General features: G+C 63.6%; 50 protein-coding genes, 1 tRNA gene and 2 pseudogenes (1 of these 53 cut by a window edge). 24 read left to right on the forward strand and 29 right to left on the reverse strand.

Annotated features, from left to right (window positions below; translation table 11 throughout):
• Positions 1–214: 214 nt before the first annotated feature.
• The 5 genes and pseudogenes from F3K02_RS13930 to F3K02_RS13950 form a co-directional block, all read right to left on the reverse strand.
• Positions 215–2,206, reverse strand: coding sequence for a hypothetical protein (locus tag F3K02_RS13930; RefSeq protein WP_177136222.1), 1,992 nt, complete (start codon positions 2,204–2,206; stop codon positions 215–217).
• Between the two features lie 24 nt (positions 2,207–2,230).
• Complete coding sequence (locus F3K02_RS13935) at positions 2,231–2,989, reverse strand: hypothetical protein (RefSeq protein WP_246309471.1); 759 nt, start codon at positions 2,987–2,989, stop codon at positions 2,231–2,233.
• Between the two features lie 616 nt (positions 2,990–3,605).
• Positions 3,606–3,818: pseudogene (locus F3K02_RS13940) on the reverse strand (transposase); the annotation flags it as partial.
• Between the two features lie 225 nt (positions 3,819–4,043).
• Positions 4,044–4,709 (reverse strand): hypothetical protein, encoded by a 666-nt coding sequence (locus F3K02_RS13945; protein WP_177136224.1) that lies wholly within the window; start codon positions 4,707–4,709, stop codon positions 4,044–4,046.
• Positions 4,696–5,175: a helix-turn-helix domain-containing protein gene (locus tag F3K02_RS13950; RefSeq protein ID WP_177136225.1), complete on the reverse strand. Its 480-nt coding sequence runs from the start codon at positions 5,173–5,175 to the stop codon at positions 4,696–4,698. Before F3K02_RS13950 ends, F3K02_RS13945 begins: the two co-directional genes overlap by 14 nt.
• A 44-nt stretch (positions 5,176–5,219) precedes the next feature.
• On the opposite strand from F3K02_RS13950, the gene F3K02_RS13955 reads away from it, so the two are divergent.
• The 9 genes and pseudogenes from F3K02_RS13955 to F3K02_RS13990 all read left to right on the forward strand — a co-directional run bounded on the left by F3K02_RS13955 (position 5,220) and on the right by F3K02_RS13990 (position 13,144).
• Positions 5,220–5,495 (forward strand): DNA-binding protein, encoded by a 276-nt coding sequence (locus F3K02_RS13955; RefSeq protein ID WP_226463362.1) that lies wholly within the window; start codon positions 5,220–5,222, stop codon positions 5,493–5,495.
• Positions 5,496–5,644: 149 nt separating this feature from the next.
• Positions 5,645–6,304 carry a TnsA endonuclease N-terminal domain-containing protein gene (locus tag F3K02_RS13960; RefSeq protein WP_177136226.1) on the forward strand — a complete coding sequence of 220 codons (660 nt, stop codon included), beginning with the start codon at positions 5,645–5,647 and terminating at the stop codon, positions 6,302–6,304.
• A complete protein-coding gene (locus tag F3K02_RS13965; protein WP_177136227.1) occupies positions 6,270–8,228 on the forward strand; it encodes a DDE-type integrase/transposase/recombinase in 1,959 nt (652 codons plus the stop codon). The genes F3K02_RS13960 and F3K02_RS13965 overlap by 35 nt, the downstream gene beginning before the upstream one ends.
• Before the next feature lie 2 nt (positions 8,229–8,230).
• Positions 8,231–9,196 carry a TniB family NTP-binding protein gene (locus F3K02_RS13970; RefSeq protein WP_177136228.1) on the forward strand — a complete coding sequence of 322 codons (966 nt, stop codon included), beginning with the start codon at positions 8,231–8,233 and terminating at the stop codon, positions 9,194–9,196.
• Positions 9,102–9,575, forward strand: a pseudogene (locus tag F3K02_RS27990) (TniQ family protein); the annotation flags it as partial. The gene F3K02_RS13970 and the pseudogene F3K02_RS27990, both read left to right, overlap by 95 nt.
• Before the next feature lie 117 nt (positions 9,576–9,692).
• The gene (locus tag F3K02_RS27520) at positions 9,693–10,160 is read left to right on the forward strand and encodes a hypothetical protein (RefSeq protein WP_246309473.1); all 468 of its coding nucleotides are present in this window, start codon (positions 9,693–9,695) and stop codon (positions 10,158–10,160) included.
• A complete protein-coding gene (locus tag F3K02_RS13980) occupies positions 10,157–10,900 on the forward strand; it encodes a TniQ family protein (protein ID WP_177136230.1) in 744 nt (247 codons plus the stop codon). The genes F3K02_RS27520 and F3K02_RS13980 overlap by 4 nt, the downstream gene beginning before the upstream one ends.
• 989 nt (positions 10,901–11,889) lie before the next feature.
• Positions 11,890–12,207 carry a hypothetical protein gene (locus F3K02_RS27525; protein ID WP_246309475.1) on the forward strand — a complete coding sequence of 106 codons (318 nt, stop codon included), beginning with the start codon at positions 11,890–11,892 and terminating at the stop codon, positions 12,205–12,207.
• Positions 12,208–12,856: 649 nt separating this feature from the next.
• On the forward strand, positions 12,857–13,144 hold the full coding sequence (locus tag F3K02_RS13990; RefSeq protein ID WP_177136231.1) for a hypothetical protein: 288 nt from the start codon (positions 12,857–12,859) through the stop codon (positions 13,142–13,144).
• A gap of 671 nt (positions 13,145–13,815) precedes the next feature.
• On the opposite strand, the gene F3K02_RS13995 is transcribed toward F3K02_RS13990, so the two are convergent.
• From F3K02_RS13995 to F3K02_RS14035, 9 genes are all read right to left on the reverse strand, one after another.
• Positions 13,816–13,903: transfer RNA gene (locus tag F3K02_RS13995), tRNA-Ser, on the reverse strand.
• Positions 13,904–13,969: 66 nt separating this feature from the next.
• Positions 13,970–14,653, reverse strand: a complete 684-nt coding sequence (ureG, locus tag F3K02_RS14000; protein ID WP_177136232.1) for an urease accessory protein UreG — start codon at positions 14,651–14,653, stop codon at positions 13,970–13,972.
• 50 nt (positions 14,654–14,703) lie between these two features.
• Positions 14,704–15,426, reverse strand: a complete 723-nt coding sequence (locus F3K02_RS14005) for an urease accessory protein UreF (protein ID WP_246309501.1) — start codon at positions 15,424–15,426, stop codon at positions 14,704–14,706.
• Entirely contained in the window at positions 15,413–16,006 is a 594-nt protein-coding gene (gene ureE, locus F3K02_RS14010; RefSeq protein WP_177136234.1) for an urease accessory protein UreE, read from the reverse strand. Before ureE ends, F3K02_RS14005 begins: the two co-directional genes overlap by 14 nt.
• Positions 16,007–16,027: 21 nt before the next feature.
• Positions 16,028–17,746 (reverse strand): urease subunit alpha, encoded by a 1,719-nt coding sequence (ureC, locus tag F3K02_RS14015; protein WP_177136235.1) that lies wholly within the window; start codon positions 17,744–17,746, stop codon positions 16,028–16,030.
• Between the two features lie 24 nt (positions 17,747–17,770).
• The gene (locus F3K02_RS14020; RefSeq protein ID WP_177136236.1) at positions 17,771–18,076 is read right to left on the reverse strand and encodes an urease subunit beta; all 306 of its coding nucleotides are present in this window, start codon (positions 18,074–18,076) and stop codon (positions 17,771–17,773) included.
• 9 nt (positions 18,077–18,085) lie between these two features.
• Positions 18,086–18,247 carry a hypothetical protein gene (locus F3K02_RS14025; protein ID WP_177136237.1) on the reverse strand — a complete coding sequence of 54 codons (162 nt, stop codon included), beginning with the start codon at positions 18,245–18,247 and terminating at the stop codon, positions 18,086–18,088.
• Positions 18,248–18,376: 129 nt separating this feature from the next.
• A complete protein-coding gene (locus tag F3K02_RS14030; protein WP_177136238.1) occupies positions 18,377–18,679 on the reverse strand; it encodes an urease subunit gamma in 303 nt (100 codons plus the stop codon).
• 58 nt (positions 18,680–18,737) lie between these two features.
• Positions 18,738–19,601 (reverse strand): SHOCT domain-containing protein, encoded by an 864-nt coding sequence (locus F3K02_RS14035; RefSeq protein WP_177136239.1) that lies wholly within the window; start codon positions 19,599–19,601, stop codon positions 18,738–18,740.
• A 271-nt stretch (positions 19,602–19,872) separates the two neighbouring features.
• Here F3K02_RS14035 and F3K02_RS14040 point away from each other — a divergent pair, with 271 nt between their 5' ends.
• The 7 genes from F3K02_RS14040 to urtE all read left to right on the forward strand — a co-directional run bounded on the left by F3K02_RS14040 (position 19,873) and on the right by urtE (position 30,293).
• Positions 19,873–23,355 carry a hybrid sensor histidine kinase/response regulator gene (locus tag F3K02_RS14040; RefSeq protein ID WP_177136393.1) on the forward strand — a complete coding sequence of 1,161 codons (3,483 nt, stop codon included), beginning with the start codon at positions 19,873–19,875 and terminating at the stop codon, positions 23,353–23,355.
• Positions 23,352–24,389: a response regulator transcription factor gene (locus F3K02_RS14045; protein WP_177136240.1), complete on the forward strand. Its 1,038-nt coding sequence runs from the start codon at positions 23,352–23,354 to the stop codon at positions 24,387–24,389. Before F3K02_RS14040 ends, F3K02_RS14045 begins: the two co-directional genes overlap by 4 nt.
• Positions 24,390–24,547: 158 nt before the next feature.
• Positions 24,548–25,810, forward strand: a complete 1,263-nt coding sequence (urtA, locus tag F3K02_RS14050; protein ID WP_177136394.1) for an urea ABC transporter substrate-binding protein — start codon at positions 24,548–24,550, stop codon at positions 25,808–25,810.
• Positions 25,811–25,950: 140 nt separating this feature from the next.
• Positions 25,951–27,576 (forward strand): urea ABC transporter permease subunit UrtB, encoded by a 1,626-nt coding sequence (gene urtB, locus F3K02_RS14055; RefSeq protein WP_177136241.1) that lies wholly within the window; start codon positions 25,951–25,953, stop codon positions 27,574–27,576.
• A 5-nt stretch (positions 27,577–27,581) separates the two neighbouring features.
• The gene (gene urtC, locus F3K02_RS14060) at positions 27,582–28,703 is read left to right on the forward strand and encodes an urea ABC transporter permease subunit UrtC (protein ID WP_177136395.1); all 1,122 of its coding nucleotides are present in this window, start codon (positions 27,582–27,584) and stop codon (positions 28,701–28,703) included.
• Positions 28,700–29,575: an urea ABC transporter ATP-binding protein UrtD gene (gene urtD / locus F3K02_RS14065; protein WP_177136242.1), complete on the forward strand. Its 876-nt coding sequence runs from the start codon at positions 28,700–28,702 to the stop codon at positions 29,573–29,575. Before urtC ends, urtD begins: the two co-directional genes overlap by 4 nt.
• A 19-nt stretch (positions 29,576–29,594) precedes the next feature.
• Positions 29,595–30,293, forward strand: coding sequence for an urea ABC transporter ATP-binding subunit UrtE (gene urtE, locus F3K02_RS14070; protein WP_425485599.1), 699 nt, complete (start codon positions 29,595–29,597; stop codon positions 30,291–30,293).
• Positions 30,294–30,424: 131 nt separating this feature from the next.
• Here the strand turns inward: urtE and F3K02_RS14075 are convergent, their stop codons facing one another.
• The 7 genes from F3K02_RS14075 to F3K02_RS14105 all read right to left on the reverse strand — a co-directional run bounded on the left by F3K02_RS14075 (position 30,425) and on the right by F3K02_RS14105 (position 38,369).
• A complete protein-coding gene (locus tag F3K02_RS14075; protein WP_177136243.1) occupies positions 30,425–32,116 on the reverse strand; it encodes a response regulator in 1,692 nt (563 codons plus the stop codon).
• A gap of 109 nt (positions 32,117–32,225) precedes the next feature.
• On the reverse strand, positions 32,226–33,056 hold the full coding sequence (locus F3K02_RS14080; protein WP_177136244.1) for an urease accessory protein UreD: 831 nt from the start codon (positions 33,054–33,056) through the stop codon (positions 32,226–32,228).
• A 177-nt stretch (positions 33,057–33,233) separates the two neighbouring features.
• Positions 33,234–33,707 (reverse strand): nucleoside deaminase, encoded by a 474-nt coding sequence (locus tag F3K02_RS14085; RefSeq protein WP_177136245.1) that lies wholly within the window; start codon positions 33,705–33,707, stop codon positions 33,234–33,236.
• A gap of 117 nt (positions 33,708–33,824) precedes the next feature.
• Positions 33,825–34,586 carry an ABC transporter permease gene (locus F3K02_RS14090; RefSeq protein WP_177136246.1) on the reverse strand — a complete coding sequence of 254 codons (762 nt, stop codon included), beginning with the start codon at positions 34,584–34,586 and terminating at the stop codon, positions 33,825–33,827.
• A gap of 146 nt (positions 34,587–34,732) precedes the next feature.
• Positions 34,733–35,548, reverse strand: coding sequence for an ABC transporter ATP-binding protein (locus tag F3K02_RS14095; RefSeq protein ID WP_177136247.1), 816 nt, complete (start codon positions 35,546–35,548; stop codon positions 34,733–34,735).
• Positions 35,549–35,616: 68 nt separating this feature from the next.
• On the reverse strand, positions 35,617–36,648 hold the full coding sequence (locus F3K02_RS14100; protein ID WP_177136248.1) for an ABC transporter substrate-binding protein: 1,032 nt from the start codon (positions 36,646–36,648) through the stop codon (positions 35,617–35,619).
• Positions 36,649–36,887: 239 nt separating this feature from the next.
• Positions 36,888–38,369: a nucleobase:cation symporter-2 family protein gene (locus F3K02_RS14105; protein WP_177136249.1), complete on the reverse strand. Its 1,482-nt coding sequence runs from the start codon at positions 38,367–38,369 to the stop codon at positions 36,888–36,890.
• A 412-nt stretch (positions 38,370–38,781) separates the two neighbouring features.
• Here F3K02_RS14105 and F3K02_RS14110 point away from each other — a divergent pair, with 412 nt between their 5' ends.
• Together F3K02_RS14110 and F3K02_RS14115 are read left to right on the forward strand one after the other, a co-directional pair.
• Entirely contained in the window at positions 38,782–39,687 is a 906-nt protein-coding gene (locus tag F3K02_RS14110; RefSeq protein WP_246309477.1) for a hypothetical protein, read from the forward strand.
• A 60-nt stretch (positions 39,688–39,747) separates the two neighbouring features.
• Positions 39,748–41,016, forward strand: a complete 1,269-nt coding sequence (locus F3K02_RS14115; protein WP_177136250.1) for a glycosyltransferase family 2 protein — start codon at positions 39,748–39,750, stop codon at positions 41,014–41,016.
• A gap of 1 nt (position 41,017) precedes the next feature.
• Here F3K02_RS14115 and F3K02_RS14120 read toward each other — a convergent pair whose 3' ends face one another.
• The 6 genes from F3K02_RS14120 to F3K02_RS14145 form a co-directional block, all read right to left on the reverse strand.
• Positions 41,018–41,890 carry a hypothetical protein gene (locus F3K02_RS14120; RefSeq protein WP_177136251.1) on the reverse strand — a complete coding sequence of 291 codons (873 nt, stop codon included), beginning with the start codon at positions 41,888–41,890 and terminating at the stop codon, positions 41,018–41,020.
• A gap of 18 nt (positions 41,891–41,908) precedes the next feature.
• Positions 41,909–44,206, reverse strand: coding sequence for an NADP-dependent malic enzyme (locus F3K02_RS14125; RefSeq protein ID WP_177136252.1), 2,298 nt, complete (start codon positions 44,204–44,206; stop codon positions 41,909–41,911).
• 91 nt (positions 44,207–44,297) lie between these two features.
• Positions 44,298–45,551: a M20 family metallopeptidase gene (locus F3K02_RS14130; RefSeq protein WP_177136253.1), complete on the reverse strand. Its 1,254-nt coding sequence runs from the start codon at positions 45,549–45,551 to the stop codon at positions 44,298–44,300.
• A gap of 7 nt (positions 45,552–45,558) precedes the next feature.
• Complete coding sequence (gene uraD / locus F3K02_RS14135; RefSeq protein WP_177136254.1) at positions 45,559–47,343, reverse strand: 2-oxo-4-hydroxy-4-carboxy-5-ureidoimidazoline decarboxylase; 1,785 nt, start codon at positions 47,341–47,343, stop codon at positions 45,559–45,561.
• Between the two features lie 6 nt (positions 47,344–47,349).
• On the reverse strand, positions 47,350–48,303 hold the full coding sequence (puuE, locus tag F3K02_RS14140; RefSeq protein WP_177136255.1) for an allantoinase PuuE: 954 nt from the start codon (positions 48,301–48,303) through the stop codon (positions 47,350–47,352).
• Positions 48,300–48,968 carry a GntR family transcriptional regulator gene (locus F3K02_RS14145; protein WP_177136256.1) on the reverse strand — a complete coding sequence of 223 codons (669 nt, stop codon included), beginning with the start codon at positions 48,966–48,968 and terminating at the stop codon, positions 48,300–48,302. The genes puuE and F3K02_RS14145 overlap by 4 nt, the downstream gene beginning before the upstream one ends.
• Before the next feature lie 69 nt (positions 48,969–49,037).
• On the opposite strand from F3K02_RS14145, the gene uraH reads away from it, so the two are divergent.
• On the forward strand, positions 49,038–49,391 hold the full coding sequence (uraH, locus tag F3K02_RS14150; protein ID WP_177136257.1) for a hydroxyisourate hydrolase: 354 nt from the start codon (positions 49,038–49,040) through the stop codon (positions 49,389–49,391).
• A 196-nt stretch (positions 49,392–49,587) separates the two neighbouring features.
• Here the strand turns inward: uraH and F3K02_RS14155 are convergent, their stop codons facing one another.
• The gene (locus F3K02_RS14155; protein ID WP_246309478.1) at positions 49,588–50,145 is read right to left on the reverse strand and encodes a hypothetical protein; all 558 of its coding nucleotides are present in this window, start codon (positions 50,143–50,145) and stop codon (positions 49,588–49,590) included.
• Between the two features lie 186 nt (positions 50,146–50,331).
• Here F3K02_RS14155 and xdhC point away from each other — a divergent pair, with 186 nt between their 5' ends.
• The 5 genes from xdhC to fghA all read left to right on the forward strand — a co-directional run bounded on the left by xdhC (position 50,332) and on the right by fghA (position 55,673).
• Complete coding sequence (gene xdhC, locus F3K02_RS14160; protein WP_177136258.1) at positions 50,332–51,165, forward strand: xanthine dehydrogenase accessory protein XdhC; 834 nt, start codon at positions 50,332–50,334, stop codon at positions 51,163–51,165.
• A gap of 193 nt (positions 51,166–51,358) precedes the next feature.
• A complete protein-coding gene (locus F3K02_RS14165; RefSeq protein ID WP_177136259.1) occupies positions 51,359–52,555 on the forward strand; it encodes a urate hydroxylase PuuD in 1,197 nt (398 codons plus the stop codon).
• A 181-nt stretch (positions 52,556–52,736) separates the two neighbouring features.
• Positions 52,737–53,843: an S-(hydroxymethyl)glutathione dehydrogenase/class III alcohol dehydrogenase gene (locus tag F3K02_RS14170; protein ID WP_177136260.1), complete on the forward strand. Its 1,107-nt coding sequence runs from the start codon at positions 52,737–52,739 to the stop codon at positions 53,841–53,843.
• A gap of 25 nt (positions 53,844–53,868) precedes the next feature.
• Positions 53,869–54,777: an alpha/beta fold hydrolase gene (locus F3K02_RS14175; protein ID WP_177136261.1), complete on the forward strand. Its 909-nt coding sequence runs from the start codon at positions 53,869–53,871 to the stop codon at positions 54,775–54,777.
• A 29-nt stretch (positions 54,778–54,806) separates the two neighbouring features.
• The gene (gene fghA, locus F3K02_RS14180; protein ID WP_177136262.1) at positions 54,807–55,673 is read left to right on the forward strand and encodes an S-formylglutathione hydrolase; all 867 of its coding nucleotides are present in this window, start codon (positions 54,807–54,809) and stop codon (positions 55,671–55,673) included.
• Between the two features lie 6 nt (positions 55,674–55,679).
• Here fghA and F3K02_RS14185 read toward each other — a convergent pair whose 3' ends face one another.
• A protein-coding gene (locus F3K02_RS14185) for an anti-sigma factor family protein (protein ID WP_177136263.1) crosses the window boundary here: on the reverse strand, positions 55,680–56,179 show its 3' portion. It continues 298 nt past the right edge of the window; the window shows 500 of its 798 coding nt (coding positions 299–798); its start codon lies off the right edge, out of view; its stop codon occupies positions 55,680–55,682.

Genomic DNA, 56,179 nt, shown 5'->3' on the forward strand with positions numbered 1-56,179 from the left:
GGCTGGTTGCAACCCATCAGGTTTTGGGAATGAAAAGCAACAGATCCTTATACCAGACATCGGACTAGTTAGGCCATGGAAAGTTGCTGTGCTCAGGAATCCGACGGTCACGGACGGACGGGTTCGTGGGCCTGCACAATCAGTTCAACAACCTGCAGTTCTTACCTTCCTATCCTGAAGGCATTGTGCTGCAGAACGCGTGGCCACCATCCGACTACTGGGTTCGCGAGGTGCTGCCGTAACCCTTGACAAGGCGTGGCGCCATTTCTGGGAAAAGCACGCCTATTACCGCGTCATAGCGCGCGGACCGCAGGTGTGTCTCGTCGCCAGCGTTTACCTTGTCGATGACGCCTTGCCGCCAGGAGGCATAGCGCTCGGCTTGCCTGGGCGCGAAATGGGCCTCCAATCCATAGGCCTTGACGGCCATGAGGTACAGCGTGTGCCACTGCTGGTAGCCGGGCGTGCTTTGCATGATCGCATTGAGCACTTGGTAACCGGTGTTGAGTGCATAGCCGATACCCCGGTTGTGCTGAATCGACAGAAGTCGCGAGATGATGCCTGCACCCCCAACCATCTCCGGGTCGGCGGCGCCCGGGTAGCCGTGCGCCGCCAGGGCCTCTGCGGCCTCCATGAGTTGCAGCCAGGGCTCGCTGTCCTTCCCCAGTAGCTCGGGTTCCGGGTCCGGACCTCGATATGCCCGCCGGGCTTTGTCGATACGGGTGTTGGCGTCGTGAAATTCCGTGGCTGCGGCCAGATAGATCCTGGCCCACTCCGACGCCGGTGTTGCAAGCAGCCGAGGACGCCTCAGTTCGGCTAGGCGCTCTTGAAACCGAACCGAGACCGGATGTTGGTCCAATTCCGTTTCGAGGAGTTGGCGGCGCAGCCCTAGGACCGGGTGATGAACCCAGCGCTTGCCGAAGGTTTCCTCCAATACCAAGTGGCGCAGGCCTTCCCGGGTCACCCGGCCGCCGAGAGAGCCTATATCGATTTCAAGCGTCGGCATGTTGAGTGCCTGGATGCGGCGCAGCTTCTCCTGTTCAATGCCGTGGGTCACAGTGACCTCGATCAGCAAGGTCCGGGGCCAGCGCTGGCTGCTGTGTATGTCTTCCACCAACTCTTCGAAGTCTTCATCGAGCCAGGTTCCGGTGGCACCGAAGATAAAAGGCCGAGGCTCGCGGAGGGTGCAGATGACGTCGGGGACGATGCTGCCCTGGTGCTGCTCCAACTGGGTCTTTTCCAGCGACAGCGCCGTGGATGCTGCCCGCCACTCAATGCGAAGCGTGTTGTCCTCCCATTCGCCGCTGAACTCGTCCGGGGCATCGCGGGTAATTTTGACTTCAAGGTCGGGCGTTGCAATTTGCGAAGCCTGTTCCAGGATCGCCTTGACTTCGCTGTGCAACAGCGTCTCGCGGCGCCATTGCTGGGCAACGGATGGCGCCAGGTCGGGGGGCAGATGCTGCCGGAACTGTACTTCTTCTGCTTCCTCCCAGGCGTCCATGGCCTCGCGCGCGACCTGCTGGGCCTGCGCATTCGCGGCCAATTGCAAAGCCTGGTCGTCCCAATGCGCGCACCAGCGAATGTCCGGAAGCAGACGCAGCCGCACACGGATCTCGTCGGGCGACATCATCGCAATGGCGGGATCGGAAAGGAATAGCGTGACGATGGCCAATCCCTGGCCATCGCTGCCGGCAACGCGTTGCCCCGTGAGGTCAACCAGAAATTCGCGACCATCGTCCAGCGTCAACAGCGCCGTGGCGTGGTCGTGGAGTATTGCGCGGGTGATGGATACTCGTTCTGCGGGCTTCTCGGCCCAGCCTTCATAGCCGTGGCCGCTGAAGCCGATGGCGTTGGCGGACATCCTGCGTCTCGGAAGTTCGATGAAGCCCCGCTCCTGCAGGTGCCGAATCGCGGCCAGTCGCGCGGCAACGAGGGTGCAGTCAGCCTTCTGGGCCCCCTTGGGATGGCGGAAGTGCGCGGTGGGGTTCCTGCGCAACGGTTGCCCTGCTAACACCGGCGTCAGCGACAGGTTGCAGGCCGGGCATTGGCATTCGGCGATTCCGTCGATGACCCCAGGGTCATGGATGTAGCACGGCTCACCGGTGCGCGCGTCGTGCGCCCATTTCAGGGGCACGGTGTCGGAATTGAGCGTGGGACGCGTCGGTGCGGTACGGGTGTCCACCTGCCAGATGCTCGATTCGTGCGCCATTGCCGCCTTTGCGTTGCTGATACATCACTTGGCACCTTCGCGCTCGCGTTGACGCAAACGCTTCACATAGGGGCCGTCAACCATGCTATCCGCGTCAAGATCGAGCGCACAGTTCACCAGGATGGCGAACGTGCTGTCGCTGATCTGCAGCTCGTAGGGAAGGTGGCCGAAACTCCGGGCGCTGTTCTCTTCGATGCTCGCGAATAGTGCTTTGAAGACATCAGCCAGAGAAGCCCGGGACGCTGCTGTTGCCGCCTCCGTCAAAGGATCGGACGCCTGCGCAACCGCCATCGCAGCATCACGAGCCAGTTCGCGGGCGAAGTCGCTCAGCCTGGGCCAGTACTTGAGGTCGAACTGTCTACGCAGATTTTCGAGGCGCTCTTTCACATGGTGTTTGAACCCGTAGTTCTCTTGGGACGATGCCTGGATCACGTCGCAGACGTGGTAATACGTATCCGTCCTGAAGCCTGACGTGTTGCCGAGATCCGAGCGCTGCTGCAGCAGTTCGGCCAGTTCGGTGGCCTGCTTGGCAATTTGCTGGTTTACCTTGATGAGTTCACTCCGCGCATTGCGCGCCTCCGCGATTTTCTCGGGATTCCAAAGCGCCGCCGCTGTCAAAACCAGACCTAAAAATGTCTTCATGGCGTGTGGGTGCTGGTGTAGCTTGCTGTGCAACTCCTCATAGGCTGGGGTCATTTCCAGGCCTCTGGCCAGAAGGCAATCCGCCACGGCGCTTTCACTGGGCAGGATGTGGTGTTCGGCGTTGTAGCGCTTTTCCTCCATGAGAAGGCTTTCGCAGACTTTCTTGGAAGAGGCAGGTATATGGAGTGTCATGGTTTGTCTTGGCTGATGGACACGCTATGCAGCATAGTGAGCCGCTCGGGTTCTGTCGGTACCTCAAGTGCTGAAGCGAAGTCTCGTTTTAGGTACCACGCTTTTCAAGGTGATAGCTTGTCCTCGGCCTCTTGACGAAGTGCGGTCGAACTGTCGTGCGCGCAATGCATTGCGCCACCTGCGGGGTTTCGCGCCTGTCGGGCTTCCATCATTCCCTCGTCCCGCTCGGCTGACGCCTCCAACCAGGCTTACAGATTCGGGCCTGCGCGCCTGGGCTTGCCGTTCGGTCGGCGTGAACGGCGGACTTTGTCTATGCATCTATCTTTCCGGACTCCATTTCTTCGCTCGCGGCTGTGGCCCACGGCCAAGGGTTATTCAAGCGCAGGGTCGGGTCTTGTCGTAAGTGATTCAGCGCCTTCAAAGTCTCGATAGGTCCTACATCACTTCACGCGGGGACTGGCCGTATAGCCTCGTACAGCAGCCACTCAGGCGAGCGCCAGTCCCAACCCGAGAGCCGCGACCGAGGCAGTCAGTGCGAGTATGCGAGGCTGCACCCAACGGCAGTGCCCATGCAGTAACCCACCCCCAGCATGCGCACCATCAGTTCAGGATCAATCGACGGTCGGCCAGTGTGGCTGTAGAACGGGGCCAGGTGTTGGCGCAGTTCACCGAGATCAAGGAAGCGATCAATCCCGCGCAGCAAGTGATCGCGCGGAATGTGATCAGTGAGGTTGAAAGCGTAGAAGAGCTGATCCTGCGAAGCCGTCTGATCCATCATGGTGTGCACTTCCGTCGATGACGAACTGCATGCAAACCACGGGCCAGAAACGGGCTTCGGCGGAGTTTTTCAACAAAATTCAACGTTTGCTGCCGGTGGCTAGCATGAGACCACCATGACGGTGCCGTTGGCCCAATGGAGCCGCTGCCATTTCTGTACAGTGTCCTGCCGTTCCAGCGCGCACGCCGTGATCAGCGATGGCTGCTGCACCCTGGTCCCCACTGCTCAGAATCCAAGCCGGACTAGCAGGCGGTCAGAGTTGATCCAGTCAGGTCCCAAAAAGAAAAGACAGCGGCTAAACCATCCCAAAATCATTGACAAGTAAATGAGCCCAAGTTCTGAGCAGCCTACGCAACCAGCGGTGACGGCTTGCCCAAATGCAGCGAGCAAGAGGACCAGGCTGCAGATCGCGGCGGCATGATGACCAAGGGAAGCGGCTGCTGCAACCAATGTGTTCGGCGCCCGCCGTACACCAAGCCCGTTGGACCTTACAACCGCCAGCGAGCAAAACGCCTTGCGAAGTGACTTCTGTGGTACCCCACCCATGAGCAGTTCGCGCCGGATCTGGGTTCTTTTGGCCAATGGAGGGGCTTTTCCGTCGAACTCGATGGTTGCCACTTCTGCTTCGAGCGCATTGAGCAACGGGTCATCCGGCGTTGAAAGTCGCGGCGAGCGGGCATTGAGCTGACGTCGCAGGCGAGCGATACGTCTACGACGCAGAGGGCTGACAAACAGTCCACTCGGCATCGGACACAGCCGCGCGTAATAGCTTGGTTGGCTTAGCAGGAACGCACGCGCTTCCATGGACGTGCAGCCGATGGTTTGAGAGAGCTGCTCGCCTTCCTCTTCGAGTTGATCCTCAAGCGCGGTCTGTCTTTCAGCTCCGGCCATAGGACGCCCACGCCTGGGAGATCACCTCGTTGGCCTCGTGGTCCGAAACAGGCATTGAACCACTGGAAGCCCGTTCCAAAAGGTGGCGATAGAGCTGGGACACCATTTGCCAGCGGTACCTTGCAGGACACAGCGGGGCGACGCGAAGACAAAAAAACTCGACGCTTTCGTACGCTTGTTGTAGAGCCGTCCAGTTGACGTCTTGCCCAGGTTTGGAAATCTCCTCAAATTCTGCTTTGTCATGTCCAAAGAGGATGAACGGAATATCGATCCCGGCGGACTCGATTCCGCGCAAATACTGGGTCGTTGGTTCCGTCACACCCGTCTCATAGCTCACCTGCGTAGCCCTTGAGATATCACCAAAAGCAGCCAGGTCCACTTGTTTGAGGCCCAAACGCGTACGGGCCTCTCTCAGCCGATCAGATACGCCGGCGGCAAGGGAAAAAAACGTAGAAAGTTTTGACAAGTCAAGAAAACCTTACTTAAAATGACGATCAACTGGAAAACATTGTGAAAACCTCCCCCGAGACTGTCAAGCTGCAGTTCGAGCTCCATGGGCTCTCGATCCGGGAATGGGCCCAAGCGCAGGGCTTCTCCGAGCGATTGGTGTATGCCGTCTTGTCTGGCAAGAGCAAGGGTATGCGCGGCGAGAGTTTTCGGATTGCTGTTGCCTTGGGCCTCAGACACGAACCGCGCATTGAAGATGCTCCCACCTTTGTCAAGGACGCGCTGCTCCAGCGCGCGGAGCTGACGCAACATAACCACAGGGAGGTTCCTATGACATAAAAAAAGCCGATCAACCTTTCGATTGACCGGCCCGAGTGCTGATAAAAAATCAGCTAGCACCGTCAGTTTCCTCCAGCACTCCCCGGTTGTCAAGAAAATTTTCCATCCTGATTTTGGATGGGATGAAATTTCTTTGCCTGGAGACTTTTATGGAACCTGCCAAACGCAAGGTGGTTCAGCGATCGCCCGCCCACACGGTGCGAAGACTTCACCTACCCCACCTCCCCGAAGCTGCTGTTGAAGCCGACTCATCCGTCGAGCGGGACTTCGTACTCATTGCTTCCCTCTACGTGGGAATCAAGTCCATTCAGCATCAGCCATTCATCTTGACCTTGGGGTCGGGCTCCTACACCCCGGACTTTTTGCTGCAGTTCCAGGACCAGACCAAGGCGGTCGTAGAGGTCAAGCCCACCAGCGAGGTCCCGAAATATGAGGTGCTTTTCGCGCAGGCGAAGGAAAAATTGGCACAACATGGAATGCTGTTCATAGTGGCGAGGGACACCGTTCTACGCAAGGACAGCATGGCCGAGAGGGCGATGAAGATCCGGCGTTACGCCAAAACGCTGTGCCACTTTCAAGAGCAGGAACGTGCGCTTGAACTGGTTCAGCAGCATCCAACTGGGGTCTCGATTCGCAAACTGATGCAGGCCCGCGTTACGAAACCCACGTTGTATTACCTCATCGCCCACCGACGCTTGCAGGCCGACGAACAACTCAACATTGAGGACGACGCGATCGTTTCTCTGCCGAAACCCTTTCCTTTGGAGGCTAGCCATGCAGTTTGCTTTGCACGTTGGCTTGATGCTTAGGCACGGGCAACGGACCTTGGAGTTGACTCGCGAACTGGATGGACAGGAGTACGTTTTCACCGATGTTCTGACTGGACGCGTGAGCGTTGTCAAACTGGCCGCTCTCATCAAAAAAATTTACGCAAAACAATACGAAGTTGTCCGGGGGGATGCCCCCTTTGCGATGAAAGATGTTGCCCAGTGGCCTGCCGTGGTGGACCTGAGTTCACTGACTGAGCGAGAGAGGGCGCTTCTGGAGTACCGCCTTCGCTATGTGAAGGCACTCCAACGTCTCAGAATCACCCGCGGTCAACGTGATCTGATCAACAAAGCGATCCCCAAAATTGCAGCTGCTGCAGATCATGTCGACATGCCTACGTCATCCGCTGTGATGCACTGGGCGCGGAAATATCAGCTCAGTGGCATGAACCCCTTGAGTTTGGTGGACAAGCACCGCATCCGAAAACACCCGAAGCGCATGAGCGATGCGACCGAACGCATCCTGTGGCGTGTTCTCAAGAGGTGCTATTTCACACAGGACCTGCATTCAATAAGACACGCCCACGAGCAGTTGACAAAGTCTCTGAAGCAAGCGGTTCAACAGAGGGAATTGGAACCAGCGGAAGCACAAGTGAGCTATGTGACGATGTCGAGGCGGGTGCATGGCGTCGATCTCTACCAACGCATCGCCAGCCGTGAAGGGCACGCCCGAGCGAGGATGGTATGTCGCACAGCGTTCCCAGACGGTGTGGCTATGTATCCGCTCCAAAGGGTGGAGATCGACCACACGCCGTTGAACTGGGTCGTCATTTGTGATCGAACAGGTCTTCCACTGGGTCGCCCTACCTTGACCGTGATGATCGATGCCTACTCCGGCTATATCCTTGGCTTCTATCTCAGTTTCTATGGACCGGGTCTCACCTCGGTCGCGGGCGTGGTCCGCAATGCCATCCTGCCCAAGGAGGAAATCACCGCCGGGCTCGAACTTGTACACCCCTGGTTGGCGCATGGTTTGGGTGACGAATGGGTGATTGACAACGGTCTGGAGTTCCACTCCTTTGGCTTCAAAACCATGGCCATGTGCCTTGGCGTGGACCTCATGTACTGCCGGGTGAGGACGCCGTGGCTCAAGCCACATGTTGAGCGGTTCTTCTCGACCTTGAATACCTTGAGCCTGGTCAGGGGACGTGTTTCTAAGACGGTGGCCAATGTCATGAGGATCGACCCCTACAAGGACGCAGCCATCACGTTCAGTGACCTCGTTCGCGGCCTGTTGATGTTCGTGGTTGATGTGCATCCTCATGAGCCGAACTGGCGCAAGATGAGCACGTCCTTCGATCTCTACCGAGATGGTATCGATCGGTCACCTCCTGCCATATTTCCCGGCAGCCTTGAGCAGCTGAAGTTGGCCGCGGGAATGTCCAAGACGCTCACCCTGAGCCAAGGAGGCATTGAACTTCAGGGACTGCCCTTCGGTTCCTATGCGTTCAAGGACATCGTCAACAAGCATGGATCTGGTCTCAAGCTGCTGTGCAAGTGGGACCCTGACGATATGTCCTTGCTCCACGTACGCGATCCTGATGGCCTGCAGTGGCACACCGCCGAGTGTCGCTGGACATCCTACGCACAAGGCCTGAGCTACAACCAGCACCGATTGATTCGGCAGTTTGGACGGGCTGAGCTGAAGTCAGCCGATCGCGTCGAGGCACTGATGCGCGCGAGGCAACGCCTGCACGACCACTGGATGGACGCAACGACGCGTCGTGGCCGAGCAAATGCACTTTTGGCGGGACGCTACGCCGATCTTACGTCGCACAAGGTGTTGAGTCCGTCAAGTGCGCCAGGTCCTGAGCACCCGGTCACGCTGGCGAATCGATTGATCTCGACAGAAGAAATGGTGTTCCAGGAAAAAGACATCCCCTCTTTTGAAACTTTCACTTTCTGACCATGACAAAAACAGTAAGGGGTTCTTTTGTCGAGTCGATGAGCTTGAGCGATTCGGATGTGGAGGACAGCCCTACCTTGCACCGTCGGATCGCTACCTACTCAGTGGAATCGCTTCGCGTGGCGAGTCAGGTAGACAAGACGTATGTCCAATACCCTGACTTTGTTCGCGCCATTCAAGTGATGGATCGACTTTTCCAACTTGGCACCGAGCTCGACATGCCCCAAGGGGCGTTCATCGAGGGGCCGACTGGGGTGGGGAAGACGGCACTGTTCCGCTACTTTCAAGAGTCGGTCCCGAAATCAACGCTCTTCTCCCCGGGGATGGGAGTCGTAGGGCTGAGAGTGCCCCAAAGACCTCGAACGGGTCACTTCGTGTCAGGCCTCCTCAGGGCCATTCGCTACCCCTTCTCCACCGGCTCTACCCCGCAGCTTTACCAACGACGTCACATCGTTGTTGAAGGTCTTAGAGCCGCGGGAACGCGGCTCATCTTCCTGGATGAAGCGCAACACTTGTTGCAACAATTGCGGGGCCCATCTCTACATGATTGGGAGTGCGAGAGCACTGAATTTTTGCGCCAGATCATGGATGAGGGACGGATCAGCATGGTGCTGGCAGGATCTGAGGGGATGGACAAACTGGAGGAAACCTCGAAGGCGTTTTCTTCAAGGTTGCCTGTGCGGGAGCGGCTCAAAAACTTTGATCGCGACGCAACTTGGGTTGGATTTGTCAGGGCATTTTCCAAGCAATGCAAGCCGTTTGACCTGACCTTTTTGTGTGAACCGGCGATTACCACACGTCTTCACTATGCCTGCGGAGGCAACCTTCGCGCTTTCAAACGCCATGTCACTGAAGCGGTCCTTCTGGCAGTTGATGCGGGCGCCCTCAAATTGGACGCTGCGCTGTTGTCTCAAGCGTTTCAGATCACCTTTGGTAGTGCCACCATCCGGAGCAATCCCTTTGCTTGACGTTCAACTACCGATCCGCTTTGCGCCGCTTGTGGGCGAATCAGGACTTGGTTACTGTTTGCGTTTGGCGCACGCCAATGGTGGGGGGCTCGTGAATCTCAGGCGCGCACTGGGCATGAAGGATCGAGAGGCATTTCGGCAATGGCATGCACCTGCACTGGCCCGTCTGGTTGAGGTTGGGAAAAGCGACCTTGGCTGGATTCTCCCGCAAGCGGTCGGGCGAGGAGCCGGTACAAGGCTAAGTTGCTATGGATGCCGATTCCGATCGAGATCGGCGTTGCGTCTGCGCTTTGCTCAGGTGTGCCCTGCGTGTGTAAGCACATACCTCTTCTCCAAGGCCGAGTGGGACCTGTCGTTTTCGGCGGTTTGTGTTGAGCACCGGTGCAATCTGATTGATCGCTGTCCAAAGTGCAATGCTGCGATTCGGTGGGAACGACCATCGATCGAATGGGGCCACTGCGGCCACCTCTTGGGTGGATTGCAACAGGTAGGTCAAATGGCCGATCAAAGTCTATTGGCCCAAGCGATTCTCTCGATGCGTTTGGGGCACGATTGCGTAGAGGGACTGCTCGTTGAAGCCGGCCTGTTCCCATGGCTTGCAAAGCTGTCCGTTGACGGGTGGATGAATCTTCTACTCGCCTTCGGGCTTGGGTGCGACCGTTGGGCCGTGGCTCGGCCAGGCATATTTGGAAAGATCCCCACGACAGGCTTCGCACGTGATGTCGTCCGAAGAGGAATGGAGCGCTTGATCGCTTGGTCGCAGTCGATTCTCGACTCTGAGGAGCTGGCGCATTTTGTGATCGACGTGCCTATGGTTCGGTTGATCGTTGAGCCATCCGGAGAGTTCGACCGTGAGATTTTGTTGCGCACATTTTCAATGCTCTATGGCAGCAAAGCCGCGGACCAACTCAAGCGATGTCATCCAGGCTTGGGCCAACTGAGTCTTTTCGAGGACGACGCATGAACCTGCTTGGCATACCAAAGAAGATCGATTTCGAGAGTCCTGCATCCTGGTTGTCGCGAGCCGCACTCAGCCAGGGCGTCAGCATCAAAGAGTTTCGGAAATTCATCACCTTGCATCAGAAGGCTGATGCGGATATGGCATTCACTCAGAAGTACGTTCGACACGTTGCCAAGGTGACCAACCAAGCGGCCCGTGACTTTGAGTTTGTGCAATACGTGCTGACCAGCCTGCGTATCTTGGATCGTCATGGCGGGGAATACTTGCTTGGTGATAACCTGAACGCACGATATCGGTTTTGTCCCGTTTGTCTAGCGGAGCAACGGATCAAGGTGTTCGCTCTGGAATGGCGTTTCAAGGCTTGGCGATGGTGTCCTTTACACCAATGCATGATGAGGGATCGATGTCCACATTGCCGAGCATTTCCAACTTTGCCCGGTGACATGCTCAATGCCGGACTTGGTAGGGCCGGCATCGCCACCCTTGACAGATGCCTGTGTTGTGGGGAACTCTTGGAAACAGGCTGGCAGAGCGTAATGAACACGTTTGATTCCAGCTTGTTGAACCCGTGGGGAGAGGCACTCATGAACAATGGGCGAGCGGTGCTGTCTGCTCTGGCCTGCCGCAAAATTCGTATTAAAGGAGAAGAAGGGGAGTTCTCGCTCAGTGCCTTAAGGCGCATTCAACGGTATGGTTTGCTTCCACATGGTCACATTGCATCGGTGCACGATGAAGCTGTATGAAATAGCGAGGCTCAGGCCTCCATGGGATACACCGAAGGTGGAAAACGGCGCGAAGTTGGACCTGCCGTCTGTCTTCTTGCACGTGTCTTGAGCCAGTTGAAGTAGAGAAATGCTGATACAGCACACCAGACCTTGGCGGGCTTCATCCAGTGGTAGGGGGCAAGAACCGTGTAGATCACCCTTGTAAGCCGTCGATCTCAAATCTTGGAGAAAAACTACAAACTTCTACCAATATCTAACAACATATAAGGCAGTATGTCGGGCCATCGTTATACACGTGGAGATCTGATTGGGCTCACACTCTCATCCAATACGTAATATAATTACCCGGTACCAACCCACCGGCTGTATCAGCTTGACTGTTGCGCAGATGGGGGAAAAAGCCGGCGCAAGCCGGTTTTTTCGCTTATGGAGTGTCGGCTACCACTCAAAACCACCGCTACCGGCTCATGTGCGGGCCGAGGCTCAGCTCTGGTCGCCCCGGCTGCAGGCCGCTCCCCGGAACAACTGCCATGCATGGCAGTTCAAGCACTGAAGGCCGCTGTGTGTCTCGGTGGCGCTACTTCGTTTGCGCGACTTGCGTCTGTCTCACGAAGTCGAAGCTGCACTCGCTTGGCTGCCACGTCTGGCGCGCGTGCCGCGAAGATGGGGGTTGCGTTGATTGTCGGCATGGCGTCGACAGTCTATGGTGGCTGTGCACTTTGCAGCCGGTCATCAACAAGGCGATTTCCGGGTAGATAGTATGACTGTGAGTGGTCAGGAATGCAGCCAGTTGGAAGCGGGTCAATTGCAGGTAGCCGCGCCCACCACAGGTGATCTGGATCGCGCCACTATGTCGCGTTCTTTCGACAGTCCGCAAGGATGGATCCTCGCCAAGATGCTCTGACGCAACTGCAACCGCCAAGCAACTCATTTCCTAATTCCTGGATGAACCACTAGGACCATTCACCTGATACTGCATGACCAGCATCGTCAAAGGTTAAACGCTCATGAGTGTCATTCCTGAACCTGCCGCTATCTCGGCCTTTGTAGTCACAGCAGAGGAACTAGCGAAGCAGATTACAGACTTGCGTTCGCAACACCTGATTCTGCTGACAGTGTGCAAATCTGTGAATAAGAGTCAGCTTGAGAGCTTTGCCACGAACATCGCAGGTCTGGCGAATTCCATGTTTGAGGAGATGATTCACTTTCAGGACGCTCAGGTGATATCGAGGTTGGAAGAGGCACTTGTGCCTCGCGTACCTTTATCGCCACGCCTTCTCAAAGAGGCGACCATGCTCGTGCAAGCGCGCAAGGCCTTGCTGTAGAGTGGTGACTGGCTGACCGCTGCTCAGGTCTCAGAATTGGCGAGCCTGAGCACGGGCAACCCTAGCACCCAGCCCAACAAGTGGAAAAAGCTGGGTAAGATCTTTGCTATTCACCATAATGGCGTTGACTACTACCCCGGCTACGGCCTTGACCCCGAGAACAGCTTTCGGCCGAACAAGGACTTGGCCACGATCATTGCGATTCTTTCGGGTCACAAAAAGAGCTGGGGCATGGCCTATTGGTTCCACTCTGCTAACAGTTTCTTGGGAGGTAAACGCCCTCAGAACTTGCTGCACACGCGACCAGAACGAGTAATCCAGGCGGCCATCGATGAGGTAAAGGCGATAGCCCATTCTTAAGTTTTAGGCTTCTGAACTGAACCCCATAGGATTGGAGTAGTTGATAAGACTCTGTACCCGATTCAGTTCAGGCTGGCAGAGCACCTACACAGTCAAAAGATGCCTTCGATCCAAACGGCTCGCGTCAGAACTAACCATCTTGGGAATTGATCAACACCTGCACAAGCACAAGTCGCATCCTTGCGACTGTTGCTCAGCCTCGCAGTTTTACCGGAAATCTGATCAAGAAAAGTAAAACCCATCCGCACAGCAGAAGTAGCCGATGTTTTCATGAATGAAGGAGTGGCAGATGACAGAGATGAAAATTTGGACAGGGTGGGCCGATATCTCAGCCACAGGTGAGGGGCGAACCATTTGTTCAATGGTTGCCATGGCACAGGATGAGGCTGGTTTTCGTACCCTGGTTCGCGATTCACTTGGCGCTTACATCGAGCAAGGCTTTGAAGTCAAGCAAGGGGTGGTTAGGAACGGTGTCACTGAAGCTCTGTGGGCGCAAAAGGCACTTGATTTCGTTGAGGAGAATCAGTCCGTAGGAAATTTTTCAGCTCATGCGAGCATGCACTTCAATTTTGGCTGAAGCAAAACCAGAACTGTTCAGTCATGCTGGCATACAGTGCCAGAACTAGCTGGAATCGACCAAAATTTCCGAGTCCGGAGCGTGTTATGCGCCAATTTCCCCCACTTGCGACAAAGTAAGAGGCTGATCGAAGTCTTCGATTTAGGCACTCACTCCGAACTTCACCTCTGTTGACGACCCGTTCGTTGATGCAACTTCGAGTATTTCATCTGGATACCATGTCAAAACGGTGCGCGCTCTTCTGGTGAATAAATACTTGGTGAAAGTCCGAGAGCTGAAAATCGCAGCACCATCGTAGAAGGTCAGGTCATCGTAGTTGTCGGTACACGAAAAATTCAAAACTCAAGGATAAAAACTTGGAAGAATTCAAAACTCAGTGAAAACTGAGTTCAGACTTGAAATCATTGTGAAGCGCTAAGTGCTTGATTTATGGAGTATGTGAGTTCAACACTGAACGAAAGCCGACACGAAGGCCACCCGAGAGTTGGCCATCGACCTGGGTGTTCAGTTTGTAAGTTGTTGATTCAAAACAACTTTCATCTCGCATCGAGCGGGGTCGGGCGGGTCCGGGGCTTCGGGGTCACAGTCGATGCCGGCGGCAAGGCGGCGACGGGTGGTGGGGAGGGCAGTGGCATCGGACTGCCCGCGCGGCCCCGGAAGCTGAGGCCGGGTGGCGGAGACTGTGAGATTCGAACTCACGGACGGTTACCCGTCGGCAGTTTTCAAGACTGCTGGTTTAAACCACTCACCCAAGTCTCCGGATGCGGTTGTTGCGACCGGGATTTTAGCCTGTGGCCTGCCTGATCGCAGACCCGCGCCCGGGAATCAGGCGGTGGTCGTTTCGCTGACCGGGGTTTCCTGGCGCAGCATGCCGCGGGTCTCGATGAAGCGCACCACCTCGGCCACGCCGTCCAGCGTCTTCAGGTTGGTCATGACCCAGGGGCGGCGTGCCGCGTCGGGCCGCATGCGGGCGGTGTCGGCCTTCATCACTTCCAGGTCGGCGCCCACGTGCGGGGCCAGGTCGGTCTTGTTGATGACAAAAAGGTCGCTTTTGGTGATGCCCGGTCCGCCCTTGCGCGGGATCTTCTCGCCCGCGGCGACGTCGATCACGTAGATGGTGAGGTCGCTCAGTTCGGGGCTGAAGGTGGCGGCCAGGTTGTCGCCACCGCTCTCCACGAACACGATGTCGGCGTTGGGGTGTTCCGCCAGCATGCGGTCGATGGCTTCGAGGTTGATCGAGCAGTCTTCGCGGATCGCGGTGTGCGGACAGCCGCCGGTTTCTACGCCCATGATGCGGTCGGCTGGAAGTGCGCCGCTGACGGTCAGCAGGCGCTGGTCTTCCTTGGTGTAGATGTCGTTGGTGATGGCGATCAGGTCGTACTGATCGCGCATCGCCTTGCAGAGCATTTCGAGCAGGGTGGTCTTGCCGGAACCGACGGGGCCACCGATGCCCACGCGCAGCGGGGGCAGGTGCTTGGTGCGGTTCGGGATGTGGTGCAGGGCGCTCATGGGATGTACCTTGGTGGGGGCTTCGACGGGCTCGGCCCGAACGGGGAAAGTCAGGACCTGAAGAGTCTGGAGTATTGGACTTCGTGGCGCGCCGAATGGATGGCGAGCAGGGGCGTGAAGGCCTGGCGCGTGTCGTCGGTCAATCCGAGCGCGTGGTCCACCGCGGTCGGGATCTCGCGCGCCAGCCTCGCCAGCATGCGCTGGCCCGCGCTCTGGCCCAGCGGCACGGATTTGATGGCCGCCTGCACCATGTTTTCGGCCCAGCCGAAGGCGAAGCCGATGAGGCTGTCGCGCACGCTGGCATCGGTGCTGGCGGCGGCGCTGGCCATGGCCACGGGGTAGCTGGCGGGGTTGAGACCGGCCGACTGCAGGCGCCGAAACACGCCCTCGCCGAGCTCGCCCAGGCAGCGCGCCCACTCCAGCAGCGAGCGGCCCATCTGTTCGGTCTGCAGGCGGAATTCCGACGTTTCCCGGGTCTGCAGCACCCAGGCGTTGAGTGCCTGGATGCGGGCCAGATCGTCGGCGCGCCAGGCGGGGATGGCCTGGGCCACCACGGCCAGGTCGGTCCTGGCCAGGCCCAGGTGCAACTGGTCGATGAGCCATTGGGCTGCGCTGGCCTCGTCGCTCACCAGGCCCGCGTCGACCGCGGCTTCCAGACCTTCCGAGTAGGAGAAGCCGCCGACTGGCAAGGCCGGTGAGGCCAGCCACAGGATCTGCAGCAAACCCGCGGCCGAGCGCGGCGACGAGCCGGCGCCGGCCTCAGCCGTGTCCATGTCCAGCGGCGTGGTCGTGTCCGTGGGCATGGTGCCCGTGCGCATGGTGGTCGTGACCCTGGGTATGGGTCTGGTCGCCATGGGCATGACCGTGCCCGCCGGCGTGCTGCTGCCCGTAGGCGCCGCCCTCGGGTTCGAACGGTTCGCGCACCTCGGCCACGGTCAGGTGCATGGCCCGCAGCATGTCGGCCAGCACGTGGTCGGGCTCGATCTTGAGGTGGTCGGGTTGCAGCTCGATCGGCACGTGGCGGTTGCCCAGGTGGTAGGCGGCGCGCATGAGGTCGAAGGCGCCGCTGTGTTCGTGGTGGTGATCGTGCGCGGTGCAGGCGGTGATCTTCAGCACGGTTTGCGGCGCGGCGACCACGCGGATGAGTGAGCCATCCTGCGTGATCAGCACGTCACCGCCGCGCACCACGCTGCCGCGCGGCAGGAACACACCCACCGTTCGCCCGTTGGAGGCGGTGGCGTCGAAACGGCTTTTCTGGCGCACATCCCAGTCCAGCTCCAGGTGCGCGGCGCGGCGCACCAGCACCGGGGCGAGGCCCTGGCCTTGCGGGATGAGCTTGGAAGCTTGAAGCATAAAAATACGAGCGATAAAGTTCTAGAACAGGAAGTATCGCTGAGCCATCGGAAGTTTGCTGGCGGGGTCGCAGGTCAGCAGCACGCCGTCGGCTCGCACGGTGTAGCGCTGCGGGTCGATCTCCATCTTCGGCAGGTAGCTGTTGTGCACCATGCTCGCCTTGGTGACGCTGCGGCAACCCTGCACCGCCACGGTGGCTTTCTGCAGGCCGTAGCGTTCGCCCACGCCCGCGCGCAGGCCGGCCTGCGAAACGAAAGTGAGGCTGCCCTTCGCGAGTGCGCTGCCGAAGGCGCCGAACTGCGGCCGGTAGTGCACCGGCTGCGGTGTCGGTATCGAGGCGTTCGGGTCGCCCATGGCGGCCAGCGCGATGCTGCCGCCCTTCAGGACCATCGCCGGCTTGACGCCGAAGAACGCGGGCTTCCAGACCACCAGGTCGGCCCACTTGCCGACTTCGAGCGAACCGACGATGTGCGACATGCCGTGCGCGATGGCCGGGTTGATCGTGTACTTGGCGATGTAGCGCTTGACGCGGAAGTTGTCGTTGCGGCTGCTGTCTTCGGGCAGCGAGCCGCGCTGGCTTTTCATCTTGTCGGCCGTCTGCCAGGTGCGGATCACGACCTCGCCGACGCGGCCCATGGCCTGGCTGTCGCTGCTCATGATGCTGATGGCGCCCATGTCGTGCAGCATGTCTTCGGCCGCGATCGTTTCGCGGCGGATGCGGCTCTCGGCGAAGGCCAGGTCTTCCGGAATCGACGCGTCCAGGTGGTGGCAGACCATCAGCATGTCGACGTGTTCGTCGAGCGTGTTGACGGTGTAGGGCATGGTCGGGTTGGTGGACGAGGGCAGGAAGTTGGCCTCGCCGACCACGCGGATGATGTCGGGTGCGTGGCCGCCACCAGCGCCTTCGGTGTGGAAGGCGCAGAGCGTGCGCCCTTTCGTTGCCGCAATCGTGTCTTCCACAAAGCCCGACTCGTTGAGCGTGTCGGAGTGGATGGCCACCTGCGTGTCGGTTTCTTCGGCCACGTCCAGGCAGTTGCTGATGGCGCTGGGCGTGGTGCCCCAGTCTTCGTGGAGCTTGAGGCCGATCACGCCGGCGTCGATCTGCTCGCGCAGCGGCGCCGGCTGGCTGGCGTTGCCCTTGCCCAGGAAACCCAGGTTCATGGCGAAGCCGTCGGCCGCCTGCAGCATGCGCTCGATGTGCCAGGGGCCGGGCGTGCAGGTGGTGGCGAAGGTGCCGGTGGCCGGGCCGGTGCCGCCGCCGAGCATGGTGGTCACGCCCGAGGCCAGGGCCTCGTCGATCTGTTGCGGGCAGATGAAGTGGATGTGGCTGTCGATGCCGCCGGCGGTGACGATGCTGCCTTCGCAGCTGATGACCTCGGTGCCCGGGCCGATGACGATGTCCACCCCGGGCATGGTGTCGGGGTTGCCCGACTTGCCGATGGCCACGATGCGGCCGCCCTTGAGGCCGATGTCGGCCTTGACGATGCCCCAGTGGTCGATGATCAGCGCGTTGGTCAACACCGTGTCCACTGCGCCTTCAGCGCGTGTGCGCTGGCTCTGCGCCATGCCGTCTCGGATGGTCTTGCCGCCGCCGAACTTGGCTTCCTCGCCGTAGCCGCCGGCGGCCAGCGTGAAGTCTTTTTCCACTTCCACGATCAGGCCGGTGTCGGCCAGGCGGACACGGTCGCCGACGGTGGGGCCGAACATGTCGGCGTAGGCGCTGCGAGGGATGCTTGCCATGGTCTCAGCTCTTTCTGTGTTCTCTTAGACGGCGCCCTGAACCAGGCCACGGAAGCCGATCACGACGCGGTCGCCGGCAAAGTCCACCAGTTCCACCGTGCGTTGTTGCCCGGGCTCGAAGCGCACGGCGGTGCCGGCCGCGATGTTCAGGCGCATGCCTTTGGCCGCGTCGCGATCGAAGCCGAGCGCGGCGTTGGTTTCGGCAAAGTGGTAATGCGAGCCGACCTGCACCGGCCGGTTGGCGGTGTTCTGCACCACCAGCGTGAGCGTGCGGCGGCCGGGGTTGAGGGCGTGTTCGCCCGCGTCCACCAAGTATTCACCGGGGATCATGGCCGCCCCTCACTTCTTCGACAGCCAGACCGCCAGCGCGATCAGGCCAGCGACCGCCACAAAACCCAGCGCGTCGGTGGGGTGCCAGTGGCTGCCGAACAGGCCATGACCATCGTGGGCGAAGACGGGCAGAGACGCAAGGGCAGCGGAAAGGGTGAGCAGCGATTTCATGTCAGGGCTCCAAATAAAAAACAGGCGGTCGGCGCGAAATGTATGAATCCAGGGATGCGGTGGAACCGGCTCCGCCGGGCCATTCGCATCGCCCTCTGGGGGGTGACGCGCGGAGCGCGGCGCGGGGGGTTAAACGATCGGATCGTGCACCGTCACCAGCTTGGTGCCGTCGGGGAACGTGGCCTCGACCTGGATGTCCGGGATCATTTCCGCGATGCCCTCCATCACGTCGGCGCGCGTGAGCACGGTGCGGCCCTCGCTCATGAGCTGGGCCACGGTCTTGCCGTCGCGTGCACCTTCCATCACGGCGGCACTGATCAGGGCCACGGCTTCGGGGTAGTTGAGCTTGAGTCCACGGGCCTTGCGCCGCTCGGCCAGCAGGGCGGCGGTGAAGATCAGCAGCTTGTCTTTTTCACGAGGCGTTAATTCCATGGCGCGTTCTGTGGTCGGATAGTGAAACTGTTGAGCAAATTCCGTGCCCTTGTCGCGCTCAGAGGCGGGCCAGCAGCTCGGCCTTCTTGGTGCTGAATTCGGTGTCGGTCAGCAGGCCCTTGGCGTGCAGGCCGGCGAGGCGCTCGATGGCGGCAAAGATGTCTGGCGAACCCGCGTCGGGCGGGTTGTTGGGCTGAAAGCCGCCTGACAACGGTGCCGGGGCTGGCACGGCCATGCCGTCGCGCGTGATCACGGGCAGGCTGGCCACGTCGATCAGGCCGTACTGGCTGGAGAACGACAGCGTGCCGCCTGCGGATTGTTGCTGCGAAAAACCGCCGATCTGGTGGTCCATCGTGTCGTACACCGTGACCGAGCCATGGACCTCGATCGCCAGTCGCCGCGCCTGCGCGAAATAGGCGTAGCGCACGTTGTTCTGGGCGCCGGTGCTGTTGGGCCAGCGCAGGTCGGCGGGCCACCAGTCGCCGCTGGTGCCGGGGGCGGGCGGCACAAACAGGCTGTTGGCGCCGAAGCCGCTCACCTGTGATCCGTTGTCGCCCTGGCTCTGCACGCCGTCGCCAGCGTGGTTGGCCTGGATCTGGTTGTAGGCGCTGCCGCCCTGGCTCTGGCTTTGAAAGCTGCCGCTGCGCAGCAGGTCGGGCTGGTTGGCGATCAGGTTGGACAGCTCGCTGCACAGGTTGTCGACCCGGCCCTTGAGGTAGTTGTTGAACATGTCCGACACCATGGTCATGCCGCCGCGCATCCACTGGCCCGAGCCGCTGAACTCGGGGTGGTTGAACTGGGCCATGCTGCCGTTGCCGTTGATCACGGATTCGAGCATGGAGAGCGTGGCGTCGAAACTGAAGCCGTGGCGCTGGGCGATGTCGTTGAGGGTCTGCCGACCCTGGGGGGAGAGTTGTCGCATGCTGAAGGTGTCCGTCCGGTGATGGACGTTGCAGTTTCGCAGAAGCCTGTGAGGCAAACAGCCGTGGCATGAAAGCTGCACAAAGCCCCGGGTGAATTCCGAGCCCGCCATCACTGCCCCCATCGATCCACCGCCGGGCCGCCCCAAGGTGGATCAGCCCCCGCGGGGGGCAGCGACCCGCGCAGCGGCGGAGAGTGGGGGCAATGACCCGGCGCCACAACGCATCATCAAGGTGCGCCGCGACTACAACAGCTGGGTCGGCAGCGAGACCATGGAAGACTACGCGCTGCGCTACACGCCGCAGCGCTTTCGCAAGTGGAGCGAATGGCGCGTAGCCAACACGGCGTTCGGTGCCGCCTCGTTCCTGATCCTTGAAGCGGTGGGTGCCACGCTGCTGGTGCAGTACGGCTTTGTCAACGCGTTCTGGGCCATCCTGGTCACGGGGCTGATCATCTTTCTGGCCGGCCTTCCCATCAGCGTCTACGCCGCGCGCTATGGCGTCGACATGGATCTGCTCACGCGCGGTGCGGGCTTCGGCTACATCGGCTCGACCATCACCTCGCTGATCTACGCCTCGTTCACCTTCATCTTCTTCGCGCTCGAAGCGGCGGTCATGGCCTATGCGCTGGAGCTGGCGCTGGACATCCCGCCGGCCTGGGGTTACCTGATCTGCGCGCTGGTCGTGATCCCGCTGGTGACCTACGGGGTCTCGGTCATCAGCCGCTTCCAGGTCTGGACCCAGCCGTTGTGGCTGGTGATGATGCTGGTGCCCTTCGTGGCGGTGTGGACGCTCGATCCTGGTGCATTCTCCAATGTGGTGCATTACGGTGGCGAGTCTGGTGCGGATGCGGTCTTTGATTGGCACCTGTTTGGTGCTGCTCTGACCGTCGGTATCGCGCTCATCACGCAGATGGGCGAACAGGCCGACTACCTGCGCTTCATGCCCGCGAAAGAGCCGGGCAAGGCCTGGCGTTGGTGGGCCGGTGTGCTGGCCGGCGGGCCGGGCTGGGTGATCCTGGGGGTGCTCAAGATGCTGGGCGGCGCGCTGCTCGCCTACCTGGCCATCAGCCACATGGTGCCGCCCGACCGCGCGGTGGACCCCAACCAGATGTACCTCGCGGCCTACGAGTACGTGTTCCCGAACTACGGCTGGGCGGTGGTGGCGACGGCGCTGTTCGTGGTGGTGTCGCAGCTCAAGATCAACGTCACCAACGCCTACGCCGGCTCGCTGGCCTGGAGCAACTTCTTCTCGCGCCTCACGCACAGCCACCCCGGCCGTGTGGTGTGGGTGGTGTTCAACACCCTGATCGCCTTCATGCTGATGGAGATGAACGTGTTCCGCGCGCTGGGCGAGGTGCTGGGGCTCTACAGCAACCTGGCCATCGCCTGGATCATGGCCGTGGTGGCCGATCTGGTGATCAACAAGCCGCTGGGCTGGAGCCCGCCGGGCATCGAGTTCAAACGCGCCCACCTGTACGACATCAACCCCGTGGGCGTGGGCGCGATGGGCCTGGCATCGGCGCTGTCGATCGCGGCGCACATGGGCCTGATGGGCGACACGGCGCAGGCGTTTTCGGCGGTGATCGCGATGGTGACGGCGCTGGTGGCGTCGCCGCTGATCGCATGGGCAACGCAGGGGAAGTACTACATCGCACGACAAAGCGAAACCTGCGGAGGAAGATCGTGCGAAGGATGCGACGTGAAAGGGGGATGCCACCCAGAAACACCGCGGAACGGGCTTCGCCCGGCCGCTGGTGTTGCCCCCCTTGAGGGGGGTGACGCCGCAGGCGGCGCGGGGGGAGTTCTCAAGTGCGTGATTTGCGAGCGTGAGTACGAAGCGCCCGACATGGCGCATTGCCCTGCTTACCAGGGCCACATCTGTTCGCTCTGCTGCACGCTCGATGCACGCTGCGGCGACCTCTGCAAACCCCACGCGCGCCTGTCCGAACAGTGGCAGGGCGCTTTGCGCACCGTGCTGCCGCGGCGCATGTGGCCTTACCTCGAAGCGGGCCTGGCGCATTACCTGTTGCTGATGCTGGTGGTGGCGCCGGTGCTCGCGGCCGTGCTCGGTCTCTTGTACCGGCAGCAGGTGCAGGGCCTCGGGCAGGGGCTCGAAGCCGTGGCCGACGCCAGCCTGCTCGATGCCGCGCTGCGCACCGGCTTCCTGCGGGTCTATGCCGTGCTGCTGCTGATCGCCGCGACGGTGGCCTGGTGGCTCGTGCTGGCGCACAAGAGCCGCGAGGTGGCGCAGGAAGAGTCGAACCGCCAGACGCGATTGCTCATGCACGAGATCGAGTCGCACCGCCAGACCGATCAACAGCTGCAGCGCGCGCGCCAGGCCGCCGACCTCGCCAACCAGGCCAAGAGCCGCTACATCAGCACCATCAGCCACGAGCTGCGCACGCCGCTCAACAGCATCCTCGGCTATGCGCAGCTGCTGCAGGAAGACGACGACATCGCGCCGCACCGCGCGCAGGCCATCAAGGTCATCCACCGCGGCGGCGAACACCTGCTGTCGCTGATCGAGGGCACGCTGGACATCGCGCGCATCGAGTCCGGCAAGCTCAAGCTCGATGTGAAGCCCATGGCCTTTGCCGACGCCATGCAGGAGGTGGCGAGCATGTTCGAGCTGCAGGCCGCGGCCAAAGGCCTGCGCTTCAAGTTCGAAAGCGGCAGCCGCCTGCCCGACGCCGTGCGCGCCGACGAGAAGCGCCTGCGCCAGATCCTCATCAACCTGCTGGGCAACGCGGTGAAGTTCACGCGCCAGGGCGAGGTGCGGCTGCGCGTGGCGCACGCGCGCGAGATGGCCGTGTTCGAGGTGCACGACACCGGCCCTGGCATGGCCGCGCAGGAACTCGACCGGGTGTTTGAACCCTTCGCGCGCGGCCAGGCCGAGGCCGCTGCCGCGACCGGTGCGGGCAGCACCGGCACCGGTCTGGGCCTGACCATCGCCAAAATGCTGACCGACCTCATGGGCGGCGAGATGACGGTGCGCAGCACCCTGGGCGAAGGCTCGGTGTTCAGCGTGCGCCTGTTCCTGCCCGAGCTGCACGGTGCCGTGGTGCGGCGCGAGACGGTGGCGCCTTCGATCACCGCCTACGAGGGTGAGCGCCGGCGCGTGCTGGTGGTGGACAACGAAGAGAGCGACCGCGAACTGATTGCGCGCTGGCTGCAGCCGCTGGGCTTCGAGGTGACGCTGGCCACCAGCGGCCACGACGCGCTGGCCATCGTCGATGCGCTCGACCCGGCGGGCGAGGGCGCGCCCCACGCCATCTTCATGGACCTCGCCATGCCCGGCATCGACGGCTGGGAAACCCTGCGCCGCCTGCGCGCGCGCGGCTGGGGCGGGGTGCCGCTGGCCATCGTCTCGGCCAACGCCTTCGACAAGGGCCTCGACAACGACCTCGGCCACAGCCCGCAAGACTTCTTCGTCAAGCCGGTGCGGCGCGACGACCTGCTGGCCTGGCTGGGCCAGCGCCTGGGCCTGCAATGGATCACGGCAGAGGGTGCGATGCAGAGCGGGCAGCGGGCGCATGCGCCTCAGGCTCCGGCCGCCAGCAGCGCGGCCGAGCTGGCGCCGCTGCTGGAACTGGTGCGCCTGGGTTACTACAAGGGAATCGTCAACTGGCTTGACGACTGGGTGCGCCAGCGCCCCGAGCAGGCCGACTTTGCCCAGGGTCTGCGCACCCTGGCGCGCGAGTTCCGGTTCGAGGCGATCGAACAGCGCCTGCAACAAAGCGCCACGCTTCCATGAGTACCGACACCCCTTCCCCCGAGCGCCTGTCGGCACAGTTGCCGTCGCCCGATGCCCTGGTGGTGCTGATCGTGGACGACGTGCCCGACAACGTGGCGCCACTGCACGACGCACTCGATGAAGCCGGCTACACCGTGCTGGTCGCGCTCGATGGCGAGTCCGCCATCCGCCGTGCGCGTCAGGCCCTGCCCGATGTGATCCTGCTCGACGCGGTCATGCCCGGCATCGACGGCTTCGAGGTCGCGCGCCGCCTCAAGGCCGACCCGGCCACGGCGGCCATTCCCATCATCTTCATGACCGGCCTCACCGAGACCGAGCACCTGGTGGCCGCGCTCGACGCCGGCGGCGCGGACTACGTCACCAAGCCCATCAAGCCGCGCGAGGTCATGGCGCGCATGGGCGTGCACCTGCGCACCGCGCGCCACGTGCGCCAGGGCGCGGTCGAGCGCAGCCAGGCGCGCTACGCGCTCGACGCCTTCGGCTACGCCACCATCACCGTGCGCGAGCGCGACGGCCGCCTGATGTGGCAGACCCCGCTGGCGCGCGACCTGCTGCAGCGCTACTGCGGCACCACCGCACCCGAAACCCCGCCCGCCGTGCTGCAGTGGCTGCGCCGCCACCTGCAAGACGCCCAGGCACAGCGCGAGCCGCCGCGCCTCACGCTCGACCACGGCCCGCGTCGCCTCACCTTCCGGCTGCACCAGCGCGTGGGCGACCAGGACGGCGCCGAGGCCATCGAAGCGCCGGGCGAAGGCGGCGACTGGCTGATCGTGATGCAGGAAACGTCGGACGCCAGCGTGCTCGAAGCCATGGGCCAGGCCTTTGGCCTCACCGCGCGCGAAGCCGAAGTCCTGTACTGGGTGGCCAAGGGCAAGATCAACCGCGACATCGGCGACATCCTCGGGTCGAGCCCCGCCACGGTGAAGAAGCACCTGGAGCGCATCTACGCCAAGCTCGGCGTGGAAACCCGCACGGCGGCGGCGGCGATGGCGATCAACCGCGTGCCGCTGCTGCAGCCGCAGCACGGGGGCTGAGGCGTCCATACGCCCACATACGCCACCCGGCGTACATACGCCGATCCGGGTTCTCCCTAGCATCCGTCTGTCCGCTGTGAAACGCCCGAACAAGGGAGACAACGGCGGCAAGAGTCACCCCCTCAACGGAAGTTTTCGAACCTGGAGAAGTCTTCATGATGCAACGTCGATTCACCCTCAAAGCCCTGACGGTCGCCACCGCCCTGGGCGCGTTTGGTCTTTCCGCACACGCTGCCGACACCATCAAGGTCGGTGTGCTGCACAGCCTGTCGGGCACGATGGCGATTTCGGAAACCGTACTGAAAGACGTGGCCCTGATGGCCATCGACGAGATCAACGCCAAGGGTGGCGTGATGGGCAAGAAGCTGGAGCCCGTGGTGGTCGACCCCGCTTCCAACTGGCCGCTGTTCGCCGAAAAGGCCAAGCAGCTGATCGACCAGGACAAGGTCGCCGCGGTGTTTGGCTGCTGGACCTCGGTCTCGCGCAAGTCGGTGCTGCCGGTGTTCGAAGAGAAGAACAACCTGTTGTTCTACCCGGTGCAGTACGAAGGCGAAGAGCTGTCCAAGAACGTGTTCTACACCGGTGCAGCGCCCAACCAGCAGGCCATTCCCGCGGTCGAATACCTGATGAGCAAGGACGGCGGCTCGGCCAAGCGCTGGGTGCTGCTGGGCACCGACTACGTCTACCCCCGCACGACCAACAAGATCCTGCGCGCCTTCCTGAAAGCCAAGGGCGTGAAGGAAGAAGACATCATGGAGGAGTACACCCCCTTCGGTCACTCCGACTACCAGACCATCATCGCCAACATCAAGAAGTTCGCCGCTGCGGGCAAGAAGACGGCTGTGGTCTCCACCATCAACGGCGACTCCAACGTGCCGTTCTACAAGGAACTGGGCAACGCCGGCCTGTCGGCCAAGGACGTTCCGGTGGTCGCCTTCTCGGTGGGTGAAGAAGAGCTGCGCGGCGTGGACACCAAGCCACTGGTGGGCCACCTGGCCGCCTGGAACTACTTCATGAGCGTGAAGAACCCGACCAACGCCGAGTTCACCAAGAAGTGGGCCGCCTACGCCAAGGCCAAGGGCATCGCTGGTCACAAGGACAAGCCGCTGACCAACGACCCGATGGAAGCCACCTACATCGGCATCAACATGTGGGCACAGGCGGTCGAGAAGGCCAAGAGCACCGACACCGACAAGGTGATCGCCGCCATGGCCGGCCAGACCTTCAAGGCCCCGGGCGGCTTCACGTCCACCATGGACAAGGAAAACCACCACCTGCACAAGCCGGTGTTCATCGGTGAAGTGAAGGCCGACGGCCAGTTCAATGTGGTCTGGAAGACGCCAGGCCCGGTGGTCGCCGATCCGTGGAGCGACTACATCGCCGAGAACAAGGGCAAGAAGAACGTGCCCATGATGAAGTAAACCGGGGCTCCGGCCCTGGAGGGGCCGGGGTGCGCGGGCGCCGCCGTGGGGTGGTGCCTGCTGCAACCCGGCCTTTGGTTTTTCGTTGTTTCCCCCGAGTCTTTCTGCCCCTTGCGCAGCCAACCGAGAAAGACGGACCCATGCGTCCTTGCACCCATTTTTCTGGCCGATTGCTGCACAGCGCCCTTCGCCTGCTGGCGGTGGGCTGCCTGGCGGCCAGCGGCCTGGCCCATGCGCTCACCCCCGCCGATGCCCAGGTGCTCGCCACCGGCGAGAGCGACGAGCGCATCGCCACCCTGAACCGCCTTGCTGTGGCCACCGACGACAAGGCCGCCGCGACCCTGATCCAGGCCATGGCCGACGAGGCCGTGCGCGTGCAGGGCACGCAGGTGCTGATCGTGCGCGATGAAACGGCGGTTGACGCCGTGACCGGTGAATCCGTGGCGCTCACCGACGAAGCGCAGGACGTGACCATCAACAACCGCATGCGCGGCGCGCTCGAAACCGCGCTCGCCGGCATGCAGCTGGTGGGCGGCGACCCCGAGCGCCAGCGCGAAGCGGCGTTGAGCCTGCAACGCGGCAGTTTTGACGAACCCGATGTGGCGCAGCTGCCGCTGATCGAACGCGCGCTGGCCGCCGATCTCGACCCGAAGGCCCGCCAGACGCTGGAGCTGGCGCAGGCCGCCGTGTTGCTGGCGAGTGAAGATGAAGCGCAGCGCCTGGCCGCGGCGCAGAAGCTGGGCGAAACGCTGCAGCCCGAGGTGCGCCCCCTGTTGCTGCAGCGCCTGGAAACCGAAACCAGCCCGGCCGTGAAGGGGGCCCTGCAGGCCGCGCTCTCGGCGCTGGACCGCACGCTCGCCGTCGGCAATGCGCTGGCGCAGGCCTTCACCGGCATCAGCCTGGGCAGCATCCTGCTGCTGGCCGCGCTCGGCCTGGCCATCACCTACGGCCTCATGGGCGTGATCAACATGGCGCACGGCGAGCTGATCATGATCGGCGCCTACGCCACCTGGGGTGTGCAGGCGCTGTTCCGCAACTACCTGCCGGGCGTGTTCGACTGGTACCTGCTGGCCGCGCTGCCGGTCGCCTTCATGGCCTCGGCCCTGGTCGGCGCGGCGATGGAGCGCACCGTGATCCGCTTCCTCTACGGCCGCCCGCTGGAGACGCTGCTCGCCACCTGGGGCATTTCGCTGGTGCTGATGCAGGGTGTGCGCAGCCTGTTCGGCGCGCAGAACGTGGGGGTTGAAAACCCGAGCTGGATGAGCGGTGGCGTGACGCTGCTGGGAAACCTCAACCTGCCCTGGAACCGCATCGTCATCATCGGCTTTGCGGCGGCCGTGCTGATCGGCGTGACGCTGCTGATCACCCGCACGCGGCTCGGCCTGTTCGTGCGCGGCGTGACGCAGAACCGGCCCATCGCCAGTTGCATGGGTGTGAACACCGCGCGCATCGACACCTACGCCTTCGCGCTCGGTTCGGGCATCGCCGGCCTGGCGGGCTGCGCACTGAGCCAGATCGGCAACGTCGGGCCGGACTTGGGCCAGAACTACATCGTGGACTCGTTCATGGTGGTGGTTCTGGGGGGCGTGGGCCAGCTCGCCGGCACGGTGTACGCCGCGCTGGGCCTGGGCCTGCTCAACAAGTTCATCGAAGGCTGGGCGGGCGCCGTGCTGGCCAAGATCGCGGTGCTGGTGTTCATCATCGTCTTCATCCAGAAGCGGCCGCAGGGGATCTTTGCCATGAAGGGCCGGAGTGCCGAAGCATGACCAACATGACCACACCCCCCGTTCCCGCGTCCGTCACGCTGCCGCACGCCGGCCCGCTGCTCACCCGCACCGGCTGGAGCGCCTTCGTCGTGGCCCTGCTGGTGGTCTGCGCCGTGGCGCCGCTGCTCAACCTGTTCGTGCCCGTAGGCAGCGCCTTCCACCTGAGCGACTACATGGTGGGCCTGCTGGGCAAGATCATGTGTTACGCGATCTGCGCGCTGGCCATGGACCTGATCTGGGGCTACACCGGCATCCTGAGCCTGGGCCACGGCCTGTTCTTTGCGCTCGGCGGCTACGTGATGGGCATGTACCTCATGCGCCAGATCGGCACCGACGGCAACTACAAGAGCGAGCTGCCCGACTTCATGGTCTTCCTGGACTGGAAGGAGTTGCCCTGGCACTGGGCGCTGTCCGACAGCTTCATCGCCACGCTGCTGCTGATCGTGCTTGTTCCCGGTGTGGTGGCCTTCGTGTTCGGCTACTTCGCCTTCCGCTCGCGCATCAAAGGCGTGTACTTTTCCATCATCACGCAGGCCCTCACCTTCGCCGCGCTGCTGCTGTTCTTCCGCAACGAGACCGGCCTGGGCGGCAACAACGGTTTCACCGATTTCAAGCGCATTCTCGGCATGCCGCTGGCCACGCAGAACATGCGCATGACGCTGTTCGTGCTCACCGGCCTCACGCTGCTGGGCTTCTTCCTGTGGGCGCGCTGGCTGGTCAACAGCAAGTTCGGCCGCGTGCTGCAGGCCGTGCGCGACGCCGAGAGCCGCGTCATGTTCTGCGGCTACAACCCGCTGCCCTACAAGCTCACGATCTGGACGATCTCGGCCGTGATGTGCGGCATCGCCGGGGCGCTGTACGTGCCGCAGGTCGGCATCATCAACCCGGGTGAAATGAGCACCGCGGCCAGCATCGAGATCGCGGTCTGGGCCGCGGTGGGTGGCCGCGCCACGCTGGTCGGCCCCATCATCGGCGCCTTCATCGTCAACGGCGCCAAGAGCTGGCTCACCGTGACCTTTCCTGAGTTCTGGCTCTACTTCCTGGGCGCGCTGTTCATCGCGGTCACGCTGTGGATGCCGCAAGGCGTGGTGGGTCTGGTGAAGAAAATCCGTGGAGCGAGAGCATGACGCCCGATCTGATGGAAGAAGGCGCGCAGCGCTTTGAAAAACTGCAGACAGCGGGCGTGCTGGGCCGGACCGAATCGGGTGGTCGTGCCGCGGCTTACGGCCGCATCCACACGCCCGGCGAGGTGGACACCACGCACGGCCGCATCCTGTACCTGGAAGACGTGCACGTGAGCTTCGACGGCTTCAAGGCCATCAACGGCCTGAGCCTGGACATCGCGCCCGGCGAGCTGCGCTGCATCATCGGCCCCAACGGCGCGGGCAAGACGACGATGATGGACATCATCACCGGCAAGACCCGGCCCGACAGCGGTCAGGTGTTTTTCGGCAGCACGATCGACCTGCTGCGCTACCGCGAGCCCGAGATCGCCGCTTTGGGCATCGGCCGCAAGTTCCAGAAGCCCACGGTGTTCGAGCAGCTCAGCGTGTACGAGAACCTGGAACTCGCGCTGGCGACCGACAAGCGCGTGCGCCACAGCATGGTGTTCCGCCCGACGGGCGAAGAGAAGGACCGCCTCGGCGAGGTGCTGACCACCATCCACCTGGCCGACAGCGCGGCGCGTCTGGCGGGCAACCTGAGCCACGGGCAGAAGCAGTGGCTGGAGATCGGCATGCTGCTGATGCAGGACCCGAAGCTCTTGTTGCTCGACGAACCCGTGGCCGGCATGACGGACGAGGAGACGGAGCGCACGGCGCAGCTGTTCCTGACGCTGAAGGGCAAACATTCGCTGATGGTGGTGGAGCACGACATGAGCTTCATCCGCACCATTTCGGAGAAGGTCACGGTGCTGTGTGATGGCTCCGTGCTGGCCGAGGGCACGCTCGACGAGGTGCAGGCCGACGAACGCGTGATCGAAGTCTATTTGGGCCGTTGAGCCGCACACGGAGAACACCATGAGCCTGCTCGAAGTCAGAGACGTCAACCAGTATTACGGCGGCAGCCACATCCTGCGCAACGTCAACCTCACCGCCGAACTCGGCAAGGTGACCGTCGTTCTCGGCCGCAACGGCGTGGGCAAGACCACGCTGCTGAAATCGCTCATGGGCCTGGTGCCCATCAAGAGCGGCAGCATCACGCTCGACGGCGTGGCCATCGACAAAGCCACGCCCTACGAACGCGCCCGCATGGGCGTGGGCTTCGTGCCGCAGGGGCGCGAGATCTTTGGCCGCCTCACAGTGCAGGAAAACCTGCAGATGGGTCTGGCCTACAAGAGCGGCGGCACGCCGATCCCGGCCGAGCTGTTCGAGCTGTTCCCGGTGCTCAAGCAGATGCTGGGTCGAAGAGGCGGCGATCTCTCGGGCGGTCAGCAGCAGCAGCTGGCCATCGCGCGTGCGCTGGCCGCCGGCCCCAAGCTGCTGATCCTCGACGAACCCACCGAAGGCATCCAGCCCAACATCATCAAGGACATCGGCAAGGTGATCCGCATGCTGGCCGACCGCGGCAACATGGGCATCGTGCTGGTGGAGCAGTACTACGACTTCGCCGAAGAGCTGGCCGACCAGTACGTGGTGATGGAGCGCGGCGAAGTCATCGCCAGCGGTCCTGGCAGCGAGATGCAGGCCAAGGGCGTGCGCCAGCTCGTTGCCATTTGATGGTTCGATGTCCAGCCGGAGCGCGTGCCTGAACCGGGAACAGCGTGGAACCGGCTTCGCCGGGCCGCTGCTGTTGCCCCTTGAGGGGCGGAGCGGCTACACGCAGTGAGCCGCGATGGGGGTGGGCATGTCTACCCGGTGGCATTGACTTTCGCCAGCAGACCTTCGGTTTTCGGCGGCGGCTTGTAGCCCGCTGGCAGCGACATGCCGCCCGCCGCCCGGCCCGTGGCCGCCTGTTCGCCCAGGCCCGCGTGGATGTCGGTCGTGCGGTAGCGCTCACGCAGCATCTGGGCCCGCTGCTTGAGTTCAACATGGTCCGCGATGCGGCCTTCGTAGCGCAGCAGCACCAGATGGGCCGACTCGATGAGCTTGGCGTTCAGCGTGCGCTCGCCGTCGGCCAGCAGGTGTTCCACCGCGCTTTGCGGGTCGCCCTTGAGGCTGAGTGACATGGCTTCTTCGGTGAGCTTGAGGATGTCCCCGTGGGCGGCCCGGATCCGGTTGATGAAATCCGTCCGCCCGGTGGCCGCGCAGGCCAGCAATTCGGTGAGCGCGCGGCTGGTACAGAACCGCAGGCCCATGGTGTCCACCGCGGCATCCACTTCATAGAGCTGGATCGAGCGGTTCGCCAGCCGGGTCATGAGGGCGAGCAGGTTGCTGGCGGACTCGAAATCGAACCCGGGTTCGAGGATGGTCTTGGCCATGCGCCGGACTTCATCGAGTGCGCGGGCGGTCTGGTATTCCTGGATGGCCACCAGGGCATGTGCGACGTCGAGCAGTCGGGGGATCCGGGGCTTGTCCGGGTTGCGGTCGCGCAGGCGTTCCAGATGTTCGACGCAGCGCAGCAGGCGCCGCTGGTCGTTGTCGTCCAGGCGCGCAAAGGCGAGCAACACCAGGGCCTGCGGGTCGAACAGCTTGGAGTCCAGGCCGATGCGGGTGGCCCTGTCGAGCAGCTCGATCCCCTCTTCGCGTTCACCGGCGTACCAGGCCATCATGCCGTGCTTGAGCAGGCGGTTGACCGACGCGGGCGTCAGCTTGGTGGACATCTTGAAAGTGGCCAGCGCGTTCTGGAAATTGCCGAGCTCGAACTGCGCGCGCCCCATCACGTCGTAGGCATCGGTGTAGCCCGGATCGGTCTCGATCAGGCTCTCCAGGGTGGTGGTGGCGCGTTGCGGGTAGCCGGCTTCGAGCTGCGCGCGCGCCACGCCGAGCTTGGCCCAGGGCAGGGTCTTGGCCTCGACCACGGCTTCGTAGAGTTGCTGGGCCTCGCTCAGGTGGCCGCTGCGCAGCATGAGCTCGGCACCAATGCGCGCGGCATACAGCCAGAAGGGTTTGCGCGATTCGAACCGCTGTTTGCAAAGCTGACCCGCCAGTTCGAAGTCTTCATTCTCGATCGCGGTGAAGATGTCCTTGAGCGCCATCTTGCGCTTGCGCGCCTGGTAGATGCGTTTGACCAGGCCCATGGCGGTGTGGGGTTTGAGCAGGTAGGCGTCGAGCGCCGACTCGGCCGCCTCGGCGACCTTGCTGTAGGACGACTCCGACGTCACCATCACGAACACGGTGAAGAAGGGCAGCAGCTGGTTGCGCCGCAGGTCGTCGAGCAGGTCCTGGCCCGTCAGCTCCTCGCGCTCGAAATAGTGTTCGCAGATGACGACGTCGAAGGTGCCCATCTCCAGCTTGGTGCGGGCATCCACCAGCCTGGAGCATTGCACGATGGTGCCGACGCCGAACTCCTTGAGTTGCGACACCAGGATCGAGCGCGAGCGCGGGTTGCCATCAATGACCAGGGCACGCGCATCGTGGAGATCGGTGTGGTGGGCGGGCATGGACGGAGGGCGGGCGTGGATGGGCGTGTGCGGACGAGGTCTTGGTACATTGTGCCCAGCCTCGGGCGCGCGCAATCGCCGGAATTACCCGACCATGCGGGTGTTTTTCTCAGACCCGCCAGATGCGCGGCGGGGTGCCGTCCAGGCCCCAGGCGAGCGGACGCAGGGCGGCCCAGACCTGTTGCAAGGTCGCCATCAGGGGTTCCACCAGGGGTGCCACGGCGCGCACCACCAGCAGTTGCGGGTTGGGGCAGGTGGCTCCGGCCCGCACGCCCGCGGGTGCGGTGTCGAGCACGGCGCGCACCCCGTCGAGCAGTTGCTCGCGGCGTTCGCGGCTGAACGGCGTGCCGCTGGCCAGCCACAGGGTGCCCAGGCAGCGCTGACCGCCCAGGCCCAGCGGCGATTCGAGCAGACGGGTGTCGGCCGCGTCGATGCGGGCCTGCTCCAGCCAGAGGCCGGGGATCTCCAGCCGCTGGTTGAAGCGGCCCTGGTCAAACGCCTGGCCGGCGGTGGGCAGGCCGAGCGCCGTGACATCCCAGGCCAGCAGTTCGGCGCCCTCGGCGAGCGTGGCTCTCAGGCTGTTGTGGGCCTGGCAGCCGGGGTAGGCGATGGCTTCCAGCGGCAGCCATTCGAGCCGGGCGCCGGCGTCCAGCACGAGCTTCACCTGCTGGGTGGTGGGCAGGCCGTCGGAGGCGTAGAAGCGCGTGGCGCCCGGGGTGCTGATGAGGCCGTGGGCACCGCGGCCCACGTGCACCTGCACATCCAGCACATCGCCACCCACGAGCCCGCCGGGCGGGTGGATGATGACGTTGTGGCAGATCGCGTCGCCTTCGGGGTAGAGGCTCTTGAAGATGCGCAGCGGGCCGTTGTGTTCGTGGCGGAGCACGGTGCGCTGGGCGTCGAGGCGGTAGTCGAGCAAGAGTTGGGCGTGCCAGGGCATAGCGTGAGTTTAGGTTCACGGTGGGGCCCCCCGCGCCGCTTCGCGTCACCCCCCCCAGGGGGCGGCACTGGCCGTCCGGCGAAGCCGGCCCGGCGGTGCCCCGGGGGGGCTTCCCCGCTTCTTGTTGGTGTGATGGGCCGTACCGTCAAGGCTCGGGATGACTTGGGCTCTGTGACTCTATGACTTCCAGAAGTCTCGGTGCGGCGCCAGCAGCTCGGTTTCCAGTTCGGCGACCGGACCGATCACCTCGATGGCCTTCTGCCCGCGCGCGATGACCTCGCGGCAGGGGAGCGACAGCGTGGGGTTTTCTTCGTGGCTGCCGGTGAGCGCGAGCAGGGTCTCTTCGCTGGCGCCGTAGACGATGCGTCCGATGTTGGCCCAGTAAGCGGTGCCGGTGCACATGGCGCAGGGCTCGAAGGTGGTCACCAGCGTGCAGCGCGCGAGGTATTCCCCTGGCCAATTGTCCGCCGCCGTGCGCGCGAGTGTGGACTCGGCGTGGTTCACGGTGTCGATGTTGCCCTGCTCGGCCAGCACCGTCTCGCCGTCCGGTGCGACCAGCAAGGCTCCGAAAGGGTGGCGACCCATGCTGGCGGCACGCAGCGCCACCTCGTTGGCGCGCCGCAGATGACGTAAAACTTGATCTTGGTTCATGTAGGGACCCAACTCGGCGGAGGGAGGGGCAGTTTGACAGGACACCGCGGAACCGGCTTTGCCGGGCCGCCAGTGTCGCCCCCTGGGGGGTGGCGCCGCAGGCGACGCGGGGGGAGCCTATTCAGCCCTTCTGTGTGCCCAGCCCGTGGTGTGTTTTTCCACGAAGCTGAACAGCTCGTACATCGCCATCGCCATCGCACCCACCACCAGCAGGCCACTGAAGGCCAGGCCCATCTGCATGGAACTGCCGGCCGAGATCAGCAGGTAGCCGATGCCTTCGTTCGATGCTGTCATCTCCGACACCGTGGTGCCCACAAAGGCCAGCGTGATCGCGACCTTGAGCGAGCCGAAGAAATAAGGCATGGAGCGCGGCAGACCGACTTTGGTCAGCACGTCCCAGCGCTTGGCGCCCAGCACGCGCAACACGTCTTCCAGCTCGGGCTCCAGGGTGGCCAGGCCGGTGGCGATGTTGACCATGATGGGGAAGAAGCTGATCAGGAAGGCGGTCAGGATGGCCGGGCCGACGCCGATGCCGAACCAGACCACGAGGATGGGCACGAAGGCCGCCTTGGGCAGGGCGTTGAAGGCCGTCATGAGCGGGTACACCGCGGCGTAGGCCAGGCGCGAGCTGCCGATCAGAAAGCCCAGCAACACACCGACCACGATGGCGATGCCAAAGCCCGCCATCGTCACCCAGTAGGTGCGCCAGGCGTGGCCCAGGATGGTGACCTTGTGCTCCAGCGTCTGCTCCCAGATGCGCGAGGGGCTGGGGAAGATGAATTCCGAGACGCCGAAGCCGCTGGTGATCACTTCCCAGATCACGATGATGGCGATCAGCAGCAGAAAGGGCGACCAGCGTTCGACTTGTTTCTTGTTCATAGGGAGAACTCCAGAGCGAAAAGAGAAAATTCAACGAGCGAGGTGCCTTCAGCCAAGAACACCGCGGAACTGGCTTTGCCAGGCCGCAGGTGTTGCCCCTTGAGGGGCGGAGCGGCTACGCGCAGCGAGCAAGCGATGGGGGTGGTTCAATTTTTTCGCATCGCCCCGATGTGGCCCCGCAACTCGTGGACGATGTTGGTGAAATGCGGCGTGTAGGTCACCTCCAGATCGCGCGTGCGCGGAATGTCGATCTCGCGCCTGACGACGAAGCGCCCCGGGCTTTTGCTCATGCAGTACACCGTGTCGGCCAGGAACACACTTTCGCGCAGGTCGTGCGTGACCAGGATGACGTTGAAGCGCTGCGCCTCCCACAGGTCGCGCAGGGTGCACCAGAGTTCTTCGCGCGTGAAGGCGTCGAGCGCGCCGAAGGGTTCGTCGAGCAGCAGCATCTTGGGCTCGTGGATCAGGGCGCGGCAGATGCTGGCGCGTTGCTGCATGCCGCCCGAGAGCTCCCAGGGAAACTTCTTCTCCATGCCGCCCAGGCCCACGGATTCCAGCAGCTTTTTCGCGCGCTCCTCGAATTCCTTGCGCCGGTCCTTGAACTGGCTGCGGAAAGGCTCGACGATCTCCAGCGGCAGCAGCACGTTGTCGAGCGTGGTGCGCCAGGGCAGCAGCGACGGCGCCTGAAAAGCCATGCCCGATATCTTGAGCGGACCGGTGACCTGCTGGCCGTCGATCAGGATCTTGCCCATGCTGGGCATCTTCAGCCCGGTGGTGAGCTTCATGAAGGTGGACTTGCCGCAGCCCGAAGGGCCGACGATGGCGATGAACTCGCCCTTCTTCACCTTGAGGTTGATGTCTTCAACCGCGAAGATGTTCTTGGCCAGCAGGTCGTCGTTGTAGGCGAGCCAGACCTGGTCGAAATCGACAAAGGGCTTGTCGGTGGTGGAGGCGTTGGACATGCGGGTTTCCGAAAAAAAGGCCAGCCGCTCCGCAGAGTGTCTGGCCCAGGTCCTGGTCTGGAGAGAGCTTATTTCTTGGCCGGCGGCAGCACGTTGAGTTCGGCGGCGCTGGGCAGCAGGCTGCCGTTCCACACCGCCTTGGGATCGACGCGGGTCTTGGTGCCGTAGGCATCCGACACCTGCGAGGCCATCAGCGAAAGCCGGCCAGGGTTGACCTGGCCGAAGCCCTCCTTGCGCGCGTCGGGGCTGGCCAGCACCGAGTCCACCGCCAGTTGCAGGCGGCGCGTTTCCAGCGCCACGTTGATGATGCCGTCGCGCTCCTTCACGGTGCCGATGGTGCCGGCCGGGTTGGCCATGACTTCCTTGGCGCCTTTGGCGAACGCGGTCAGGAAGGCTTTGATGGCGGCCGGGTTTTCCTTGATCAGCTTGGGGCTGGCGATGATGGCGTTGCCGTAGAGCTTCACGCCGTAGTCGGCGTAGGGCAGGATCACCACGTCTTCGGCCTTCACGCCGCGCGCTTCGAGGTTGAGCAGCGAGGTGAACGAAAAGCCGGTGATGGCGTCGATGTCACCACGCACCAGCATGGTTTCGCGCAGCGGCGGGTCCATCGAGGTCCAGGCCACGTTGCTCACGGCGTTGGCCTTCTGGAAGATCGGGAAGCCCTTGCGGCCCGCGTCGAACACCGGGGCACCGAGCTTCTTGCCGTTCAGGTCGGCGGGTTTGGTGATGCCGCTCTTCTTGAGCGCCAGCACGGCGGCGGGCGTGTTGTTGTAGACCATCATCACGGCCACCGGCTTGTTGGGCGCATCCGGGTTGTTGGCGTGGAACTCCATCAGCGCGGCCATGTCGGCGAAGCCCATGTCGTAGGTGCCCGAGGCCACGCGGGTGACGGTGCCACCCGAGCCGTTGCCCGAGTCGATGGTCACGTCCAGGCCGGCGGCCTTGAAATAGCCTTTGGCGGCGGGTTGCAGGAACAGCGCGGCCGGGCCTTCGAAGCGCCAGTCGAGCTGGAACTTGAGGGCGGTCTGGGCCTGGGCCGAGCCGAAAGCGGCCCAGGTGGCGAGGGTGGCGGCGGTCTGGATGAAGTGGCGCTTGTTCATGTTTTCTCCGTTGGAATGCGGTGGGGGCACGGGCAGGCAGCCCGTGCGCTCCAGCCAATCAGCAAAAACGATGCCAGCAGCGGTTGGGGCGATCAGGCGCACACAAAATGTGTATACAGATTTTTGGCCGCGCGACGCCCGGCGTCATCCTGACTAACCCTGAAATGGTGCATTCGCCCGCTCGTCTGCACCAAAACAAGAAGTGACTGCGCACAAAAAAAGGCCCCGTAGGGCCTTGCTCAATGTGCGTCGGCGTGTTTCGCCGCTTCGATCGCCGCCGAGGCGTCGCCCCGACCGCCGTTGAAATACAGGTTCAGCGCCACCGCCGAGATCGAGGCCAGCAGGATGCCGGACTCGATCAGCGGGTGGATCGCATGCGGCATCCACTGCTTGAAGTTGGGGGCAATCAACGGGATCATGCCGACGCCAATGGAGAGGGCGACGATGAAGAGGTTGTTGCGGTTGCTCTTGTAGTCCACGCCCGCGAGGATGCGGATGCCGGTGGCGGCGACCATGCCGAACATCACCAGACCCGCGCCACCCAGCACGAAGGTCGGCAGCGACTCCACCAGCGCCGCCATCTTGGGCAGCAGGCCGAGCACGATCAGGATCACGCCGCCGGCCACGCAGACGAAGCGGCTTTTCACGCCGGTCACGCCGACCAGGCCGACGTTCTGCGAGAAGCTGGTGTAGGGGAAGGTGTTGAAGATGCCGCCGATGAGCGTGCCCAGGCCGTCGGTGCGCAGGCCGGCGGTCAGCATCTTCTGGTCGATCTTCTTGCCGGTCAGGTCACCCAGCGCGAGGAACATGCCGGTGGACTCGATCATCACGACGATCATCACCAGGCTCATGGTCAGGATCAGGATGGGGTCGAACACCGGCGCGGCGATTTCGAACGGCAGCACGATGTCGAACCAGTTCGCCTTGGCCACTTTCTCGAATGTCATGAGACCGGCGGCGGTGGCGATCACGCCGCCGACGACGATGCCGAGCAACACCGAAATGTTGGCGACGAAGCCCTTGGCGAATCTGGCGATCAGCAGGATGGCCGCGAGCACGATGGCTGCGATGCCGATGTGCGAGAGCTGCGCGTATTTCGGGTTGGGCACGCTGCCCACGATGGCCAGGCCTTGCGGCATCGCGGGCACGGCGCCGGTGGTGGACGCCTGCTTCACACTCTCCAGCCAGGCCAGGTGTTCAGGGCTGGGAATGCTCGGCGCCGTGGGGCCGAAGGGGTTGCCGAAGATCCAGTTGATGCCGACGCGCATGAGGCTGATGCCGATCACCGCAATGATGGTGCCGGTGACCACGGGCGGGAAGAAGCGCAGCATGCGGCTGACGATGGGCGCGATCAGGATCGAGACCACCCCCGCGCCGATGATGGAGCCGAAGATGAGACCCGCGCCCTGCGTGCCCGGGTTGCTGTTGGCCATGGCCACCATCGGGGCGACCGAAGCGAAAGTCACACCCATCATCACCGGCAGCTTGATACCGAACCACTGCGTGGCCCCCAGCGACTGGATCAGCGTGACCAGGCCGCAGCAGAACAGGTCGGCCGAGATCAGCATCGCCACCTGCTCCGGGCTGAGCTTGAGCGCGCGGCCCACGATCAGCGGCACGGCCACCGCACCGGCGTACATCACCAGCACATGCTGCAGGCCGAGGGCGGTGAGTTTGCCGGCGGGCAGTCGTTCGTCAACCGGGTGAACAGAGGGGGTCATGGGCGGCTCCTGGGCGATGGGGCTGGGGGATTTCTGCGATGTTCATGGTCGTTTTTTCGACTACATCGCATGCAAAACTGTATACAAATTATGTGTACATTCGAATGGGGATTGCACCGGGAAAACCCTTGCAAACACCGTGCCGCTGGTGACGAGATGAAAAAAATGGACGCCGAAGCGTCCACGATCACCGGACCCGGTGACACCGCCGCTGGTGGCGGCGTTTCGTAGTGTCCTGCCGGGTTGTCGCCCATATACTGGCAGTTAGTCAGCCATAACCCACGAAATCCTAAGGGCGATTTCGGCGCTGGTTCAACAGGCGGTTTGTGCGCTGGCAATCCAGTGTCCATTGCCCCGGTTTGATCCATCTGGGTTTTTCGTGTCCCTATCGTCCAGGAACGACAGCGCTCCCATGCAACGGTTCAAGGTTGACATTCACGAGCCCCTTTGGCGAACCGGTCAAGCCCTGAAAGACGCGGCGTTTCTTCCGTTGTCGCTGCCTGACAACCGGTATGCGTCCTGGCGTGAGTTCCGCATCTTCGTGGACTTTTTCCGCCGCGGCGATCATTTGAACGCGGACATGACCGGCATCTTTTCGCCCAAGTTCCAGCTCAAATCGAACATCACAGGACAGCAATTCCTGGCCTTTGCGCAATCGCAAGCCGAAGCAGACGTGTGCTTCATCAACGTATTCCCGACCCTCCCCTACTATTCCTACAACGTCTGGATGCAAGGAGAGTCGGCGCATCCGGGCTTGTTGCAGCGGGCACAAGCGCTTCTCACGGCCACGGGCATCGATTGGAATCTGTCTTCAACACCTCGGCACAACCACGCCAACCTGTGTTACGGCAACTTCTGGGTCGGCACGCCCGCGTTCTGGCAGGCGTATGTGGGGGGTGTGCTGGACCCGATCGCGCATTTTCTCGAAACCAACCCGGATGATCCCGAAGCCAGGGCCGTGTTTGATGCGGCTCCCCACACGGTCGAGGCGCCCTTTCTTCCCTTCATCACGGAGCGGCTTTTCTCCACATTTCTGTCCTTGCATCCCGCGCTCAGGGTGGTCCCTTTTCACGACGCTGGCAGAGATCCTTTGCTCCATTGCACGACGGAGTTCCGGAGGGAAGTGGTCTGCCACATGCGGTCCCGAGTTGACCAGGCGGATGCATCGAACAGCTTTACCCTGGAGTTGATTCAGGAACAGGCGCTGTTTTCACGGCTTGCAGCGCTGTATCACAACGTTCATTTCCAGCTGCACCGCCATCCGCATCTGGTGCCGGAGGAGGTGCCACTGACCCGTCCAGGTCAGGTCCCGTCCTGAACACATGAGTCACTTATTCATCAAGAGACCCAACCGGTGAGACCTTGCCAACCCGAACCCATGAACAGGCTTCCCACTGTCGGCGTTGCTGCCATCTTCAAAAACGAGAGGCCCTATGTCGTCGAATGGCTTGCCCATCATCGCCTGCTGGGCGTCGATCGCTTTTACATCGCCGACAACGACAGCGATGACGGGACCGCCGAGCTGCTGCAATCGTTGGCTGCCTGCGGTTTCCTGACCTGTCACCACTTTCCCAACCCGGTCGGCGCCGGGCCTCAGTTGTCGGCCTACAGGATGCTGCTGCGCGAACACGGCCATGAGGTGGACTGGCTGGCTTTCATCGACGCCGACGAATTCATCTGGCCCATGGGTGAAGAGCGTTCGTTGCCCGCCTTTGTGCAGGGTTTGGCCCAGCGACACCCCGACATGGGCGCGCTGGTGCTCAATTGGGCTGCCTATGGGTCAAGCGGACAGCTGCACCAGAAGCCGGAACTGGTCGTTGAACGATTTACCTGGCATGCGCAGCAGGACCACTTCGCCAACGTGCCCATCAAATCGGTTTTGCGTCCGAGCGAATTTGCGGAGTTCACCTGTTCCCACAATGTGCTTCTCAAGCCGGGATGCCGCCACCTTCACGCGGATGGTGGCCCCAGACAAACCCACCCGGACTATGCCGATATTCCGGAAAAGCGCTACATCCGAAGTGAGCGCGTTTGCTGGGAAGGGTTCCGCATCAACCACTATGTGGTCAAGTCTTACCAGGAGTTCGATCAACGCAAGCGGGGCAAGGGCCGGGCATTTGTCCCCCGCATCCTGAACCAGAGCTATTTTCTCTGGCATGAAAACGATGAGGTCCAGACACTTCCCGAACCAGCTTATCTGGAGCGGTTGCACGCCGAGATCGATCGCATTGAGGCGGCGTTGGCCAAGGCAGGATGGTCAGCCCCGCCAGCCGGGGTATCTGGCCACCACCGCCTCCCTTTGAGTGGGCGCGTGGGCGTTGTCGAGCGCTCCAGGCAGGGCGTGCTGATCCGGGGCTGGTGCCATGCGTGGCGGGGCCAGCAGATCGGGAAGCTGGTGGCGGTCATCAATGGGCAGATCCATGCCGTTCAGCGATTCGAGCCTGCGCCATTGCTCGAAGCGCACAAACCAGATCCGGAGCTCAAAGGACCGCAGCGATACCTGAGTCCCCAGGCGCCCGAAGGCTCGGGATTCCAAGCCTTCGTTCCACTCGATCCCGAGGTGGTCGTCGACACACTTGACATTGTCGGTGTGACCGAAGAAGGCGTCATGACCGAGCCCCTTGAGCGAGACCTGCCGGTCGGCTAGATCAGGCGAAGAGCTCCGCGATCTGCTCCGGAGACCCCTGCCATTGAAGCCGGGGCATCGGGTGTCTGACGTATCGGGTGTCGGATGGCGGAGGCAGGAGGTTGACGTCCGGCCGTTGGTGCGGGTCGAACATGCCCGCCACCGGAATGTGAATGGTGCGTGCATCTGAAAGCCAGGCACCCAGCCAGGAAAAAGAGCTGATGGCCAAGGCGATGTGCGACGACCCCATGAGCGTGAGGAAGTCCTCTTTCGGGGTCCTCGTGCCGGTGAACACCGCGTTGGGGAATCGACGGTGCAGGGCTTCCTCATAAGCCTTGTGGCTGCCGGTTTCACCGACAAACACAGGCTTCAGCCCCGTTTCCTTGATCAGCTTTTCATAGTAGGAAAGCGGCAGCGGCCGGTAGTCCGGGTGCACGCCTTTGTACATGTGGTCGGCACCATAGAGGCCACCATAGCCCAGGGAAACCAGGTCGGGGTGAGGCCCGTTGAAGATGTCACCGGCGCGGATGTTGATGACCAGGAACTCCGGTCCGAATCCCGTGCCGGCACCCGCCTTCATGTTGAGTAGGTGCTTGCAGAAGGCGCGGTCGTAGTATTCGAGACGCATGGCAAAGCCACGAAACGTCGCTCCCGTGTATCCGCCATCGCGCAGCGTTGCGGCAAGGCTGGCGATGTCGAAGTCGTGCATGCCTTCGATGCCGAAGAGGTTGCCGTGCTCGGCAGCCTTGGTGTCGCTTTCGATGCCCAGGTCCGGAATGTAGACGTCTGCGACGTAGTGATTTCCGGAGCGCCTGGCCAGTTCCGCACAAAAGAAATACTGGAAAAGCCGATTGCCGGCACGGCCCTTGTGCCTGACGATGAGCGGCTTTTTCATGCGCGGTTTCGGTTGCTGTCAGGCCTTGTGGCTCGCGGCGGCCAGGGCCGTCATGTTGAGCACGCGGCGCACGGTGGCGGCGGGTGTGAGGATGTAGGCCGTGGCTGCCGCGCCCATGAGCACCGGGCCCACGGTCACGCCGCCGCTGGTGGTGGTCTTGAGCACGTTGTAGAGGATGTTGGCCGAATCCAGGTTGGGGCAGATCAGCAGGTTGGCCGAACCGGTGAGCGTGGTCTGCGCGTCGTAGCTGCGGCGGATTTCTTCCTGCAGTGCGGCGTCGCCGTGCAGTTCACCATCGCATTCGATCCCGGGGTGCTGCGCCACGAAGAGGTCGCGCGCGGCGCGCATCTTCTTGGCCGAAGCCCGCTTGCTGGAGCCGAAGCTCGAATGTGAGAGGAAGGCGACCTTGGGCGGGATGCCGAAGCGCTGCACCTGCTGCGCGGCCATCCAGGCGATCTCGGCCAGCTGTTCGGCGCTCGGGTCTTCGTTGACGTAGGTGTCGGAGATGAAGATCGGGCCGCGCTCGGTCATGAGGGCGTTGACGGCGGCGTAGTTGCTCACGCCGGGTTGCTTGCCCAGGATCGCGTCGATGCGCTCCAGGTGGGTGTTGTAGCTGCCCACCAGGCCGCAGATGAGGGCATCCGCATCGCCCAGCGACACCATCAGCGAGCCGATGATGGTGTTGGATCGGCGAACGGCGGCCTTGGCCACCTCGGGCGTGGCGCCGTTGCGCGCCATGAGCTTGTGGTAGTGCTCCCAGTACTGGCGGAAGCGCGGGTCGTCTTCGGGGTTGGTGTTCTGCACGTCCACGCCCAGGCGCATGCGCAGGCCGGCTTTGGCGATGCGCGCGGCGATCACGGCGGGCCGGCCGATCAGGATTGGTACCGCCAATTGATCATCGATCGCCATCTGGGCGGCGCGCAGCGCGCGCTCGTCTTCACCGTCAGCGAAGGCCACGCGCTTTTTGGCTGCCGGCAACGCCTTGGCGGCGTTGAAAATGGGCCGCATCAGGATGCCGGTCTGGTAGACGAAACGACCCAGGCTCTCCTTGTAGGCCTCCATGTCGGTGATGGGGCGCGTGGCCACGCCGGAGTCGGCCGCGGCTTGCGCCACGGCGGGCGCGATCTTGAGGATCAGACGCGTGTCAAAGGCCTTGGGGATGATGTAGTCGGGGCCGAACACCAGCTCCTGGCCGGCGTAGGCGGCGGCCACTTCGTCGCTGATCTCGCTCTTGGTCAGGTCCGCGATCTGGCGCACGCAGGCCATCTTCATCTCTTCCGTGATCTTGGTCGCGCCACAGTCCAGCGCGCCGCGGAAGATGTACGGGAAGCACAGGACGTTGTTGACCTGGTTGGGGTAGTCCGAACGGCCGGTGGCGATGATGCAGTCGGGCCGCGCGGCCTTGGCGATCTCGGGCCGGATCTCGGGCTCCGGATTGGCCAGCGCCAGGATGATGGGCTGCGTGCCCATGCTTTTCACCATGTCGGCGTCCACCACACCCGCGGCGGAGCAGCCGAGGAACACGTCGGCGCCGTTCATGGCGTCGGCCAGGGTGCGGGCGTTGGTGTTGCGGCAGTAGCGCTGTTTGGACTCGTCGAGTTTGCCGGCCAGCGCGTCGGCGCGCTCGGTGTGGATCACGCCTTTGGAATCGCAGACCAGGATGTTCTCGATGTTCACACCGAGGTTGACCATCAGGTCGAGGCAGGCGATGGCCGCGGCGCCGGCGCCGGACACCGCCATCTTCACCTGGCCGATGTCCTTGCCAACCAGTTCAAGACCGTTGATCAGCGCCGAGCTGGAGATGATGGCGGTGCCGTGCTGGTCGTCGTGGAAGACCGGGATCTTCATGCGCTCGCGCAGCTTCTTCTCGATGTAGAAGCACTCGGGTGCCTTGATGTCTTCGAGGTTCACACCGCCCAGCGTGGGCTCCAGCGCCGCGATGATGTCGACCAGCTTGTCCGGGTCGCGCTCGGCCAGCTCGATGTCGAACACGTCGATGCCGGCGAATTTCTTGAACAGGCAGCCCTTGCCTTCCATCACCGGCTTGCTCGCCAGCGGGCCGATGTCGCCCAGGCCCAGCACGGCGGTGCCGTTGGTGATGACGCCGACCAGGTTGCCGCGCGCGGTGTACTCGGAAGCCAGGGACGGGTCGGCCTCGATGGCCAGGCAGGGGTAGGCCACACCGGGCGAATACGCCAGCGACAGGTCGCGCTGGTTGGACAGTGGTTTGGTCGGCGTGACGGAAATCTTGCCCTTGCCGGGCGAGCGGTGGTATTCGAACGCGGCGTCGCGCAGGGCTTGTTCAGCGGGGGTCATGTTGTCTCCAGAATCGGGCCGCCCGGCGTGGACGGGCGGTCATTGTGGCACGCAGTTGGCCAGCCATCTGCTGGGACATTCCACAGGTGGCTCAGGCGGCCTGCAACACATCCAGCAGGGTGCGGGCAACCACTTTGGTGGCGCGCCGCAGGTCTTCCAGCACCAGGTTCTCGTCGGCGCGTTTGGCATTCGACTCGCGCACCGTGCGCGGGCCGGCGCCGTAGATCACGCCCGGGATGCCGTGTTCGCCGTAGATGCGCACGTCGGTGTAGAGCGGTGTGCCGACGGCCGGAATGGGCTCGCCGAAGACGGCCTGACCGTGTTTCTGGATCGCTTCGACCAGGGGCTGGTTGCCGGGCAGGGGTTTGAGCGCGCGCGCCAGCAGGATGCGCTTGACGTCCACGCTGATCGCCCGGCCACCGCGCGGCGGGTTGAAGCTGGCGGCGGCCTCGGCGATGGTGCGGCGCAGGGCCGCTTCGACCTCGGCCGGGTCCTCCTCGGGGATCATGCGGCGGTCCACCTTCAGCACCACCTTGCCGGGGATCACGTTGGTGTTGGTGCCGCCGCTGATCTGGCCCACGTTGAGGTAGGGGTGGGTGATGCCTTCGACGCTGGACGTGATCTTCAGGTAGTCGGCGTTGAGTGCGTAGAGCGCGTTGAGGATGTGCACCGCGCCCTGCAGCGCGTCGGTGCCGCTGTCGGGGATGGCGGCGTGTGCCATGTCGCCGTGCACCGTCACTTCCAGTTGCAGGCAGCCGTTGTGCGCCACCACCACCTGGTAGCTAAAGCCGGCGGCGATCATCAGGTCGGGTTTCGTCAGGCCCTTCTTCAGCAGCCAGTCCGGGCCGACTTCGCCGCCGTATTCCTCGTCGTAGGTCACGTGCAGTTCGACACCGCCTTTGAGTGGGGCGCCGAGCGATTCGAGCGCGCGGATGGCAAAGGTGAAGTTCGCGATGTCGCACTTGCTCACCGCTGCGGCGCGGCCGTAGATCTTGCCGTCCACGATCTCGCCGCCATAGGGGTCGTGGGTCCAGCCTTCACCCGGCGGCACCACGTCGCCATGCGCGTTGAGCGCGATGGTCTGGCCACCCTCTCCGAAGCGGCGGCGCACGATCAGGTTGGTGATGGTCTCCAGGCCGGCGGCCTTCACCTCGGCTTCGGGCACGGCGTGTTTTTCGGCGGTCAGGCCCATGGCGGCCAGCAGCTCGGCCGTGTGCTCGGCGTGCGGTGCGTTGTTGCCCGGCGGTGTGTCGGTGGGCACGCGCACGAGCTCCTGCAGGAATGCCACTTCTTCGTCGAAGTGGGCGTCGATCCAGGCGTCGAGTTGTTGTTGCGGAGTGGTCATGGGGTGTTCAGTTGGGGTGTTCGGCTTCGAGTTGTTCGATCAGGTGCGCGAAGGCGCGCACGCACAGGTCCATGTCGTCGCTGGTGGTGGATTCGAGCGGGTTGTGGCTGATGCCGCTGTTGAGACCGCGCACGAACAGCATGGCTTGCGGCATCACTTCATGCAGCTTCATGGCGTCGTGACCGGCGCCGCTGGGCAGGCGGTGCAGCGGCACGCCGAGCGCGTTCACGGCCGCTTCCCAGCGCGCCTGCCAGGCGGGGGCGCTGGGCGCGGCGGCGGCACGCATGGTTTCTTCCAGGGTGTGGCGCACGCTGCGGCGCGCGCAGATGGTCTGCAGCTGCGCCAGGACGTCCTTCTCCAGCGCATCGCGCTGGGCATCACTCGGCGCGCGCAGGTCGAGGCTGAAGCTGCAGCGGCCCGGCACCACGTTGATGGAGCCGTTGGGCACCTGCAGCATGCCGATGGTGGCGACCGAGTCGCCGTCGACCGCGGCGCGCTGTTCGGCGTAGAGCGCCAGCTCGGCCACGGCGCAGGCGGCGTCGCGGCGGCGGTCCATGGGCGTGGTGCCGGCGTGGCTGGCCATGCCGATCACCTCACCGAGGTAACGCACGCTGGCGTTGATGGAGGTGACGATGCCCAGCGGCAGGTCGAGTTCGCACAGCACCGGACCCTGCTCGATGTGCACCTCGACGAAGCCCAGGTAGTTGGCCGGGTCGCGCTGCAGCGCAGCGATGGCGTCCAGCGTGGCGGGCAGGCCGGCGTGTTGCATGGCTGCGCGCATGGTGATGCCGTCGGCATCCTGCTGGTCGAGCCAGGCGGGGTTGAAGTGGCCGGTGAGCGCGCCCGAACCGAGGAAGGTGGCTTTGTAGCGCTGGCCTTCTTCTTCGGCAAAGCCCACCACCTCGATGGCGAACGGCAGGCGCTTGCCCGCCTGCTTCAACTGCTGCACGCAGGCCATGGGGACGAAGATGCCGAGGCGGCCGTCGTATTGGCCGCCGTTGCGCACGGTGTCGTAGTGGCTGCCGGTGAGCAAGCTGGGCGCATCGGGCGAGGTGCCGTGGTAACGGCCCACCACATTGCCCACCGCGTCGATGTGCGCTTCGTCAAAGCCCAGCGCCAGCATCTGCTGCTGCAGCTGCGCCGCACAAGCCCGGTGTGCATCCGTCAGGTAGGTCACGGTGAGCTGGCCGAGTTCGGCGTAGCCCGGGTCGGTGTGGCGTGCCAGGTCTTCATGCCAGTCCCAGACCGCGTTGCCCAAGTTCGGCTCGAAGCCGAACTTGTCGTTCAGCCGGATCTCGGCAATGCGGTGGATGTTGCGCAGGCATTCGGCGCGCTCGAAGTCCACCGGGTTGTGCAGGCGGCGCTCGAAGGTGGCGATGATCTCCGCCTTGCTGAGGCCGGTGCCGCGCGGGCCGCGCACCGCAAGGATGAACGGGAAACCGTGCTTCGCGTTGTAGTCGGCGTTGAGCCGCTGGATGTGTGCGAACTCCTCGGGTGTGCAGTGCGTCAGGCCCGCTTTCGACTGCTCGTTGGTGGACTCGGCTGTCAGGGTTTTGCTGACCATCGCCTTGCCCGCGAGCTCGGGGTGGGCGCGGATCAGGGCGAGCTGTGGTTCCACGCCGGCCTCATCCAGCACGCGCACCATGGCGTGTTTCAGTGCAGCCAGCGAGGCGAACGGGCGCTGTTGCAGCGCGGCCTCGGCGATCCAGGGCGAGTGTTCGTAGAGGCCATCGAGCATCGTCGCGGCTTCGGCCAGCGGCGCGGCGTTGAGTTGGTCCAGGGAGATGGGCATGGCGGTTCAGGCTGTGTGAAGGGGGTGCGTGGCCTTCCAGTGCCGCGCGATGTCCAGCCGGCGCGCCACCCACACGTGGTCGTGCGACTGGATGTGGTCCAGGAAGCGTTGCAGCGCGGTGATGCGGCCCGGGCGGCCGAGCAGGCGGCAGTGCATGCCGATGCTCATCATCTTGGGTCGGTCCAGCCCCTCGGGGTCGCCTTCGGCGTAGAGCGCGTCGAAGCTGTCTTTCATGTACTGGAAGAACGGGTCGGCGTGCGAATAACCCTGGGGCAGGGCGAAGCGCATGTCGTTGCAGTCCAGCGTGTAGGGCACGATGAGCTGGTGCGTGTCGCTGCCGTCGCTCTTGCGGACCTTCATCCAGAACGGCAGGTCTTCGCCGTAGTAGTCGCTGTCGTATTCGAAGCCACCGAAGTCGGCCACGAGGCGGCGGGTGTTGGGGCTGTCGCGGCCGGTGTACCAGCCCAGCGGGCGCTCGCCCGTGAGGCGCTGAATGATCGCCATCGCCTCGGCCATGTGGGCGCGCTCGGTGGCCTCGTCGATGGCCTGGTAATGGATCCACTTCAGGCCGTGGCAGGCGATGTCATAGCCGAGTTCCTGGAAGGCCGCGGTCAGCTCGGGGTGTTTTTCCAGCGCGGTGGCGACGCCAAACACGGTCAGCGGAAGCCCCCGCTTTTCAAACTCGCGCAGCAGCCGCCACACACCCGCGCGTGAGCCGTATTCGTAAATGCCTTCCATGCTGATGTGTCGGTCCGGGAACGAGGCCGGGTTGAACATCTCGGACAGGAACTGCTCCGAGCCTGCGTCGCCGTGCAACACACAGTTCTCGCCACCTTCTTCGTAGTTCAGCACGAACTGCACGGCGATGCGCGCGCCATTCGGCCAGCGCGCATGGGGCACGTCCCGGCCATAGCCTACCAGGTCGCGGGGGTAGGGCAGGGTGGAGTCGTAGACAGTCATGATGAGAGCGCCAGGGAGATGTCGTTGCTAGGGACCTTGCGGTCGAAGGTCAGGTTTTCTTCCACATGCATCAGGTGTTCGTTCATCAGCCGTACGGCGGTTTCTTCGTCTTTGGCGGCGAGGGCCTTGACGATGGCGACATGTTCTTCGTTGGAGTGTTCGGCCGCGTTGGTGCTCTGGTACATCAGCGTGATGAGGGCGCAGCGTGAGATCAGCTCGCGCAAGAGTTCGGCCAGCACCTGGTTGCCCATGAGTTCCGCCAAACGCACGTGGAAGTCGCCCAGCAGTTCGGTGCGGCCCGGTACATCCTGGTTGTCCACGGCCCGTTTTTCCTGCGCCACGTGTTCGCGCAAGGCCTTGATCTTGCTTGGCGTGACCTGGCGCACGAAGGCGCGCGTCATTTCGGTCTCCAGCATGCGGCGCACGGCAAACACCTGCTTGGCTTCCTCGACAGAGGGCGCCGCCACAAAGGCGCCGCGCGCGGGCTCCAGGCGGATCAGGCGGTTTTGCGAGAGCTGGAACAGCGCCTGGCGCACCAGCGTGCGCGAGACGCCAAAGTGGTCCGCGAGTTTCTGCTCGGCCAGTTTGGTACCCGGATGCAACCGGTGCTCCACGATGGCCTTGGTGAGGGACTCGACGATCTGGCGCGTGCTGGAGGTTTCCATGCGGTCATCATATCCAGAAAAACAAAAAGTGTATACACTTTCAGTCGACTGCAATTGAAAGGATCTGCGATGGGTTTGAGTACACACGTTCTGGACACCATGCATGGCTGTCCGGCCGCCGGCATGGCCGTGGAGCTTTACACCACCGAGGGCGAGCAGGCCACGCTGGTCAAGCGTTTCGAACTCAACGCCGACGGCCGCAACCCCGATGGCCCGCTCTACGACAACACCAGTCTCAAGGTAGGCACCTACCGGCTGGTGTTTGATGTGAAGGGGTATTTCGCGGCCAGGGGCGTGGTGCTGCCCGAGCCCAATTTCCTCAACCGCGTGGCGCTGGACTTCGGCGTGGCCCACACCAGCGAGCACTACCACGTGCCGCTGCTGGTGAGTCCGTGGAGTTATTCCACATACAGAGGGAGCTGACCCCCCCCGCGCCGCTTCGCGTCACCCCCCAAGGGGGGGCGGCACTGGCCGTCCGGCAAAGCCGGCCCGGCGGTGCCCTGGGACAAACTCCCCCTCCGGCGCTGCGTGTCTTCACCCAGAACGCGGCGGAACCGGCTTTGCCGGGCCGCACCGCGTTGCCCCCTTGAGGGGGTCGCGCGCAGCGCGGCGGGGGTGTTTATTTACTCCTTTGCCCTTCGGTCAGCGTATCGAGCTGGAAGTTGCCGCTCTTGTCCCACAGCCAGACGTCGGTGTAGATCACGCTGCCCAGCTGTACGGGTGCCGGAAACGGGGCCGCTTCGTGCACGGTGCGTTCGATCTCGCGCACCACGTCGGGGGCATGGGAGGGGGCACGCATCCAGTTCAGGCGCCGCACGTTGCCGCGGTTGTCCAGATCCACCTGCAGCACGCCGACGGCGTGCATCAGCGGCGGCAGCTGGCCCTTGAAGATGCGGTGGGCGTTTTTCCCGTAGATGTGGCGGGCGCCGTCCTGGCGGTAGGCGCGGGGATTGTCCGCCTGCGACACCAGACTCGGGGGCAATTCGGATGAGGGCGCCGGCAAGGCTATGGGTTCGACGGCCGTTGGTGTTGTGGGGGGTGCTGTCACTGGCGACGCGCAGGCGGCCAGCAGGGCAGCGGCGCACAAACCGAGCAATCCCCAGGCGCTGCGCAGGCGGCTGGAGTCGGCTGGTGCGGGGCCGACCGGTCCCGGATGGGCGGGGGTGGTGATGTTCATGGTGCCAGGTCTCCTGATGCGAGGTCCGCGCGGGCTGCCAGCGGGGTGGCGATGGCGGGCTCATACGGGCAATCTGATGAAGTGTATGTGTCTTTCGCCTGGGCGTGTTTGCTGGTCGCGGTGATACTTCGCAGCAGGCTCCGGCGTTACGTATTCACACAGTTTCTGTAGGCAAACGCACCACACATGACCCCCGATCTCGATGTTTTTTTGCGGCATCTGACCCGGGCACCGGCGGTGCTGGTCAGCGTGTCGGAGACGCGCGGCTCGGTGCCGCGCGAGCGCGGCGCCTGGATGGCGGTGTTTGCCGACACGCTGGTGGGCACGATCGGTGGCGGCCAGCTCGAATGGAACGCCGTTCGCCAGGCGCGCGAACGGCTGGCACGGCCCGGCGACCCGGCGGGAGGCGGCGCGTGGGAGCACGAGGCGGCCCTGGGGCCCAGCCTGGGGCAGTGTTGTGGTGGTCGCGTGCGCCTGCGGTTCGAGCCGGTGCAGGCGGCGGACCGTGACGCCTTGCGCCAGCGCCTGAGCCCCCGGCTGACGCCGCTGGCCCTGTTCGGCGGCGGTCACGTGGGGCGGGCCATCGTGCAGGCGCTGGCGCCCTTGCCCTTTGAGGTGACCTGGATCGACAGCCGCGACGAGGTGTTTCCCGGCGATCTGCCGCCGCAGGTGCATGCGGAACATTCCGACCCGGTGCAGGCGGCCGTGGGTGATCTCGCTCCTGGTTCGCTGGTGCTGATCATGAGCTTTTCACACGCCGAAGACCTCGACATCGTGGCGGCCTGCCTGCAGCGCCAGCGCACCACGGCCGACCTGCCGTTCGTGGGCCTGATCGGCAGCCACACCAAATGGGCCACCTTCCGGCACCGCCTGACCGAGCGTGGCTTCGGCGACGCCGAGCTGGCCCGGATCACCTGTCCGATCGGCCTGCCGGGCATCACCGGCAAGGAGCCCGCCGTGATCGCGGCCTCGGTCGTGGCGCAGTTGTTGCTAGTCCGGTCCGGGTTCGCCAAGGGCTGAAACGAGGCGGGATCTGCGGGTTATCACGCAGTCGACTGTTTGCAAAAAGTGTATACACTTTGGCGGTCTGGTCGCAGCGGAGCGGGCGTCGTTCAACAGCATCGACGCTCAAACGCGGCCCTCAGTCGGCTCAGAGCGCCCGCGGTGGTGAGTCGCAAACCCTGACGGGTGTCCGTCGTCGTGTTGAGGTGCCATGGAAACTTATCTGCTCGATTGGGCCAACCTGCTGTTGCGCTGGCTGCACGTCATCGTCGCCATCGCCTGGATCGGCTCCTCCTTCTATTTCGTCTTCCTCGACAGCAGCCTCACGCCGCCCGAAGACGAGCAGCTCAAAAAAGACGGCGTCAGCGGCGAACTCTGGGCGCTGCACGGCGGCGGTTTCTATCACCCGGTCAAGTTCTCGGGCGCGCCGCCCAAGCTGCCCGAGCACCTGCACTGGTTCTACTGGGAAAGTTATTCCACCTGGCTCTCGGGCTTTGCGCTGTTCCTCATTTCGTACCTGTGGAGCCCCAGCGTCTACCTGATCGATCCCAGCATCATGCAGTGGAGCCCGGCCGGCGCCATCGCTGCGGCGCTGGCGTTCCTGGTGGTGTTCTGGCTGCTCTACGACGCCATCTGCCGCACGCTGGGCCAGACCGACAACGGCGACGCCAAGGTCGGTGCGCTGGTGCTGGTGCTGGTGTGCATTGCGGCCTACGCCGCCACGCAGATGTTTGCCGGCCGTGCGGCCTTCCTGCTGATGGGCGCCATGCTCGCCACCTCGATGAGCGCCAACGTGTTCTTCTGGATCATCCCCGGCCAGCGCACCGTGGTGGCCGACATCAAAGCCGGCCGCCCGGTGGACCCGATCCACGGCAAACGCGGCAAGCAGCGCAGCGTGCACAACACCTACTTCACGCTGCCGGTGCTGTTCGCCATGCTGAGCAACCACTACAGCTTCACCTACGCCAACGAGCACAACTGGTTGATCCTCATCGGCATGATGTTCGCGGGCGCCGCCATCCGCCAGTTCTTCGTCATGCGCCACGGCTTCAAGCTCGGCCGCAACGCCCATCCCTGGCCCTACGCGGCCGTGGGCGTGGTGGCCTTGCTCGCGCTCATCGTCTGGCTCAAGCCCGCGCCGGTGGCTGCGGTGGCGACTCCTGAAACGGTGGGCTACGCCCAGCTCAAGCCGGTGATCGAGCAGCACTGCGTGATGTGCCACGGCGAAGCCCTGCAGTCCAAGGGGGTGCGCCTGGACCAGCCAGCCGCCGTCAAGCAGCACGCGCAGATGATCTACCAGCAGGTGGTGCTCATGAAGGCCATGCCCATGAACAACGCCACCGGCCTGACCGACGCAGAGCGTGCCCTGTTTGCGCAGTGGTTCATGGACGGCGCACGGACCGATTGACCCCCCTGCAGCGCTTCGCGCTACCCCCCCCAGGGGGGCACACCTGCGGCCTGACGAAGCCAGATCCGCGGTGTTCCGGGTTCCAGGCATGTCGCTCCGGAAACGCCAGCGGGTGGTGAGCATGGGCTTTCTTGTTCTGCGGTAACCTCGGTGCCGCCGTCACAACACCGAGTCCAACGCCATGAAAACCAAAGCCGCCGTCGCCTGGAAAGCAGGCCAGCCCCTGACCATCGAAACCGTCGATCTCGAAGGTCCGAAGTTCGGTGAAGTGCTGGTCGAGATCAAGGCCACCGGCATCTGCCATACCGACTACTACACGCTCTCGGGTGCCGATCCCGAAGGCATCTTCCCGGCCATCCTTGGGCATGAGGGCGCGGGCATCGTGGTGGACGTGGGCCCGGGCGTGACCTCGCTCAAGAAGGGCGACCACGTCATCCCGCTCTACACGCCCGAATGCCGCCAGTGCAAGTTCTGCCTGAGCCGCAAGACCAACCTCTGCCAGCTGATCCGTGGCACGCAGGGCAAGGGCCTGATGCCCGACGCCACCAGCCGTTTCAGCCTGGACGGTCAGCCCATCTTCCATTACATGGGCACCAGCACCTTCAGCAACTACACCGTGGCGGCTGAAATTTCGCTGGCCAAGATCCGCGAAGACGCGCCCTTCGACAAGGTCTGCTACATCGGCTGCGGCGTCACCACCGGCATCGGCGCGGTGATCTTCACCGCCAAGGTGGAAGCCGGTGCCAACGTGGTGGTGTTCGGCCTCGGCGGCATCGGCCTGAACGTGATCCAGGGCGCGAAGATGGTGGGCGCCGACAAGATCATCGGTGTCGACCTGAACCCCGCGCGCGAAGCCATGGCGCGCAAGTTCGGCATGACGCACTTCATCAACCCCAAGGACCACGCCAACGTCGTTGACGCCATTGTGCAACTCACCGACGGCGGCGCCGACTACAGCTTCGAGTGCATCGGCAACACCAAGGTGATGCGCGACGCGCTGGAGTGCACGCACAAGGGCTGGGGCCGCAGCATCATCATCGGCGTGGCCGAGGCCGGCGCCGAGATCAGCACGCGCCCGTTCCAGCTCGTCACCGGCCGCAAGTGGGAAGGCTCGGCCTTCGGCGGCGCACGCGGCCGCACCGACGTGCCGAAGATCGTGGACTGGTACATGGACGGCAAGATCAACATCGACGACCTCATCACCCACAAGCTCAAGCTGGAAGACATCAACAAGGGCTTTGATCTGATGAAGAGCGGCGAATCGATCCGCTCGGTGGTCGAGTTCTAAGAGACTCTCAGCCTCTGAGCTCGCCATGGCGCTGCCCACCCTGAACGCCGACACCCGCGTGCGCGCCGGCGTGCTGGAGGTGGCCTGCCACCTGGCCGGGCCCGTCGACGGCCCGCCGGTGCTGCTGATGCACGGCTTCCCCTACGACATCCACGCGTACGCCGACGTCGCGCCGATGTTGGCCGACGCCGGCTGCCGCGTGGTGGTGCCGTACCTGCGCGGTTTCGGTGCCACGCGGTTCCTGGAGGCCTCGACGCCCCGCTCCGGCGAGCAGGCGGTGCTGGGGGCCGATCTGCTGGCGTTGCTCGATGCGCTGCACATCGATCGCGCGGTGCTGGCCGGCTACGACTGGGGCGGCCGCGCGGCCTGCGTGGTGGCGGCCCTGTGGCCCGAGCGCTGTGCGGGGCTGGTCTCGGTCAACAGCTACAACATCCAGAACATCGCGCGCGCCATGGTGCCGGACACGCCGGCCAACGAACACCGGCTCTGGTACCAGTACCTGTTCCACAGCGAGCGCGGCCGCGCCGCGCTGCAGCAGGATCGGCGAGCGCTCTGCAAGCTGCTCTGGCAGATGTGGTCGCCCACCTGGGCTTTCGACGACGCCGCCTTCGACCGCAGCGCGGCCGCCTTCGACAACCCCGATTTTGTCGAGGTGGTCATCCACTCCTACCGCCACCGCTTCGGCCTGGTGCCGGGCGACCCGGCGGTGGCCGAGGTGGAGCGCCGCCTGGCCGCGCAGCCGGTGATCGGCGTGCCCGTCATCACGCTGGACGGTGAGGCGGACGGCGTGCGGCCGGCCGAGCCGGAACAGGCCAACGCCCACCGCTTCACCGGACCCAGGTCGCACCGCATCCTGCCCGGTGTGGGCCACAACCTGCCGCAGGAAGCGCCGCGCGTCTTCGCCGACGCCATACTGGAACTGATCCGCCGTTGAAGGCGGGCACCCTCACGGAGAAACACACCATGGGTTTTGCGCGCCTTGAACTGGTCAGCGAACACGGCTGCTTCGGCGGCGTGCAGCGTTTCTACAAACACGCGTCGAGCGAGATCGGCTTGCCGATGCATTTTGCGCTGTTCCTGCCGCCGCAGGCGCTGGCCGGGCAAAAAGTGCCTTTGCTCACTTTCCTCGCGGGCCTGACCTGCACCGAAGAAACCTTCTCCATGAAAGCGGGTGCGCAGCGTCTGGCCGCCCAGCTCGGCCTGGCGCTGCTGATGCCGGACACCAGCCCGCGCAACACCGGCGTGGACAGCGAAGACCACCACTGGGACTTCGGCGTCGGCGCCGGCTTTTACCTCGATGCCACGCAGGCGCCCTGGTCGGGCCACTGGTGCATGGAGAGCTACCTGCTGAAAGAACTGCTGCCGGCGGTGACCGCCGAGTTCCAGCTGGACAGCAAGCGCCAGGGCCTGTTCGGGCACTCCATGGGCGGGCACGGGGCGCTCACCCTGGCCTTGCGCCACCCGGGCGTGTTCCAGAGCCTTTCGGCGTTCGCACCCATCTGCGCGCCCACGAAATGCCCCTGGGGTCACAAGGCCTTCACCGGTTACCTCGGCCAAGATGAAAGCATCTGGGCGGAACACGATGCCAGCCTGCTCATGGCGCAGCAGAAGACCGCGCCGTACCCGGGCGGCATCCTGATCGACCAGGGCCTGGCCGACAAATTCCTCGCCGAACAGCTGTACCCCGAAGCCTTTGAAGCCGCCTGCGCGCAGGCCGGCCAGCCACTCACGCTGCGCCGCCACGCGGGTTACGACCACGGCTACTATTTCATCGGCACCTTCATGGAAGACCACCTGCGCCACCACGCGCAGGCGCTGGCGCAAGCCTGAGCGGTCTCAGCCGGGCAGGGCGCCGGGCTGCTGCAGCTGCCGGTAGACCGCGTCGGCCAGCTGCGCCAGCCGTTCCCGGGGCAGATCGCCGCTGAGCGCGTAGCCCAGCGAACCCTCGACCCAGTAAAAAGTTTCGGTCTGACCCACCCGCGCGAAGCGGAATGCCGCGGGCGCCGGGGCGGCATCGCCCGGCAGCACCGAGACATGCAGCGTGATGCGCCCGGCCGCGGGGTTCTCGTACATGAACAGCGCGCGCGGTTCACCCGCCTGGCCGGGCAGCAGGCGCCCGCCCATCAGGCCAAAACCCTGGTCTTCCAGAAGCGGCGCCTTCAGCGGCGTGCCCAGGCGACGCGACAGCCACTGCACCAAGTGCGCCTGCTCCTGCACACCGACCTCGACCGCGTGGCGTTTTTCGGGCACATACACCGCATGCGCCACGCGCGCTTCCTGCACGAAGCCGGGTTCGCCAGCGCCGGCCAGCGGCGTGTCGACCGGGCGCAGCCACC

Origin of the sequence: Hydrogenophaga aromaticivorans, from assembly GCF_013387465.1 — a bacterium.
Lineage (GTDB): Bacteria > Pseudomonadota > Gammaproteobacteria > Burkholderiales > Burkholderiaceae_C > Hydrogenophaga > Hydrogenophaga aromaticivorans.

Excerpts from the sequence above, each read along its gene's own strand:
- F3K02_RS13970 (WP_177136228.1), top strand. The coding sequence starts at position 8,231 with ATGACAAAAACAGTAAGGGGTTCTTTTGTCGAGTCGATGAGCTTGAGC.
- F3K02_RS14130 (WP_177136253.1), bottom strand. The coding sequence starts at position 45,551 with ATGACCACTCCGCAACAACAACTCGACGCCTGGATCGACGCCCACTTC.
- F3K02_RS14105 (WP_177136249.1), bottom strand. The coding sequence starts at position 38,369 with ATGACCCCCTCTGTTCACCCGGTTGACGAACGACTGCCCGCCGGCAAA.
- F3K02_RS14170 (WP_177136260.1), top strand. The coding sequence starts at position 52,737 with ATGAAAACCAAAGCCGCCGTCGCCTGGAAAGCAGGCCAGCCCCTGACC.
- urtC (WP_177136395.1), top strand. The coding sequence starts at position 27,582 with ATGACCACACCCCCCGTTCCCGCGTCCGTCACGCTGCCGCACGCCGGC.
- F3K02_RS27525 (WP_246309475.1), top strand. The coding sequence starts at position 11,890 with ATGAGTGTCATTCCTGAACCTGCCGCTATCTCGGCCTTTGTAGTCACA.
- F3K02_RS13945 (WP_177136224.1), bottom strand. The coding sequence starts at position 4,709 with ATGGCCGGAGCTGAAAGACAGACCGCGCTTGAGGATCAACTCGAAGAG.
- F3K02_RS13980 (WP_177136230.1), top strand. The coding sequence starts at position 10,157 with ATGAACCTGCTTGGCATACCAAAGAAGATCGATTTCGAGAGTCCTGCA.
- F3K02_RS14040 (WP_177136393.1), top strand. The coding sequence starts at position 19,873 with ATGGAAGACTACGCGCTGCGCTACACGCCGCAGCGCTTTCGCAAGTGG.
- F3K02_RS13990 (WP_177136231.1), top strand. The coding sequence starts at position 12,857 with ATGACAGAGATGAAAATTTGGACAGGGTGGGCCGATATCTCAGCCACA.
- urtB (WP_177136241.1), top strand. The coding sequence starts at position 25,951 with ATGCGTCCTTGCACCCATTTTTCTGGCCGATTGCTGCACAGCGCCCTT.
- ureC (WP_177136235.1), bottom strand. The coding sequence starts at position 17,746 with ATGGCAAGCATCCCTCGCAGCGCCTACGCCGACATGTTCGGCCCCACC.
- F3K02_RS14035 (WP_177136239.1), bottom strand. The coding sequence starts at position 19,601 with ATGCGACAACTCTCCCCCCAGGGTCGGCAGACCCTCAACGACATCGCC.
- F3K02_RS14120 (WP_177136251.1), bottom strand. The coding sequence starts at position 41,890 with ATGAAAAAGCCGCTCATCGTCAGGCACAAGGGCCGTGCCGGCAATCGG.
- F3K02_RS14125 (WP_177136252.1), bottom strand. The coding sequence starts at position 44,206 with ATGACCCCCGCTGAACAAGCCCTGCGCGACGCCGCGTTCGAATACCAC.
- F3K02_RS13935 (WP_246309471.1), bottom strand. The coding sequence starts at position 2,989 with ATGGAGGAAAAGCGCTACAACGCCGAACACCACATCCTGCCCAGTGAA.
- F3K02_RS14080 (WP_177136244.1), bottom strand. The coding sequence starts at position 33,056 with ATGCCCTGGCACGCCCAACTCTTGCTCGACTACCGCCTCGACGCCCAG.
- F3K02_RS14075 (WP_177136243.1), bottom strand. The coding sequence starts at position 32,116 with ATGCCCGCCCACCACACCGATCTCCACGATGCGCGTGCCCTGGTCATT.
- F3K02_RS14115 (WP_177136250.1), top strand. The coding sequence starts at position 39,748 with ATGAACAGGCTTCCCACTGTCGGCGTTGCTGCCATCTTCAAAAACGAG.
- F3K02_RS14095 (WP_177136247.1), bottom strand. The coding sequence starts at position 35,548 with ATGTCCAACGCCTCCACCACCGACAAGCCCTTTGTCGATTTCGACCAG.
- F3K02_RS14145 (WP_177136256.1), bottom strand. The coding sequence starts at position 48,968 with ATGGAAACCTCCAGCACGCGCCAGATCGTCGAGTCCCTCACCAAGGCC.
- fghA (WP_177136262.1), top strand. The coding sequence starts at position 54,807 with ATGGGTTTTGCGCGCCTTGAACTGGTCAGCGAACACGGCTGCTTCGGC.
- F3K02_RS14030 (WP_177136238.1), bottom strand. The coding sequence starts at position 18,679 with ATGGAATTAACGCCTCGTGAAAAAGACAAGCTGCTGATCTTCACCGCC.
- F3K02_RS14175 (WP_177136261.1), top strand. The coding sequence starts at position 53,869 with ATGGCGCTGCCCACCCTGAACGCCGACACCCGCGTGCGCGCCGGCGTG.
- F3K02_RS14110 (WP_246309477.1), top strand. The coding sequence starts at position 38,782 with ATGCAACGGTTCAAGGTTGACATTCACGAGCCCCTTTGGCGAACCGGT.
- puuE (WP_177136255.1), bottom strand. The coding sequence starts at position 48,303 with ATGACTGTCTACGACTCCACCCTGCCCTACCCCCGCGACCTGGTAGGC.
- F3K02_RS14100 (WP_177136248.1), bottom strand. The coding sequence starts at position 36,648 with ATGAACAAGCGCCACTTCATCCAGACCGCCGCCACCCTCGCCACCTGG.
- uraD (WP_177136254.1), bottom strand. The coding sequence starts at position 47,343 with ATGCCCATCTCCCTGGACCAACTCAACGCCGCGCCGCTGGCCGAAGCC.
- F3K02_RS13960 (WP_177136226.1), top strand. The coding sequence starts at position 5,645 with ATGGAACCTGCCAAACGCAAGGTGGTTCAGCGATCGCCCGCCCACACG.
- F3K02_RS14155 (WP_246309478.1), bottom strand. The coding sequence starts at position 50,145 with ATGAACATCACCACCCCCGCCCATCCGGGACCGGTCGGCCCCGCACCA.
- F3K02_RS13930 (WP_177136222.1), bottom strand. The coding sequence starts at position 2,206 with ATGGCGCACGAATCGAGCATCTGGCAGGTGGACACCCGTACCGCACCG.
- urtE (WP_425485599.1), top strand. The coding sequence starts at position 29,595 with ATGAGCCTGCTCGAAGTCAGAGACGTCAACCAGTATTACGGCGGCAGC.
- F3K02_RS14005 (WP_246309501.1), bottom strand. The coding sequence starts at position 15,426 with ATGGACACGGCTGAGGCCGGCGCCGGCTCGTCGCCGCGCTCGGCCGCG.
- urtD (WP_177136242.1), top strand. The coding sequence starts at position 28,700 with ATGACGCCCGATCTGATGGAAGAAGGCGCGCAGCGCTTTGAAAAACTG.
- ureE (WP_177136234.1), bottom strand. The coding sequence starts at position 16,006 with ATGCTTCAAGCTTCCAAGCTCATCCCGCAAGGCCAGGGCCTCGCCCCG.
- F3K02_RS14165 (WP_177136259.1), top strand. The coding sequence starts at position 51,359 with ATGGAAACTTATCTGCTCGATTGGGCCAACCTGCTGTTGCGCTGGCTG.
- F3K02_RS14045 (WP_177136240.1), top strand. The coding sequence starts at position 23,352 with ATGAGTACCGACACCCCTTCCCCCGAGCGCCTGTCGGCACAGTTGCCG.
- F3K02_RS27520 (WP_246309473.1), top strand. The coding sequence starts at position 9,693 with ATGGCCGATCAAAGTCTATTGGCCCAAGCGATTCTCTCGATGCGTTTG.
- F3K02_RS14090 (WP_177136246.1), bottom strand. The coding sequence starts at position 34,586 with ATGAACAAGAAACAAGTCGAACGCTGGTCGCCCTTTCTGCTGCTGATC.
- ureG (WP_177136232.1), bottom strand. The coding sequence starts at position 14,653 with ATGAGCGCCCTGCACCACATCCCGAACCGCACCAAGCACCTGCCCCCG.
- xdhC (WP_177136258.1), top strand. The coding sequence starts at position 50,332 with ATGACCCCCGATCTCGATGTTTTTTTGCGGCATCTGACCCGGGCACCG.
- uraH (WP_177136257.1), top strand. The coding sequence starts at position 49,038 with ATGGGTTTGAGTACACACGTTCTGGACACCATGCATGGCTGTCCGGCC.
- F3K02_RS14085 (WP_177136245.1), bottom strand. The coding sequence starts at position 33,707 with ATGAACCAAGATCAAGTTTTACGTCATCTGCGGCGCGCCAACGAGGTG.
- F3K02_RS14025 (WP_177136237.1), bottom strand. The coding sequence starts at position 18,247 with ATGAAATCGCTGCTCACCCTTTCCGCTGCCCTTGCGTCTCTGCCCGTC.
- F3K02_RS14020 (WP_177136236.1), bottom strand. The coding sequence starts at position 18,076 with ATGATCCCCGGTGAATACTTGGTGGACGCGGGCGAACACGCCCTCAAC.
- F3K02_RS13965 (WP_177136227.1), top strand. The coding sequence starts at position 6,270 with ATGCAGTTTGCTTTGCACGTTGGCTTGATGCTTAGGCACGGGCAACGG.
- urtA (WP_177136394.1), top strand. The coding sequence starts at position 24,548 with ATGCAACGTCGATTCACCCTCAAAGCCCTGACGGTCGCCACCGCCCTG.